The organism is Nocardioides sp. CPCC 206348, from assembly GCF_048654705.1.
Taxonomy (GTDB): domain Bacteria; phylum Actinomycetota; class Actinomycetes; order Propionibacteriales; family Nocardioidaceae; genus Nocardioides.
The window spans coordinates 9,259-64,069 of sequence record NZ_JBMCZA010000212.1; the positions used below are offsets into that span (position 1 = coordinate 9,259).

The 54,811-nt window shown below is 69.6% G+C and carries 60 protein-coding genes (1 of these 60 cut by a window edge); 34 read left to right on the forward strand and 26 right to left on the reverse strand.

Annotation, left to right across the window (positions count from 1 at the left end):
- The 3 genes from ACOADB_RS22035 to ACOADB_RS22045 all read right to left on the reverse strand — a co-directional run.
- Positions 1-674: sugar transferase (locus ACOADB_RS22035; protein WP_378603623.1), on the reverse strand; the 674-nt coding region annotated here is incomplete at its 3' end.
- Between the two features lie 130 nt (positions 675-804).
- Positions 805-2,025, reverse strand: a complete 1,221-nt coding sequence (locus ACOADB_RS22040; protein WP_378603626.1) for a glycosyltransferase family 4 protein — start codon at positions 2,023-2,025, stop codon at positions 805-807.
- 14 nt (positions 2,026-2,039) lie between these two features.
- A complete protein-coding gene (locus tag ACOADB_RS22045) occupies positions 2,040-3,023 on the reverse strand; it encodes an NAD-dependent epimerase/dehydratase family protein (RefSeq protein WP_378603629.1) in 984 nt (327 codons plus the stop codon).
- Positions 3,024-3,171: 148 nt separating this feature from the next.
- On the opposite strand from ACOADB_RS22045, the gene ACOADB_RS22050 reads away from it, so the two are divergent.
- Positions 3,172-4,164 (forward strand): GDP-mannose 4,6-dehydratase, encoded by a 993-nt coding sequence (locus ACOADB_RS22050; RefSeq protein ID WP_378603632.1) that lies wholly within the window; start codon positions 3,172-3,174, stop codon positions 4,162-4,164.
- Here ACOADB_RS22050 and ACOADB_RS22055 read toward each other — a convergent pair.
- Positions 4,161-5,066 (reverse strand): class I SAM-dependent methyltransferase, encoded by a 906-nt coding sequence (locus ACOADB_RS22055; protein ID WP_378603635.1) that lies wholly within the window; start codon positions 5,064-5,066, stop codon positions 4,161-4,163. The genes ACOADB_RS22050 and ACOADB_RS22055 overlap by 4 nt on opposite strands.
- Positions 5,067-5,114: 48 nt before the next feature.
- On the reverse strand, positions 5,115-6,197 hold the full coding sequence (locus ACOADB_RS22060; RefSeq protein WP_378603638.1) for a glycosyltransferase: 1,083 nt from the start codon (positions 6,195-6,197) through the stop codon (positions 5,115-5,117).
- 24 nt (positions 6,198-6,221) lie between these two features.
- Between ACOADB_RS22060 and gmd the strand changes: the two genes are divergently transcribed.
- Together gmd and ACOADB_RS22070 are read left to right on the forward strand one after the other, a co-directional pair.
- Positions 6,222-7,217 (forward strand): GDP-mannose 4,6-dehydratase, encoded by a 996-nt coding sequence (gene gmd / locus ACOADB_RS22065; protein ID WP_378603641.1) that lies wholly within the window; start codon positions 6,222-6,224, stop codon positions 7,215-7,217.
- The gene (locus tag ACOADB_RS22070; protein WP_378603644.1) at positions 7,214-8,107 is read left to right on the forward strand and encodes an FkbM family methyltransferase; all 894 of its coding nucleotides are present in this window, start codon (positions 7,214-7,216) and stop codon (positions 8,105-8,107) included. Before gmd ends, ACOADB_RS22070 begins: the two co-directional genes overlap by 4 nt.
- A gap of 67 nt (positions 8,108-8,174) precedes the next feature.
- On the opposite strand, the gene ACOADB_RS22075 is transcribed toward ACOADB_RS22070, so the two are convergent.
- The 3 genes from ACOADB_RS22075 to ACOADB_RS22085 form a co-directional block, all read right to left on the reverse strand.
- Positions 8,175-8,903, reverse strand: coding sequence for a hypothetical protein (locus tag ACOADB_RS22075; RefSeq protein WP_378603647.1), 729 nt, complete (start codon positions 8,901-8,903; stop codon positions 8,175-8,177).
- The gene (locus ACOADB_RS22080) at positions 8,900-9,868 is read right to left on the reverse strand and encodes a hypothetical protein (RefSeq protein ID WP_378603650.1); all 969 of its coding nucleotides are present in this window, start codon (positions 9,866-9,868) and stop codon (positions 8,900-8,902) included. Before ACOADB_RS22080 ends, ACOADB_RS22075 begins: the two co-directional genes overlap by 4 nt.
- 117 nt (positions 9,869-9,985) lie before the next feature.
- On the reverse strand, positions 9,986-11,389 hold the full coding sequence (locus tag ACOADB_RS22085; RefSeq protein WP_378603653.1) for a class I adenylate-forming enzyme family protein: 1,404 nt from the start codon (positions 11,387-11,389) through the stop codon (positions 9,986-9,988).
- A gap of 132 nt (positions 11,390-11,521) precedes the next feature.
- Here ACOADB_RS22085 and ACOADB_RS22090 point away from each other — a divergent pair, with 132 nt between their 5' ends.
- Together ACOADB_RS22090 and ACOADB_RS22095 are read left to right on the forward strand one after the other, a co-directional pair.
- Complete coding sequence (locus ACOADB_RS22090; protein ID WP_378603656.1) at positions 11,522-12,787, forward strand: phthiocerol/phthiodiolone dimycocerosyl transferase family protein; 1,266 nt, start codon at positions 11,522-11,524, stop codon at positions 12,785-12,787.
- Entirely contained in the window at positions 12,787-14,031 is a 1,245-nt protein-coding gene (locus ACOADB_RS22095) for an oligosaccharide flippase family protein (protein WP_378603659.1), read from the forward strand. The genes ACOADB_RS22090 and ACOADB_RS22095 overlap by 1 nt, the downstream gene beginning before the upstream one ends.
- 20 nt (positions 14,032-14,051) lie before the next feature.
- Here the strand turns inward: ACOADB_RS22095 and ACOADB_RS22100 are convergent, their stop codons facing one another.
- Genes ACOADB_RS22100 through ACOADB_RS22110 form a run of 3 tightly spaced genes read right to left on the reverse strand, consistent with a single transcriptional unit; the run spans position 14,052 to position 15,756 of the window.
- Positions 14,052-14,789 carry an SDR family NAD(P)-dependent oxidoreductase gene (locus ACOADB_RS22100; RefSeq protein ID WP_378603662.1) on the reverse strand — a complete coding sequence of 246 codons (738 nt, stop codon included), beginning with the start codon at positions 14,787-14,789 and terminating at the stop codon, positions 14,052-14,054.
- Positions 14,786-15,043 (reverse strand): hypothetical protein, encoded by a 258-nt coding sequence (locus tag ACOADB_RS22105; protein WP_378603665.1) that lies wholly within the window; start codon positions 15,041-15,043, stop codon positions 14,786-14,788. The genes ACOADB_RS22100 and ACOADB_RS22105 overlap by 4 nt, the downstream gene beginning before the upstream one ends.
- On the reverse strand, positions 15,040-15,756 hold the full coding sequence (locus ACOADB_RS22110; protein WP_378603668.1) for an acyltransferase: 717 nt from the start codon (positions 15,754-15,756) through the stop codon (positions 15,040-15,042). Before ACOADB_RS22110 ends, ACOADB_RS22105 begins: the two co-directional genes overlap by 4 nt.
- A 113-nt stretch (positions 15,757-15,869) precedes the next feature.
- Here ACOADB_RS22110 and ACOADB_RS22115 point away from each other — a divergent pair, with 113 nt between their 5' ends.
- Entirely contained in the window at positions 15,870-16,931 is a 1,062-nt protein-coding gene (locus ACOADB_RS22115; protein ID WP_378603671.1) for a sulfotransferase family protein, read from the forward strand.
- 64 nt (positions 16,932-16,995) lie between these two features.
- Here the strand turns inward: ACOADB_RS22115 and ACOADB_RS22120 are convergent, their stop codons facing one another.
- Positions 16,996-17,925 carry a hypothetical protein gene (locus ACOADB_RS22120; protein WP_378603674.1) on the reverse strand — a complete coding sequence of 310 codons (930 nt, stop codon included), beginning with the start codon at positions 17,923-17,925 and terminating at the stop codon, positions 16,996-16,998.
- Positions 17,926-18,144: 219 nt separating this feature from the next.
- Between ACOADB_RS22120 and ACOADB_RS22125 the strand changes: the two genes are divergently transcribed.
- From ACOADB_RS22125 to ACOADB_RS22135, 3 genes are all read left to right on the forward strand, one after another.
- A complete protein-coding gene (locus tag ACOADB_RS22125) occupies positions 18,145-19,149 on the forward strand; it encodes a hypothetical protein (RefSeq protein WP_378603677.1) in 1,005 nt (334 codons plus the stop codon).
- Positions 19,146-20,390: a glycosyltransferase family 61 protein gene (locus tag ACOADB_RS22130; protein WP_378603680.1), complete on the forward strand. Its 1,245-nt coding sequence runs from the start codon at positions 19,146-19,148 to the stop codon at positions 20,388-20,390. Before ACOADB_RS22125 ends, ACOADB_RS22130 begins: the two co-directional genes overlap by 4 nt.
- 85 nt (positions 20,391-20,475) lie before the next feature.
- On the forward strand, positions 20,476-21,243 hold the full coding sequence (locus ACOADB_RS22135; RefSeq protein WP_378603683.1) for a class I SAM-dependent methyltransferase: 768 nt from the start codon (positions 20,476-20,478) through the stop codon (positions 21,241-21,243).
- Here the strand turns inward: ACOADB_RS22135 and ACOADB_RS22140 are convergent, their stop codons facing one another.
- Complete coding sequence (locus ACOADB_RS22140; protein ID WP_378603686.1) at positions 21,244-22,653, reverse strand: polysaccharide biosynthesis tyrosine autokinase; 1,410 nt, start codon at positions 22,651-22,653, stop codon at positions 21,244-21,246. It abuts the gene before it with no gap.
- A 145-nt stretch (positions 22,654-22,798) separates the two neighbouring features.
- Between ACOADB_RS22140 and ACOADB_RS22145 the strand changes: the two genes are divergently transcribed.
- The 6 genes from ACOADB_RS22145 (at position 22,799) to ACOADB_RS22170 (ending at position 27,127) form a co-directional block, all read left to right on the forward strand.
- Positions 22,799-24,622: a DUF4012 domain-containing protein gene (locus ACOADB_RS22145; RefSeq protein ID WP_378603689.1), complete on the forward strand. Its 1,824-nt coding sequence runs from the start codon at positions 22,799-22,801 to the stop codon at positions 24,620-24,622.
- A 78-nt stretch (positions 24,623-24,700) separates the two neighbouring features.
- Positions 24,701-24,781: a putative leader peptide gene (locus ACOADB_RS22150; RefSeq protein WP_378603891.1), complete on the forward strand. Its 81-nt coding sequence runs from the start codon at positions 24,701-24,703 to the stop codon at positions 24,779-24,781.
- 178 nt (positions 24,782-24,959) lie between these two features.
- The gene (locus ACOADB_RS22155) at positions 24,960-25,808 is read left to right on the forward strand and encodes a sulfurtransferase (protein ID WP_378603692.1); all 849 of its coding nucleotides are present in this window, start codon (positions 24,960-24,962) and stop codon (positions 25,806-25,808) included.
- Positions 25,808-26,116, forward strand: a complete 309-nt coding sequence (locus ACOADB_RS22160) for a DUF1416 domain-containing protein (RefSeq protein ID WP_378603695.1) — start codon at positions 25,808-25,810, stop codon at positions 26,114-26,116. Before ACOADB_RS22155 ends, ACOADB_RS22160 begins: the two co-directional genes overlap by 1 nt.
- A gap of 64 nt (positions 26,117-26,180) precedes the next feature.
- Complete coding sequence (locus ACOADB_RS22165) at positions 26,181-26,666, forward strand: TlpA family protein disulfide reductase (protein ID WP_378603698.1); 486 nt, start codon at positions 26,181-26,183, stop codon at positions 26,664-26,666.
- A complete protein-coding gene (locus ACOADB_RS22170; RefSeq protein ID WP_378603701.1) occupies positions 26,663-27,127 on the forward strand; it encodes a DUF4395 domain-containing protein in 465 nt (154 codons plus the stop codon). Before ACOADB_RS22165 ends, ACOADB_RS22170 begins: the two co-directional genes overlap by 4 nt.
- 1 nt (position 27,128) lies before the next feature.
- Here the strand turns inward: ACOADB_RS22170 and dtd are convergent, their stop codons facing one another.
- The 3 genes from dtd to ACOADB_RS22185 are packed head-to-tail and all read right to left on the reverse strand — an operon-like array spanning position 27,129 to position 28,809.
- On the reverse strand, positions 27,129-27,557 hold the full coding sequence (gene dtd, locus ACOADB_RS22175) for a D-aminoacyl-tRNA deacylase (RefSeq protein WP_378603710.1): 429 nt from the start codon (positions 27,555-27,557) through the stop codon (positions 27,129-27,131).
- On the reverse strand, positions 27,557-28,420 hold the full coding sequence (locus tag ACOADB_RS22180; protein ID WP_378603713.1) for an SGNH/GDSL hydrolase family protein: 864 nt from the start codon (positions 28,418-28,420) through the stop codon (positions 27,557-27,559). The genes dtd and ACOADB_RS22180 overlap by 1 nt, the downstream gene beginning before the upstream one ends.
- Positions 28,421-28,446: 26 nt before the next feature.
- Positions 28,447-28,809: a DsrE family protein gene (locus tag ACOADB_RS22185; protein WP_378603717.1), complete on the reverse strand. Its 363-nt coding sequence runs from the start codon at positions 28,807-28,809 to the stop codon at positions 28,447-28,449.
- Positions 28,810-28,874: 65 nt separating this feature from the next.
- Between ACOADB_RS22185 and ACOADB_RS22190 the strand changes: the two genes are divergently transcribed.
- Genes ACOADB_RS22190 through ACOADB_RS22205 form a run of 4 tightly spaced genes read left to right on the forward strand, consistent with a single transcriptional unit; the run spans position 28,875 to position 31,306 of the window.
- The gene (locus ACOADB_RS22190; RefSeq protein ID WP_378603720.1) at positions 28,875-29,369 is read left to right on the forward strand and encodes an FABP family protein; all 495 of its coding nucleotides are present in this window, start codon (positions 28,875-28,877) and stop codon (positions 29,367-29,369) included.
- A 40-nt stretch (positions 29,370-29,409) separates the two neighbouring features.
- On the forward strand, positions 29,410-29,859 hold the full coding sequence (locus ACOADB_RS22195; protein WP_420281186.1) for a Fur family transcriptional regulator: 450 nt from the start codon (positions 29,410-29,412) through the stop codon (positions 29,857-29,859).
- On the forward strand, positions 29,856-30,332 hold the full coding sequence (locus ACOADB_RS22200; protein WP_378603726.1) for an adenylyltransferase/cytidyltransferase family protein: 477 nt from the start codon (positions 29,856-29,858) through the stop codon (positions 30,330-30,332). The genes ACOADB_RS22195 and ACOADB_RS22200 overlap by 4 nt, the downstream gene beginning before the upstream one ends.
- Positions 30,329-31,306, forward strand: a complete 978-nt coding sequence (locus ACOADB_RS22205) for a YgfZ/GcvT domain-containing protein (protein ID WP_378603729.1) — start codon at positions 30,329-30,331, stop codon at positions 31,304-31,306. The genes ACOADB_RS22200 and ACOADB_RS22205 overlap by 4 nt, the downstream gene beginning before the upstream one ends.
- 87 nt (positions 31,307-31,393) lie before the next feature.
- Here the strand turns inward: ACOADB_RS22205 and ACOADB_RS22210 are convergent, their stop codons facing one another.
- Positions 31,394-32,674 (reverse strand): sulfate adenylyltransferase subunit 1, encoded by a 1,281-nt coding sequence (locus ACOADB_RS22210; RefSeq protein ID WP_378603732.1) that lies wholly within the window; start codon positions 32,672-32,674, stop codon positions 31,394-31,396.
- Positions 32,674-33,588, reverse strand: a complete 915-nt coding sequence (gene cysD / locus ACOADB_RS22215) for a sulfate adenylyltransferase subunit CysD (RefSeq protein ID WP_378603734.1) — start codon at positions 33,586-33,588, stop codon at positions 32,674-32,676. The genes ACOADB_RS22210 and cysD overlap by 1 nt, the downstream gene beginning before the upstream one ends.
- A 99-nt stretch (positions 33,589-33,687) precedes the next feature.
- On the opposite strand from cysD, the gene ACOADB_RS22220 reads away from it, so the two are divergent.
- From ACOADB_RS22220 to ACOADB_RS22230, 3 genes are all read left to right on the forward strand, one after another.
- The gene (locus ACOADB_RS22220) at positions 33,688-34,491 is read left to right on the forward strand and encodes a DUF4143 domain-containing protein (protein WP_378603736.1); all 804 of its coding nucleotides are present in this window, start codon (positions 33,688-33,690) and stop codon (positions 34,489-34,491) included.
- Positions 34,492-34,597: 106 nt separating this feature from the next.
- The gene (locus ACOADB_RS22225) at positions 34,598-35,764 is read left to right on the forward strand and encodes a nucleotide sugar dehydrogenase (RefSeq protein WP_378603738.1); all 1,167 of its coding nucleotides are present in this window, start codon (positions 34,598-34,600) and stop codon (positions 35,762-35,764) included.
- 107 nt (positions 35,765-35,871) lie between these two features.
- The gene (locus tag ACOADB_RS22230) at positions 35,872-36,009 is read left to right on the forward strand and encodes a hypothetical protein (protein WP_378603741.1); all 138 of its coding nucleotides are present in this window, start codon (positions 35,872-35,874) and stop codon (positions 36,007-36,009) included.
- A 6-nt stretch (positions 36,010-36,015) separates the two neighbouring features.
- Here ACOADB_RS22230 and ACOADB_RS22235 read toward each other — a convergent pair whose 3' ends face one another.
- Positions 36,016-37,017 carry a sulfite exporter TauE/SafE family protein gene (locus ACOADB_RS22235; protein WP_378603744.1) on the reverse strand — a complete coding sequence of 334 codons (1,002 nt, stop codon included), beginning with the start codon at positions 37,015-37,017 and terminating at the stop codon, positions 36,016-36,018.
- Positions 37,014-38,894: an adenylyl-sulfate kinase gene (gene cysC, locus ACOADB_RS22240; protein ID WP_378603747.1), complete on the reverse strand. Its 1,881-nt coding sequence runs from the start codon at positions 38,892-38,894 to the stop codon at positions 37,014-37,016. Before cysC ends, ACOADB_RS22235 begins: the two co-directional genes overlap by 4 nt.
- 105 nt (positions 38,895-38,999) lie before the next feature.
- Here cysC and ACOADB_RS22245 point away from each other — a divergent pair, with 105 nt between their 5' ends.
- From ACOADB_RS22245 to ACOADB_RS22255, 3 genes are all read left to right on the forward strand, one after another.
- Positions 39,000-39,431: a helix-turn-helix domain-containing protein gene (locus tag ACOADB_RS22245; RefSeq protein ID WP_378603750.1), complete on the forward strand. Its 432-nt coding sequence runs from the start codon at positions 39,000-39,002 to the stop codon at positions 39,429-39,431.
- Between the two features lie 5 nt (positions 39,432-39,436).
- Positions 39,437-39,994 carry a hypothetical protein gene (locus ACOADB_RS22250; RefSeq protein ID WP_378603753.1) on the forward strand — a complete coding sequence of 186 codons (558 nt, stop codon included), beginning with the start codon at positions 39,437-39,439 and terminating at the stop codon, positions 39,992-39,994.
- 86 nt (positions 39,995-40,080) lie between these two features.
- Positions 40,081-40,380 carry a DUF2516 family protein gene (locus tag ACOADB_RS22255; RefSeq protein ID WP_182377779.1) on the forward strand — a complete coding sequence of 100 codons (300 nt, stop codon included), beginning with the start codon at positions 40,081-40,083 and terminating at the stop codon, positions 40,378-40,380.
- 19 nt (positions 40,381-40,399) lie between these two features.
- On the opposite strand, the gene manA is transcribed toward ACOADB_RS22255, so the two are convergent.
- Positions 40,400-41,581: a mannose-6-phosphate isomerase, class I gene (gene manA, locus ACOADB_RS22260; protein ID WP_378603758.1), complete on the reverse strand. Its 1,182-nt coding sequence runs from the start codon at positions 41,579-41,581 to the stop codon at positions 40,400-40,402.
- A 73-nt stretch (positions 41,582-41,654) separates the two neighbouring features.
- On the reverse strand, positions 41,655-42,653 hold the full coding sequence (gene rfbB, locus ACOADB_RS22265; RefSeq protein WP_378603761.1) for a dTDP-glucose 4,6-dehydratase: 999 nt from the start codon (positions 42,651-42,653) through the stop codon (positions 41,655-41,657).
- Between the two features lie 18 nt (positions 42,654-42,671).
- On the opposite strand from rfbB, the gene rfbA reads away from it, so the two are divergent.
- The 9 genes from rfbA (at position 42,672) to ACOADB_RS22310 (ending at position 49,729) form a co-directional block, all read left to right on the forward strand.
- Positions 42,672-43,559, forward strand: a complete 888-nt coding sequence (gene rfbA, locus ACOADB_RS22270; RefSeq protein ID WP_378603764.1) for a glucose-1-phosphate thymidylyltransferase RfbA — start codon at positions 42,672-42,674, stop codon at positions 43,557-43,559.
- Positions 43,556-44,560: a UDP-glucose 4-epimerase GalE gene (galE, locus tag ACOADB_RS22275; RefSeq protein WP_378603767.1), complete on the forward strand. Its 1,005-nt coding sequence runs from the start codon at positions 43,556-43,558 to the stop codon at positions 44,558-44,560. Before rfbA ends, galE begins: the two co-directional genes overlap by 4 nt.
- Positions 44,557-45,390, forward strand: a complete 834-nt coding sequence (locus tag ACOADB_RS22280; protein WP_378603770.1) for an N-acetylmuramoyl-L-alanine amidase family protein — start codon at positions 44,557-44,559, stop codon at positions 45,388-45,390. Before galE ends, ACOADB_RS22280 begins: the two co-directional genes overlap by 4 nt.
- Before the next feature lie 296 nt (positions 45,391-45,686).
- Positions 45,687-46,589, forward strand: coding sequence for a glucosyl-3-phosphoglycerate synthase (locus ACOADB_RS22285; RefSeq protein ID WP_378603773.1), 903 nt, complete (start codon positions 45,687-45,689; stop codon positions 46,587-46,589).
- Entirely contained in the window at positions 46,586-47,449 is an 864-nt protein-coding gene (gene folP, locus ACOADB_RS22290; RefSeq protein ID WP_378603777.1) for a dihydropteroate synthase, read from the forward strand. The genes ACOADB_RS22285 and folP overlap by 4 nt, the downstream gene beginning before the upstream one ends.
- Positions 47,446-47,937 carry a hypothetical protein gene (locus tag ACOADB_RS22295; protein ID WP_378603780.1) on the forward strand — a complete coding sequence of 164 codons (492 nt, stop codon included), beginning with the start codon at positions 47,446-47,448 and terminating at the stop codon, positions 47,935-47,937. The genes folP and ACOADB_RS22295 overlap by 4 nt, the downstream gene beginning before the upstream one ends.
- Positions 47,938-47,983: 46 nt before the next feature.
- Positions 47,984-48,577, forward strand: a complete 594-nt coding sequence (locus tag ACOADB_RS22300) for a rhomboid family intramembrane serine protease (RefSeq protein ID WP_378603783.1) — start codon at positions 47,984-47,986, stop codon at positions 48,575-48,577.
- Positions 48,574-48,957 (forward strand): VanZ family protein, encoded by a 384-nt coding sequence (locus ACOADB_RS22305; RefSeq protein WP_378603786.1) that lies wholly within the window; start codon positions 48,574-48,576, stop codon positions 48,955-48,957. The genes ACOADB_RS22300 and ACOADB_RS22305 overlap by 4 nt, the downstream gene beginning before the upstream one ends.
- Entirely contained in the window at positions 48,950-49,729 is a 780-nt protein-coding gene (locus ACOADB_RS22310) for an enoyl-CoA hydratase-related protein (RefSeq protein WP_378603789.1), read from the forward strand. Before ACOADB_RS22305 ends, ACOADB_RS22310 begins: the two co-directional genes overlap by 8 nt.
- A 10-nt stretch (positions 49,730-49,739) precedes the next feature.
- Here ACOADB_RS22310 and ACOADB_RS22315 read toward each other — a convergent pair whose 3' ends face one another.
- From ACOADB_RS22315 to typA, 4 genes are all read right to left on the reverse strand, one after another.
- Entirely contained in the window at positions 49,740-50,609 is an 870-nt protein-coding gene (locus ACOADB_RS22315; protein WP_378603792.1) for a DUF559 domain-containing protein, read from the reverse strand.
- 144 nt (positions 50,610-50,753) lie between these two features.
- On the reverse strand, positions 50,754-52,130 hold the full coding sequence (locus ACOADB_RS22320; protein WP_378603795.1) for an MFS transporter: 1,377 nt from the start codon (positions 52,128-52,130) through the stop codon (positions 50,754-50,756).
- A 69-nt stretch (positions 52,131-52,199) separates the two neighbouring features.
- Positions 52,200-54,092 carry a hypothetical protein gene (locus tag ACOADB_RS22325; RefSeq protein WP_378603799.1) on the reverse strand — a complete coding sequence of 631 codons (1,893 nt, stop codon included), beginning with the start codon at positions 54,090-54,092 and terminating at the stop codon, positions 52,200-52,202.
- Positions 54,093-54,590: 498 nt separating this feature from the next.
- Positions 54,591-54,811, reverse strand: partial view of a translational GTPase TypA gene (gene typA / locus ACOADB_RS22330; RefSeq protein ID WP_378603801.1) — the final stretch only. 1,702 nt of this gene lie beyond the right edge of the window; the window shows 221 of its 1,923 coding nt (coding positions 1,703-1,923); its start codon lies beyond the right edge, outside the window; the stop codon is at positions 54,591-54,593.

A 54,811-nucleotide genomic window follows, 5' to 3' on the forward strand; every position in this document is an offset into this window, starting at 1 on the left:
TGCGGCGCCAGGTCGGGCATGTGCACGGTGGAGCGCTGGCGGCGCGGGGCCGCGAGCTGGAGCGCCTCGTCGAACGACATCGGCTTGCGGACGCCGAAGGTGATGAGGACCGTGAACAGCAGGATCTTGAAGTCGAGCGCGATGCTCGGGCTGGCTGCGCTCTGGCGGGAGTACGCCGACTCCAGCTCCAGGCGCTGGTCGTCGGTCAGCGAGCACCGACCGACGAGCTGCGGCAGTCCGGTCAGGCCGGCCGGGGTCTCCCAGCGCGAGTCGATGTCGGCGTGCTGGTCGGTGAGCGCACCGCGGACGGCGTCGGTCAGGGGGCGGGCGCCGACGATGCTCATCTCGCCCTTGAGGACGTGGACGAACTGGGGGATCTCGTTGAGTCCGAGGCGGTCGAGCACGCGGCCGACCGAGGTGTAGAGCGGGGAGTCGTGCGGGGTGTTGAGGAACCTGCCGCTGTCGACGGGTGCGGTGACCTTGTGCGCGTCGCGCACCATCACGCGGAGCTTGACCATCTCGATGACGGTCTTCGGCCCCACCCAACGGCGGGAGCGGTAGAAGATGGGTCGACCTGAGAAGAGGAGCACGGCTGCGGCGGCAACGGCCACCACAGGTACCCAGACGACGGCGGCCAGGCTGATCACGACGACGTCGAACGCGCGCTTCTTCAACTGCTACCTCCTGCCACAGACCAGACCCGAGTTGTGGTCGTCCCGATGCGGGGTGGGGGACCCTGCACCCAGCCCAACGAGCGAGTGGCCGATGGGGTACGAATCACTTGCAGGATTGAAGGCGGGACCTTCAGCCGAGGCGGGACGAACCCGCGCCGCGCGCCCGGACATGGGTGCGCAGGAGCCCTTCGAACTTCGTGGCACAGCCGTCGAGAGCGAACTCCTGCTCCGCCAGGTCACGCGACGCCTCACCGAGCTCGGTGCGCATCTCGTCGTCCTGGAGGACCTGGACGAGCCAGGCGCCGGCCTCGGCGACGGAGGCCTCGGCAGGCGGCAGGACCAGCCCGCCCGCACGGGTCACCAGGGACGAGGCGAGGTTCTCGGCGGGCATCAGGCCCAGGACCGGTCGCCCCGCACACAGGTAGGACAGCGTCTTCGAGGGGACCGAGAACGCCCCGGCCTCCTTCTCGAGCAGGACGACGAGGACGTCGCCGCTGCCGAGGACCTCGGGCAGGCGCTCGTACGGCTGGAACGGCAGCAGGGTGATCGGCACGTCCAGCCGCTCCGCTTCGGCACGGAGTACGTCGACGGCGGGGCCGGAGTTCACGACGACCAGTCGGACCGGCTGGCCGGCGTCGGCGGTCGCCTTCGCGAGGTGGACGAGCAACTCGGGGTTGTGCTTGAGGCCGAGCGTGCCGGAGTAGACCAGGGTGCGGACGTCGTCGACCTCGTGCTCGATCGCCCAGTCGTTCTTGCGCTCGACCGGCCGGATCTCGTCGAGCGGCGCCCAGTTGGGGATCACGGTGACCTTGGCCGCCGTACCCCACTTCTCGTGGACGGGGACGAACGACGAGGCGATCACGACGATCGCGGCGGCGCGGCGGGAGCACCAGCGTTCGGCGACCTCGAAGGCCCAGGCCACGACTGCGAAGTGCTTGGGCAGCTTGCTGCCGCTGAAGGACTTCACGGCGATGGCGTAGACGTCCTGGTGCCACAGCACCCACGGCTTGCGCAGCACGGCCATCGCGAACGCGAAGATCACCAGGGTCGGGATCTGCACGTTCGACATCATCGTGATGTCGGGGTTCACCCGACGCACGTGGCGGACCAGCTCGAAGCCACGACGGACCTCGCGCACGAGCCGCTGGGCCATCCGCTGGTTGTCGATCAGCTTGGCGCCGCCGATGCCCTCGAACGTGATCGTCTCGCCGGGTGCCGCCTCGAGCTTGCCCTTGCCGGACACGTAGCCCTCGACGTACGAGTGGGTGACGTCATGCCCCCGACGGGCGAGCTCGCGACTCAGCTCGGCCTGGAAGGGGTGTCCGCTGTGGTCGTGGACCAGAATCCGCAACTGCTCAGTCCTCGTCAGCCGTGGGCGCGCTTGACCTGGTCGTAGACCCAGGCATAGGTCTTGGCCAGACCGTCGGCGAGCGTGATCGACGGCTCCCAGCCGAAGACCTCGTTGATCATGGTGTTGTCGGAGTTGCGGCCGCGCACGCCCTGGGGCGCGCTGAGGTCGTACTTCCGCTCGCACTTGATGCCGGCGATCTCCTCGACGATCGAGTAGAGCTGGTTGATGGAGACCAGCTCGGCCGAGCCCAGGTTGATCGGCACCTCGAGGTCACTGGCCAGGATGCGCTGCGAGCCCTCCACGCAGTCGTCGACGTACATGAAGCTGCGGGTCTGCTCGCCGTCGCCCCAGATCTCGAGCTCGTGCTTGCCGGTGATGACCGCCTCGGCGATCTTGCGACACACGGCGGCGGGCGCCTTCTCGCGGCCGCCGGTCCACGTGCCCTCGGGGCCGTAGACGTTGTGGTAGCGGGCGGTGCGGGTGATCAGGCCGTAGTCCTCGGTGAAGTGGCGGGCCATCCGCTCCGAGAAGAGCTTCTCCCAGCCGTAGCCGTCCTCGGGCTGCGCCGGGTAGGCGTCGGACTCCTTCAGCGCGGTGACCGCGGTGTCGGTCTGCTTGTCCGCGGCGTAGACGCACGCGGAGGAGGAGTAGAAGTAGCGCTCGACGTCGAACTTCTTCGCCGCCTGCAGCATGTGGGTGCTGGTGAGCACCGTCAGCATGCACAGCGCCTTGTTGTTCTCGATGAAGCCCATGCCACCCATGTCGGCGGCGAGCATGAAGACCTCGCGCGCACCTTCGGTGGCTGCCTCGGCATCGGCGAGCAGCGACAGGTCGGCGACGCCGTTCTGGGCATCGGGGTGCACCTGGTACCACTCGTCCATCGGCTTGACGTCGATCGAGCGGACGGTCTTGCCCTGAGCGAGGAGATCAGCGACGAGGTGTCCTCCGATGAATCCGCCGCCACCGGCAACCAGGACGTCTACGGGGCCCGAACTCATGAAATTCTCCTCAGGATCTGAATGATGTGAACCGCCCCCCAGCGATGACCTACCAACGACTAGACCAGCCCTGCGTCACGGTGACGCGGCAACGTGGGAGTCGGCTCCCGGCAACTCTGCCGATTCGTCGTCTCCTACACTCGCGCCTGTGCGCACTGCCCTCGTCACTGGCGTCGCGGGGCAGGACGGAATCTACCTCGCCCGCTCCCTCCTTGCGGACGGAATCCGCGTGGTCGGGACCGTCTCCGGTGCGATCGACGACCAGCCCCGCCATGCCTACCTCGCCGGAGCCGAGCTGCGATCGCTCGACCTGCGCGACGGAGACGGCCTGCGCGCGCTCGTCGCGGACGTCGAGCCCGACGAGGTCTACAACCTGGCGGCGGTGAGCTCGGTCGGGCGCAGCTGGCACGAGCCCGAGCTGACGCAGGCGGTCAACCAGACTGCCGTGGAGATCCTGGTCACGGCCCTGCTCGCGCAGCGTGACCGGACCGGTCGGCAGGTGCGCCTGTTCCAGGCCTCGTCGGCCGAGGTCAGCGGCGACGCGACGGCCAGTCCCTATGCGCGGTCCAAGGCTGCGGCCGAGGACGTCGTACGGGACGCGCGTGACCGCGGCCTGGCCGCGTCGATCGGGCGTCTCTACATCCACGAGAGCCCGTTGCGAGCGGTGACCTTCGTGAGCCGCAAGATCACCCAGGGGGCGGCGGAGATCGCACTGGGTCGACGGGATCGCCTCGTCCTCGGCAACCTGGACGTCGTACGGGACTGGGGCTTTGCCGGTGACTACGTCGAGGCGATCCGGTTGATGGTCGACGCCGAGGTCCCCGTGGACCTGCCCATCGGCACGGGTCGCCCGCACCGGCTGGTGGACCTGGTCGACCGCGCCTTCGTCGCTGCGGGCCTCGGCAGTGCCGAGGGGTACGTCGACCAGGACCCCTCGCTCGTCCGGCCGGCCGACACCGCCGTACTCGTCGCCGACCCGGAGCCTGCTGCGGTGGCGCTGGGCTGGCGTGCAGCGACCACTTTCGAGGAGACGATCGACGCGATGGTCGCCGCGGACCTCGCCCGCCTGCGCTCCGGCGTCGACGAGGACGAGGCCTACCTCGGGAAGCTTCCGCTCCCGGGGCGTCGCGAGGCGCGTTAGGCCTTGCGGGCCCGCACGTCCAGCACGATGCGCGGTGCGATCGGGCTGGAGATCAGCCGGTCCAGCAGTCGAGCGGCGGGTCGGACCGACCACTTCGGCGGGTTCATCGAGGCGATGTAGGCCTCCGACGTGAGGGTGTAGCGAAGCCGCGGCTCCGCAACGATGTCGACGAACCCGAGTCGGGTGAGCTGCGCGGTGATGCTCTCGCGGGTGTGCAGGATCCAGTGGTGCTGGGCGATCCGGCGATCGGGCACCTTGCTGAACCGCCCGAAGGTGACGCGCTTGGCCGCGTGGGCCATGGTGTCGGCCTTCGTCCAGTGCGGCGTCTGCAGGAACAGCACGCCACCGGGGCGCAGCATCGTGTGGGTGTCCGCGAGCAGCTGGTCGGTGTCGGTGACGTGCGCGAGCACGCACCACAGGGTGACGGCGTCGATGTCCTCGACGTGCCCGAGGCTGGACAGGTCGCCGAGGTCGAGGTCGACGTCGTGGCGGTCCTTGGCCAGCTTGACGGCGCCGGCGACGATCTCGTTGCCGGTGACCGAGAAGCCGAAGTCGTCGCGGGCGACGCTGAGGAACTCGCCGTCGCCGGCCCCGACGTCGTACAGCACCGGTGCGGTGTCGGCGGCCCGGGCGGGCAGGGCATCGCGGACCCAGCCCAGCGCCTCGCGCCAGGCCTCCGGTCCCACCTGCTCACGCTTGATGTCGACCCAGTCGCTGTAGTCGTCGTCCGACCACTCGATCTGGAGCTCGATGGCCTCGAGGCGCTCGGCGTCCTCGTGGTCGTGCCAGAAGTGCACGCCACAGTCGAGACACGTGCTGATCCGCCGGCCGGTTGCCCGGGAGGCGACTGCCGTGCGGACGCGAGGTCCTGCGCAGGCAGGGCAGTCGTGCGAGTTGGTCATCACGTTCTCCCGATGCGGTGGAATGTCGGACGGTAGTACAGCAGCAGGTCACTCAGTCGCGGGCGGCAACCCCGCCCTGATGACCTCGGCGGTACGACGCCAGGTGAATGCCTGGGCGAACGACTGGCCTGCGGCGAGCTGGTCCGGCGTGAGGGCCAGGGCTCTGCGAATGCCGTCGGCGAGGTCCGTGGCCGTGGTGGAGCGCACCGTGATGGCGTGCCCGCCGGTGACCTCGGCGAGCGCCGGGTCGGCGGAGATGACGGTCGGGATGCCGAGGCGCAGCGCTTCGGCCGCCGGGAGTCCGAAGCCCTCGAAGTCGGACGGGAACACGACGAGCCCGGCGCCGGTGAAGCAGGACTGGAACGCATCGTCGTCCAGCCAGGGCATCAGCTCGACGTGCTCCTCGATGCCGAGACGTCGTACCTCCTCGGTGGCGGCGGCGCGGTCGGCGGAACCCATGCCGACGAGGCGGAGCAGCCAGCCCGGGCCATCGGGGCCGGAGGACGCGCAGAACTCCGCCCAGCCGGCGATGACCGCGTCGGCGTTCTTGTTGCTGAAGTGCCCGAACGCGATCGCATAGGGCCGGTCGCCGGCCGGCGGACGAGTCCATGCCAACGCATGGTCGGAGCCGAGCGGCGCAGCGACGGCCCGGGCGGCGAGCGCCGGGTGCAGGTCACGGAAGTCCGTCAGCGTTCGCTCGGAGATGGTGAAGATGCCGTCCGCGAGCCGCAGGCTCCATGCCCACGAGATGGTGCGGGCGATGCGGGCCTTGCGCGAGAACTGGTCGGGGCGCAGCTCGAAGCGGAGGTCGTAGAGGATCACGCCCCGGGGCGCGCGGGTGCCGGCCAGTGCGGAAGCGGGAACGCCCACGATCACGGCGTCCGCGCGCAGGCGCTTCGCGGCCCTGCGGATCGACACCGATCGCAGCCACAGGCCGCCGACGGGTCCGCGGGGCCGTTCGAGGACCTCCGCACGAACTCCTTCGGGCAACGGGAAGCGGTGGCTCTCCGGGCCGAACAGGACGGTGATCTCATCCTCGGGGAAGGTCTCGGACCATCCCCGGGTGAGGTGTTCAAGCACGATCGCCACGCTGCCGGGGAGCCCAACGACCGCATCCACGACGAGACGCATGGGACGCGACGATACTGTGCCCCCGTGACGAAGCGCGCACTCATCACCGGCATCACCGGTCAGGATGGTTCCTATCTCGCCGAACTGCTGCTCGGAAAGGGGTACGAAGTCCACGGATTGGTCCGTCGGTCGTCGACCCTGAACCGCAGCCGGATCGATCACCTGCACGGAGCGGCAGACCTGCATCTGCACTACGGCGACCTCACGGACGGGGTCAGCCTGAGCAACCAGTTGCGTGACATCGCCCCGCACGAGGTCTACAACCTGGGTGCCCAGAGCCACGTCAAGGTGTCGTTCGAGCTGCCCGAGTACACCGCGTCCACGGACGCGGTCGGGACGCTGCGACTGCTCGAGGCGATCCGCGCCGCCCGGCTGGACTGCCGGTTCTACCAGGCCTCCACGTCCGAGATGTTCGGCGCGACCCCGCCGCCGCAGAACGAGTCAACGGTCTTCTACCCGCGGTCGCCGTACGGCGCGGCGAAGCTCTACTCCCACTGGGTGACCATCAACTACCGCGAGGCCTACGACCTGTTCGCGGTCTCCGGCATCCTGTTCAACCACGAGTCGCCGCGTCGCGGCGAGAGCTTCGTGACCCGCAAGATCACCCTCGGTGTGGCTTCGATCAAGCTCGGCATCTCCGACCACCTCGACCTGGGCAACCTGGACGCCGTACGCGACTGGGGCTTCGCGCCCGAGTACGTCGAAGGCATGTGGCGGATGCTGCAGCAGGACGAGCCGCAGGACTTCGTCCTGGCCACGGGTGTCGGCGCGACGGTCCGCGAGTTCTGCGAGGCGGCGTTCTCCCACGCGGGCCTCAACTGGGAGGACCACGTCCGCTACGACAAGTCCTACGAGCGGCCGACCGAGGTCGACGCGCTCATCGGTGATGCGTCCAAGGCCCACTCCGTGCTGGGATGGAAGGCCAAGACCCACGCGACCGAGTTGGCACAGCTGATGGTCGACGCCGACATCGAGCACCTCGGTCGCCTCGTGCAGCACAAGAAGGAGCTCGACGCATGATGCGTCCCGACGCGATTGTCTCGACGGCCAAGCGACGCGTGAGCTGGATGATTCGCGACCGGTTCCCGTTCCGGCCGGTCATCCGGGAGGTCCAGGGCGTTCGCCTGGTCCTGCCGTGGTCGCACCGGTTGCCCGACTACGCCACCTGGGGCCCGCTGTACGGGCAGAACCTCGTGGAGCTGGCGCGCGGCCTCGCCGAGGCAGCGCCGCCGCTGACGGTGCTCGACGTCGGCGCCAACGTGGGTGACTCCGCGGTCCAGATCCTGAACGCGGCCGACGGCAAGGTGCTGTGCATCGAAGCGGACCGGGCCTACCTCGACTTCCTGCACCGCAACGTCGACAACGACAAGCGGGTCTCGGTCGTCGAGGCCCTGCTGGTCGTCGACGAGGGCAGCAGCGGCGGCACCGCCGTCCGCACCGGCGGCACGACCCGTTTCGTGAAGGGCGCGGCGACCGACGCCATGCCCACGGTCTCGGCGACGCGACTGCGCAACGACAACCCCGCCTTCCGTGACCTTCGGCTGGTCAAGTCCGACACCGACGGCTACGACGTCAACCTGGTGCCGGCGATCGCCGAGGCCTGGGCGGACGCGCGTCCGGTGCTGTTCTTCGAGTACGACCCGTACCTGACGCGGCTGGCCGACCTGGACCCGCTCGCGGTCTGGCCGCGGCTGGCCGAGCTCGGTTACCGCCACGTCGCTGTGTGGGACAACGGCGGTGCGGCACTCGGGCAGGCCAGCATCGACGAGATCGCCACGGCGGCCAAGGGGCTCGACAACCAGCCCGGGCCCGCCCGCGCGCGCACGTACTGGGACGTCGCCGTCGTCCACGAGGACGACGACCGCGGCCGCGCCGTGATCCAGCGGCTGGTGCCCGGCACCCTGTCCTGACGGAGAAGAAGGCCGCCGCCCCGTCGTTGACGAGGCGGCGGCCTTCTGCGTGGTCGGGCGCGGTGGATCAGGTGGACTGCAGGCTGCGCGTGACGCCCTCACGGATCAGGGTGCGGCCGGCGTCCGTCGGGTGCACGCCGTCGTAGGTGAGCTCGGGACGGAAGTGGCCGCTGGCGTCGCTCAGGAGATCGGTCAGGTCCACGGCATGGATCGTCGGGCCCGTCTGGTTGGCCCGCGTGACGGCCAGCAGGTCGGCCCGCATGAGGCGGTGTGCCTCGAGTCGCTCAGCCGGCGTTCCCTTGATCGGGAAGGCTTCGTCGATGAGGGTGTCGAGGGCCGGCGGTACGGGCACCACCACGAACGCGCGGGGCGCGCCGAGGTCGGCAGCCAGGCGCCGGACCCGCTCGACGTAGGTCGGGACGAACGGCAGTTCGGGCTTCTCCTTGACGTGCGGTGCCAGGTGACAGCGCACGTCGATCTCGCCGAAGCTGAAGAACCAGGTGACCCGGTCGCTGCCCGGAACCCGTCGCAGGATCCGCAGCGCGCGGTGCATGCCGGGCTTGAAGTCGTCCCGGGCCATCGAGAACATCAGCCGCGGGCCGAGGTGCCAGACCCAGCGCCGGTCGCCGTCGTTGCCGACGCCGAGGGGCGGAAAGCTGTCCCTGACGAACAGCACCGAGTTGGAGTCGCCGACCCACACCTGGTCCACCCGACGACGGGCCACGGCCACGACCAGCCCGAGGAATCCGAGCCAGGCGAGGGTCTTGGCCTTGAGGACCCGAAGCCGGTGCCTCATGCGTTGTCTCCGGCGCCGCCTTCGACCGCCTCGGCGACCGTGGTCGTCTCGCCCGTGGTGACGTCGATGACCGGCAGGTGCCCGATCGTCGCGATCCGGTCCGCACGGGAACGGATCCGCGACAGCGTTCCGTCCTCGTTGCGCGCCGTCAGGAAGCGGCTCTCGCGGTAGCCCGAACGGGCGGTCTGCTCCGGCAGGTCGCCGGCGACGTCCTCGCGGACGAAGAAGGCGTTCGCGCCGTTGCTCGCACAGCCGACGAACCGGTAGCCGCGACTCTTCGCGAGGTGCACGAACGCACCCAGCGAGGCGCCGAAGTAGAGCTGCGAGTAGTGCGCCGAGGAGTTCACGAACGCCGGGTCGTACGGCACCGTGATGGCGGCGTCGGGTCCGAGGAGCGCGTTGTACTCGACCACGACGATGGCCGGGTCGACGACGGTGATCGCGTCCCAGATCCAGTAGTCGTTGCCGTCGACGTCGACCGACAACAGGCCCAGGCCTCCGGTGAAACCGCCACCGGAGATCAGGTCGTTGATGTTCTCGGTGGTGACGAACGCGGACACCGGCTCGACGTCGTGGCGCCAGCTCAGGCTCGTGCCGAGCACGAACTTCACGTGCTCCTCGCCGCCGTCGATGATCAGGCCGCGCCAGTTGTTGTTCTGGAGCAGGAAGCGCGTGTTCGACTCGCGGTAGTCGCCGGTCCCGATCTCGACGAACGTCGTGTCCTGGACCTTCGTCGTGCGGGCGAGGTGCTGGATGATGCCGTCCTCGCCGAACTGCGAGAACACGCGGAACTCCACGTCCTCGAGGGTGGTCGGCGCCGGCCGGACGTCCAGCAGGTGCGTCTCGAGCCGGCCGATGGCCAGGCGCATCTCGTCCTGCTCGTTGCGCAGTCGCTGCACCAGGTGCCGGGCACCGGGAACAGTGGCGAGTCGCCGGAGCGATTGATAGGCGAAGTCAGACGGCAACGGACCTCCATGCCAGATGGAGCTGGCTTTGATCGGGCCAGCAGTTCATGCGGAGGATAACTGACGGGAGGGAGGGGTCGTCGGCAGGTCCAGTGACTTCGTGCCCACCGGTTTCCGTCAGTCCTGCAGGCCCCGCACGGTCTTCTCCCCGCGGGTCTCGAACGACGCGACCAGCTTGACGCTGCGGGGGTGCCACGCCGGCGGCAGGTCGGCCAGGGCGGCACTGATCTGGCGCCGGATCTCGTTGGTGTCGGCGCCGTCGAGCCCACCCTCGGGCACGATCTCGACGGCCACGATGGCGCCGGTGAGGCGGTTCGGGCGACCGAAGACGCGCGCCATGGCCACCGAGGGGAGCGGGGTGATCCGGTCCTCGACGGGCAACGGATGCACCTTCACGCCACCGACGTTGATCACCTCGGACGTGCGGCCGCGGAAGACCACGCGGTCCTCGACCAGGTCGACCAGGTCGCCGGTGGGCTTCCAGCCGGTCTCGGCTGCGGTCTCGTCGGTCTCGGCGGTCTCGGCGGTTTCGCCGGCGTAGCCGAGCATGCCGGTGCCGGCGCGGACCCACAGCTCGCCGTCGATGACGCGCAGCAGGCCGTCGGGGTTGGTGTCGCTCCACAGGCTGGACGCCGACAGTCCCGGCCGGCCGTCGCGCACCGAGGCGATGGAGCCGAACTCCGTGGACGCGTAGACCTGGGAGATCCGGGCCGTCGGGAAGGCTGCCTGCAGATCGGTGAGCAGGTCGGGGGAGCTGGCCTCGCCGCCCAGGGTGATCTGCGACAGCTCCGGCAGGGCGGCCTGCCGGCTGCGGGCCTCGGCGAGCAGGAAGCGCCAGTACGTCGGCGTCGCGCTGACGCACGTGACGTCTCCGGCCAGCAGGGCCTCGAGGCCGTCGCGCGGTTGCCGGGGGAAGGGTGCGACAAGGGTCGCGCCGATGGAGACGACGTGCTGCAGGACCTGGATGCCCGCGAACTGGTGCGGGCCGTAGGCGAGCAACCAGCGCTGCTCGGGCCGCGGCTTCGCGTCCTGGGCGGTCCGCGCGAGCACGCTCCAGTCGTGGCGTGCCGCCTTGGGCAGGCCGGTCGTTCCGGTGGTGCGGATCATCAACGGTTGCGGGCCGTCCGTCGCGACATCGAGCGACGAGGTGGTCGCGTCGCCGGCGTCGGCGAGCAGCTCCTGCGGCCGGATCACCGTGAAGTCCCCGACCAAGTCCTCGCGCCGACTCACGACGAACTCGTGACCCAGGGTCGCGGACTGCTCGGCGAACTGGGTGGCGTCGATGTCGGGCTGGTACTGGCACGGCTCGACCCCGGCGGCCGCAGCGCCGCCCAGCAGGCGCAACACCCACGCCGCATCGGGCTCGACGATCGCGAACCGGGCGATCCCGCGACGGGTGAGAGCGGCAGCAACGATCCGCGCCTCGGCGAGCAGGTCGTCGTACGAGACGACGCCTTCGGGGGTGATGACCGCGGGCTGCGAAGGCGTTCTCGCAGCAGCCGCTTCGAGGAGCCGGATCATGCGGACCAGTATCCAAGCAGGGCCATGGCCGTGACTGGCGGGTCCCCGAACCGTTTCCTTCACGAAGGCGGTGGGCGGCCACGCCTCGCGTGACAGGATGTCGCCGCCACCACCCCCCAGGAGGAGTGAACCGTGGGTTCCCACCGATCGATGACGGTCGCCGAGAAGTACTACACGCTGCTCGACCAGTGCTGGCCGGCCAATGTGTTGATCAGCGCCGACCTCGATCGCTGCTTCGACGTCGAGTTCGTCGCCGAGCGGTGGCAGGAGTTCCGGGCGCGGCGGGTGCTCGCCCGCACCGTCGCCCGCGAGGACCTCACCATCGCCGATGCCGGCACCGACGGCGAGTTCTTCACCTCGCGCGAGCTCACCGAGGACCTGTGGGACTCGGTCTACGACGAGGAAGCGGCGATCCGCTACGACCTCGGGACGCCGTTGCGCCTGCGCTACCTGCGGAGTCCGGCGGAGGGCAGTTCCCGGGTGCTGTTCGTCGGGCACCACTCCTTCTTCGACGGCCGGATCGGGATCTCGGAGATCCAGGCCTTCGTCCGGTTCCTCGACGGGCAGGAGATCCCCGAGCAGCAGTCCCTGTCGGAGGCGCCGGCGACGCGGCAGGACTTCCCCTGGCAGCAGGACCGCCGCGCGCTGATCGACGTGCTCCGTGACCTGAAGACCCGCAGCGTCGACATCGGCGAGCCCGGCCCGGCGTGGTGGCCCGATGTCAGCGGGGAGCGGCGCTCCCGTCTGCAGGTGATGGTCTTCGACCAGGAACGCGCGACGAGCCTGGTGAAGGCCGGGAAGGTGCACGGCTCCGGGGCGTTCTCCACGGTCGGTGCGGCCTGGCTGGTCGCCGTGGCACGGCACCTCTGCGACGCCGACCCGACGACGGCACTGCACCTCTCGGTGCCGGCCGACGTCTCGCTGCCCAGCGACGACCCGGGTCGGCCGCCGTCGATGGCCGTGGGTGTGCTGGGCCGGCCGTACCGGGTCGACGTCAATGACGTCTGGGGACTGGCCACCGAGGTCGCGTCCACGATCCGCGAGGCGCTCGGCCGGGGCGAGGCCGAGCTCTTCTTCCACCTCACCCGCGTCGAGCACGTCGTCGACCTCGTCGCAGGCAAGGCCCTCGTCGCGGCTGCGCTCGCGGCCGGACCGCCGTGCGTGGTCGTGAGCAACATGGGGGTGGTCGATCCCGGCACCGACCCCGAGTGGCTGCGCTTCCCGAGCGGCCAGCTGCCGTCCGCCCCGAACCAGGTGGTGTTCGCCGCGACGCTGAACTACCGCGGCAAGCTGGTCCACAACATCTCGACCGACGACAGGCGGCTTCCGCCCGAACAGCTCGCCACGCTCATCGACGGCTACCTCGACCTGGTGCAGGCCATGTCGGCAGGTAGTTGATGACCCAGACCACCGCAGGGTCGGGCCGCCGCGTCGGCCTGATCACGCTGGACCAGATCCTCTCCAGCCTCTCCAACATCGGTGCCCTGATCTGGGTCGCGCACTCCTTCGAGCCGGAGGACTTCGGTCGCTTCAGCCTGATCATGATGGTCTTCACCGTCGCGCAGGTGGCGATCCGCAGCCTGATCTCGACGACCGTCGTGGTGCATCCCGAGGACGCCGACACCCGCCCGCGGAGCATCCTGGCCTCGACCTTCCTGATCGGGCTGGTCGCTGGAGTCCTGTGCCTGGCCGCAGGCCTGGCCCTGCTGGCCGCGGACAGCGCCCTGGCCGGTCCGATCCTCGCCCTGGCTGCACCGATGCCGTTGTTGCTCGTGCACGACGTCGGGCGCTACCTCGGCATCGGACGCCAGCAGCCCGGCAAGTCGATCGTCCTCGATGCGCTGTGGGTCCTCCTGCTTGCGGCCGGCTTCGGCGCGATCATCGCCCTCGATCTCGACTCGCTCACCTGGCTGGTGGCGATCTGGGCCGGCTCGGGTGCCGTCGCCGCCCTCTGGGTCTTCGTGCAGTACGGCGTACCCACCCGCGACGGCCTGGCCTGGGTGCGCGAGCACTGGGGATTCTCGTGGCGCTCCCTGGTGGGCGGCGTGGCGGCCAGCGGCACCGTGCTGCTCACGGCATCCCTGATGTCGCTGTTCAGCAGCCCGCTCGCGGTCGCGGCGTTCCGCGCGGCCACGTTGCTCGCGGCGCCCAGCACCGCCGTTCAGACGTCCGTCTCGACCTCGGCCGCTGCGGACATCGCGCGCGAGCGGGAGAACGGCGAGAGCTACTGGCCGCACGTCCGCCGGGCGATGGTGATCTGCTTCGTGGTCGGCGTGCTGACCATGGCGCTCCTGGTGTTCCTGCCCGACGTGATCGGCCGCGCCGTGCTCGGCGAGGCGTGGGACGTGGTGGAGCCGCTGATGCTGGCGGTGAGCCTGAAGGTGCTCCTGATGGCCGGGCAGAGCGGCCTGCGCGCGGCCCTGATCGGTCGGCACCGGATCCAGGTGGCGATGGTGACCGACATCGTCAGCCTCGTGCTGGCCGGCGTGTGCATGGTCGTCGGCGCCGCGCTCGGGGGTGCCGAGGGCGCCCTGTGGGCGATGGCGATCGGCACGGGTGTCACGACGGCGTGCTGGTGGGTGGCGATCGCCTGGAAGGGCGGCCCCGTCGAACCGGTCAGGCGCGGCAAGCACCGCGCCTGACCGTCGAACGGTCGAACGGGTCAGGCGGTCAGGCCGCCGTCCACCACCAGCACCTGGCCGGTGATCCAGTCGTTGCGCGGGTCGACGAGGAAGTCGATGGCGCGCGCGATGTCCGCAGGTTCGCCGAGGCGGCCCGCGGGGGTACGACGAACGATCTGGTCGAGCTGCCCGCCATCGAGGCCATGGCTCATCTCGGTACGCAGGTAGCCGGAGGCGATGCTGTTGACCGTCACCTTGCGGCTGCCGAGCTCACGGGCCAGCGCGCGGGTGAACCCGTCGAGGGCGGCCTTGGTGGCGCCGTACACCGTGAGCCCGCGATAGCCGGTCAGGCCGACGATCGAGGAGATGTTGACGATCCGGCCGCCGCCGTGGACGAGCATGTTGCGGACCACCTGACGGGTGACGTGGATCGTCGCCTTGAGGTTGAGGTCGATGACCGTGTCCGTGTCGTCGTCCGAGAACAGCGCGAGGATGCCGTCGCGTGCGACGCCCGCGTTGTTGATCAGTACGTCGACGGAGTTCCATTCCGCCAGCACGTCCTTGACGAACTGGGTCGACTGCTCGCGGTCGGCGAGGTCGGCTTCGCGGAAGAGGAAACGGTCGGCGTACTGCGGGTCCTTCTGCCAGGCGCGCACGGCGTCGGTCTCGGAACGCGAGCAGGTGGCCACGCGGTCGCCGGCGTCGAGGAACGACTGGACGATTCCCTGGCCGAGGCCCCGGCTACCGCCGGTGACGATGACGGTGCGAGGTGCGCTCATGCGGTGGCCGCGGCCTGGTCGGCGTAGAACGCCATGACCTCGCCGACGGTCTCGGGCAGCAGGCCGGCACCGAACGGGTCGGTACCCAGCTCGTCCTCGAGGATCGCGGACAGCTCAGCGGTCTCGAGCGAGTCCAGCCCGAGCCCGTCGTCGCCGTGGAGGCGTACGTCGGGGGTGACCGCCAGGTCTCCGTGGTCCGACCGCTCCAGCAGGTCCGTGATGATCGCGACGATCCTGGTCTCAACTTCGTTCATTCCGACCTCAACTCAGATGTGGGGGGTTCCGAAGGGGCAACGACGTCCCCGGGTCGTTGGTAACGGGCGCGGTTGTAGACATGTCGGGGAATGTCGATCACCGACAGCCGTCGGGCGGGGACTCCGCCGCTGAGGTGGCCCGGCTTGACGTCCTGGCCGGTCCACGTGGTCGAGCCCGCAGCGAGCAACGCGCCCTCGCCCACGGTCGTGCCGGGCAGCATCGTGCACGAGGTCGCGATCACGGCGCGGTCGCCGATCGTGACCGGGTCGAGGATGACGCCGCCGTTGGTCGGGTCGAAGGCGTGCGAGAGCAGCGTGGACCGGATGCCGGTCACCCACGACTGGTCGCCGAGCAGCACGCCGCCGCCGCAGTCGAGGTAGTGCTGGCTGATGATGTGCGAGTCGTCGCCCATGCGCAGCGTGCGCAGGTTCTCCGTCTGGACCGCGCCCGGCTCGTAGCCGGAGTCCCCGACGACCTGGTTGAAGAGCATGATCCGGCAGCCGGCGCCCGTCTTCACCAGGCGCAGGTCGCGGAACAGGTTGAAGTGGTGGATCAGGGTTCCTTCGCCGAGCTCGAAGCGATCGACACGGCGCACCAGGCAGATGCCGACGACGGCCGTGTCCGGCACGTCGTGTCCCAGCCTGCGCAGCAGCTGGTTCTTGATCCGGCTGGGCGGCAACAGGAACACAAGGGTCGTGAGGGCCTGGCGCACGCGGTGAGACTACACAGCCCCGGCCGGGTCTGCGGGAGTGGCCCAAACCTGCGTCGTCGTGCGGCTATGGTGTGCGGCGTGTCGCCCTCTCCCCACTGTTGTGCAGACCGTCCATGACCGTTCTCGCACGCCTGACTCACGGCTACGTCTCGATGCAGTGTGACGTCTGCACGCCCCCCAATCTGACGATCAACACCCCGCAGGGCCTGCGCGCCAATGGCTGGACGGTGGCCGCGGACGCGAACGGACTCGACGCCTGCGCGAACTGCTCGGTGCGGATCCCGGCCCGCCAGCGCCAGGCGCGCGGGGACGCGGTTGCCGTCGATCCCGATCCCGACCGGCTGCCCAACCTCGTGGTCATCGGGGCGATGAAGGCCGGCACCACCAGCGTGCACAACTACCTGGACGTCCATCCGGAGATCTCGGTGTCCGTGGACAAGGAGATGCGGTTCTTCACCGACCCGGATCACCGTTCCTGGATCGGTGCCTACCAGGACCAGTTCCAGACCGGCACCCGCTACCGGGCCGAGTCCACCCCGTTCTACACGAAGGCGGCCTGCTTCCCCGGCGTGGTCGACCGGATGGCCGACCTCATCCCGGAAGCACGGCTGATCTACCTGGTGCGGGACCCGATCGAGCGGCTGGTGGCGGAGTACGTCGAACAGCTGCAGTGGCGCGCCACCACCCGGACGCTGGAGGAGGAGCTCGCCGACCCCGAGGACCGGACCAACGGGCTGATCGACTCGAGCCGCTACGCCACGCAGCTCGAGGACTACCTGCGCCGCTTCGACCGCGACAGGATCCTCGTGCTGGACCTCGCCGATCTCGCCAGTGACGTGGTCGGCACGATGGGCCGGATCTTCGACTTCCTCGAGCTGGAGCGCCCCGAAGCGAGCGCTGAGGACTTCGTCCGGTTCAACGTGCGCGAGGACCGGCGCGCGCTGCCCGACTGGCTCCTGAAGATCCGTCGCGGACCACTGGGACGGGCCGCCCAGTGGATGCCCGCGGGACCGCGCGGCGCGATCAGCCACCTTGCCTGGAAGCGGACCGGCGCCCGCCTCGAGGTCCCGATGCTCGACCCCGGCCTGCGCGCCTCGCTCGAGGCCGCGCTCAAGCCCGAGGCCGACCGGTTCCGCCAGCTGACCGGCCAGTCCTTCGCCACCTGGTCGATCTAGGAACGCAGATGCCCCGTCAGGTCGAACCTGACGGGGCATCAGCACTGGCCGGGACCAGCCGGAATCAGCTGGGCTGCTTGACCTTGCGGAACAGGTAGAAGCGGTCGTGCAGGTCGATGAGCTCACGGAGCTCGTCGGACTGGTGGATCGGCCGGTCGTCGACCAGCTCGTAACCACGGTCGAGCACGTCCTGGCGGAACGGCTTCATGCTGCCGTCCGCCTCGGTGCTGCGCAGCTCGTCGGGCGTGTTCGGAACGATGAGCAGCCACTCGATGTCGCGCTCGGCGATCCGGTCCAGCCACCACTGGATCGCAACGTGCGAGCACTCCGAGAAGCTGTGGATGTTGACGGCGACGTCGTACCGCTCGTTGAGCTTCTCGTGCTGGTCCAGCGGAACGACGCGGACCGACGGCGGGAGGGCCCGGAACCCGGTGTAGTACTCGCACAGGAACGTCGACGTCGCGACGCCGTCGATGCAGTCGTAGGCCTCGAGGTTCGGGAGCGCGGTGGACATCCGGTGCGCGAGACGGCCGTAGCCGGCGCCGATGTCGAGCACGCGCAGGCCCTTGATGGAGGCCAGCCCCATCTGGTCGTTGAGGTAGTTGATCTCGTTGATGCTGTCGAGGAGGTCGCGGCTGACCGAGGGCCGGTCGCCGAACTCGAACGTGAACGCACCGAACAGGCCGTCCTCGGAGACCTTGTCGAACAGGCCGAGGGAGTCGCGCTCCAGGACGTCGAGCATCGCGAGGTACATCCGGATCCGGACGGCGTTCCCGAGCTGCCGGAACTGCCACACGTAGGCGTTGTCGCCACGGAACCAGGCCAGCGAGAGGTTCTTGTTGAGGAACGAGCGGCGCCACTGCGTGTGGACCGCTGCCGCGACGTCGAGGCTGTCGTACGTCGCCTGCAGCTCGACGAGTCGCGGATTGTCCTGGCGCAGGGCCTCTTCGCTGCCTGCGGGGAGGCTGACCGCGTCGTTGTGACTGACAGCCACGGCCCTCCGACCGTCTTCGTCGATCCGACTGACCATGAAACCTGCGCGCGCGGCGCTCGACTTGGCGTGACGGCGGAGCCAGGCACGGGCAAGTGTGGGGGAAATCGGGGGCACGAGGCGAAACTGTAACTGGACCCGGCCACGAACATGAGCGGGATCTGGTGGAATGTCGTCGTCCGATGGCCCCCCGCACGGATCACGCCCAATTCGAGGACCCGCTTGTTCACCACTCCCGTGGCACTGATCGCCTTCAATCGGCCAGAGCTGACAGCACGAACGCTGGCCGTGATCAGGTCGGCCCGACCCGCCGAGCTCTATCTCATCGTCGACGGTCCCAGGACGTCCCGACCCGATGACGCGGCGAAGTGCGCCGCGACGCGCGCGGTGCTGGACGACATCGACTGGCCCTGCGAGGTCCACCGTCGGTACGCCGACCAGAACCTCGGCCTCGAAGCGAATGTCGAGCTCGGCCTGGACTGGCTGTTCTCCCAGGTCGAGAGCGCGATCGTGCTGGAGGACGACTGCGAGGCGACGCCGTCGTTCTTCCGCTACGCCGCGGAACTGCTCGACCGGTATCGCGACGATCCGCGCGTGTGGCAGGTCTCCGGCAGCGGGCTCGGCGTTCCGGCCCGGCTCTTCGACGGTGACAGCTACGCGTTCACGGCGTGGGCGAGTGTGTGGGGTTGGGCGACGTGGGCCGATCGCTGGCAGCGGCACCGCACGTTGTTCCCGCGGGACCACGTCGACGATGACCTGCCCGTGCGCACCGTGCCGTGGGTCCCGCAACCGGGGATGCTGGTCACCCGGTCGGGGCAGCACCACTTCGCTGATGCGGTCGCCTCGACCGACACCATCGCCCACGGCTGGGACAAGCACTGGTGGATCACCATGATCAGCCTGGGCGGGTTCGCGCTCTCCCCGGCCGTCAACATGGTGGAGAACGTCGGTTGGGGCGAGGACGCCACCCATGGCGTCGCGGAGGGCCGCCGCGACCACGCCGCCGAGGAGGTCCGGTTCCCGCTGAAGCACCCCACCTCGGTTGCGCTCAACGTGGAGGTCGAGCGTGAGCTCGAGATGGCGCTCAGCCGCGTCGGTGGGCGTGGAGCGATGCTGGCCCGTCGGCTGGTGAGGTCGCCACGGGTGCGCCACGTCGGCCGGTCCGTGATCAACAGCCGGGCGGCGATTGCCACGCAACGCTTCGTCAGCAGGTTGGGATCCCGGTGAGCCTTCCCTCCGTGCTGCGGCCCTGGTGGCCGTTCTTCAAGCGCCTGCACCGGGCGCTCACCCGTCTGTTCGGACATCTCTTCCGGGCGGTGTCCCGGCTGCTGGGCAGTCGGGGAGTGCCGCTGAGGGCCACCGAGCGCTCGGTGGACACCGCGGCGGGGGAGCCGGGCATCGTCGTGCACCCGGGTCGACCGGAGGTGCCGCTGGTTCGCTCGGCAACCGTGGGCCGGCCGGCAGCGCACTGGCTGTTCGAAGCGGTCCGCGAAGCCACCGTGCCGAGCCCCACCGTGCCGGCCGTGACCGTGCCGGCGACGTTCACCCTCGAGGTCGCCGGCGGCCGGTTGACCGGTGACTACGGGGCAACCACCACCCCGGGCAAGGTCCTCGACCACGAGACGAGCACGTACTTCGGGGTGTTCGACTGGCGCGAGCACCCGATCTTCCTGCGTCCCACGCTCGGCCCGGTCGAACACGTCGACGGCACGGTCCTGAGCCTGACCACCCGCGGCACGAGCGAGAACTACTACCACTTCCTCTACGACGCGATCGCCCGCCTGAGCGTCCTCGAGGACAGCCTGCCCGGCGAGAAGTACGACGCCGTGGTCGTGTCCCACAAGGCCCGCTACCAGCGCCAGCTGCTGGAGCTCGCCGGCGTCGAGGGGCGACTGATCCAGCCGGAGCGCGGCCGGACGGTCTCGGCCGACCGGCTGCTGGTGCCGAGCAACCCGAACTGGGCTCTGCAGGCACCCCCGGCCTCCGTCGCGTGGCTGCGCGACCGGCTGCGGCCCACCGCCGGTGCCGGTGGCCCGGACGCGCCGCGACGCCTCTACATCACCCGGGGTACGACGCCGCGCACCCGTCGCTACGTCCAGGAAGCCGAGCTGTGGCCCGAGCTCGAGCGCCGTGGCTTCACGATGATCGACCCGGGCACCTTCAGCGTGCAGGAACAGATCGACCTGTTCCACGGGGCCGAGGTCATCCTGGCCCCGCACGGTGCGGGCCTGAGCAACGTCACCTTCTCGCCGGCCGGCGTGAAGGTGCTCGAGATGTTCCCCGGCACCTATGTCCACCTGGGCCTGTGGGCGATCTGCCAGGCCATCGATGCCGACTACCGCTACCTCGTGGCCGACGGCGGGAACGGCCAGAACGGGCCCAACGCCGGCAATCTGGACGATGTGTCGATTCCACCGGCGCGGGTGCTCGACGCACTCGACGCCCTGATCGCCGGTGAACCCCGATGAGCCCTCGGGTCTCGCACCGGCACCCCCTATCCTCGACCCCCTATCGGCGTACTCCTGGTGCGCCGCGAGAAGTGAAGGCAACGAGATGACTGCACCGGATGACGCGTTCCGGCCCGGCCCGACCCTGAGCCGGCTGTACCCCGAGGTCCGGGCGGGCGGCTACACCCGTCACGACGGGTTCATCGAGTTCTACACCCGCGTCAACGCGCTGCTCGAGCCCGACAGCCGGGTCCTCGACTTCGGCGCGGGCCGGGGCCTGTGGGCCACCGAGCCCCTCCCGGCCCTGCACAAGCGGCTGCGGGCCTTCCACGAGCGGGTGGGCGAGGTCTACGGCGTGGACGTCGACCCGGTCGTGCTCGAGAACAAGACGCTGGCCGGTGCCCACGTGATCACACCGGGCGAGAAGCTGTCATTCGAGGACGAGTCCTTCGACGTCGTCATCGCTGACCACGTGCTGGAGCACGTGGCCGAGGAGGACGCCGGGCAGGTCGCCAGCGAGCTGCTCCGTGTCCTCAAGCCCGGCGGATGGTTCGCTGCCCGGACCCCGAACAAGTGGGGAATGATCGGGATCGGCGCCCGCGCGGTGCCGAACGACCTGCACACGAAGGTGTTGCGGAAGCTCCAGCCCGAGCGCAAGGCAGAGGACGTCTTCCCGGTCCGTTACAGCATGAACACCCGCAAGCACCTCAAGCGGCTGTTCCCGGAGCCGAACGAGCTGGTCGTCTACGGACACGCCTCGGAGCCGACGTACTTCGGCCACGCAGCGCCGGCCTGGCGGATGGCCCAGTTCGTGGACCGGTTGACCCCGCCGCGGCTGGCGCCGACGCTGATGATCTTCGTCAAGAAGGCCTGATCAGGCCTTCCGGCGTCCGCTCAACGAGGACGACGACTTGCCGGTCGCCTGGCGTCCAGCCGGGCTGGACTCCTCGTAGTAGTAGTAGTAATACGAGCCGACGGCACGCTTGGCGACCATGTTGACCACGACGCCGTAGAGGCGGCCGCCGACCTGGCCGAGGCGGTTGATCGCCTCGTTGACCTGGTCCTTGGTCGTCCGGCCGTGGCGGACCACGACGATGACGCCGTCGGCCAGCTTGGCGAGCACCGAGGCATCGGCGACCGGCAGCAGCGGCGGGGCGTCGATGATGACCATGTCGTACGACGACCGCAGGCGCTTGATCAGGTCCTGGGTGATCTTCGACTGCAGGATCTCGGTCGGGTTCGGCGGCTTGGCGCCACTGGCGAGCACGTGCAGGCCGCTCGCCTCGTGGACCTGGATGGCGTCGTGGATCTCGGTCTTGCCGACCAGTGCGGTCGTCAGGCCGATGGCCGGGTCGAGGCCGAGCGTGCTGGCCACCCGCGGCCGGCGGAGGTCGGCGTCGATGATCAGCGTGTTGCGACCGGTCTGGGCCAGCGCGACGGCGAGGTTCGTCGACGTCATCGTCTTGCCCTCACCGGGCACGGCGCTGGTGATCACGATGCACCGCGGCTGGTGGTCGAGGTCGATGAACTGCAGGTTGGTCCGCAGGAGGCGGAAGGCCTCCGTGCGGGCTGCGAAGCCACCGAGGTCGGTCAGCAGCGGCGCCGACTTGATGTCGCCGTCGAAGCCGATGCTGGCCAGGACGGGCGACTCGGTCAGCTCGGCGACGTCGTCCGCAGTGCGGATCGTGCGGTCGAGCAGGTCGCGGGCGACAGCGAGCGCCACACCGACCAGCAGGCCGATCAGACCCGCGACGACCAGGTTCAGCAGCACGTCGGGGCTCACCTGCGAGCGGTTGAGCGTGGCCTCGTCGGTGACCCGCACCCTGATCTGGGATGCGCTGCCCTCGGTGGGCGCCTCGAGGTCCTCGACGTACTTGGTGAACTCGTTGGTCACGACCTCGGCGATCAGCTGCGCCCGCTGGGGATCGGTGTCCTTCACGCGGAGCTCGATCAGCGAGGTCGACTCGACGACCTCGGCCTTGATCCGGGACGCGAGCTGCTCCGACGTCAGGTCGAGTCCCAGCTGGTCGATGACCCGGGACGCGAGCTCGGTGCTGCTGGCGAGGTCGGCGTACGCGCTGGCGCGGCCCGAGGCGAACAGCGACGCGGCGTAGGCGTCGGTGGTGTCCCGGACGTCGACCGTCAGGAAGACCTGGGCGCGCGACTCGTAGGCGGGCGTGCGGGTGAAGGTGATGGCCGAACTCGCAGCGAGTGCCACGAGTACCAGTGCTGCGACGCTTATCCAGCGACGTCGCAACACCATCAGAAACTGCTTGAAGTCCAAGACCCCGTCCTTGCTATGACGATGCACGCTGTCAACAACGTCGTGATCCTACGTGGACGACCTCCGCGGCCCGTTAGGCTGGCCGAGGGTCGGTCGGTCGTGCGACATGCAAGAGGGGTTCAACTGATGGCGGATGGGCGGTCCGATGTCGCCTGAGGTGCGCCGTCGTCGTGGTACCCGCCTGCAACGGTTCGGCCGGAAGCTGCGTCGTCTGCTCCGGCGCAGGTCCACCCTCGTCCTCCTCGGTGTCCTCGCCCTGGGGCTGGTCTGGAGCGTGTGGGTGGCGGTGTCCGCAGCCCGGCACCTCCAGGAGGTCGACCGCCAGGCACAGATCCTGCGCGCAGCGCTCGTCCGCGGCGACGCCGACGGTGTCCAGCGGGCGACCGAGCGCTACCAGGAAGCGGCCGACACCGCCGCCTCGCGGACGTCCGGGTTCACCTGGATGCTGTTCGAGGCAGTCCCGCTGCTCGGCGACGATGCCGAGGGCATCGCCACCGCCGCCCGGGTGCTCGCCGACATCGGGCACGACGGCCTTCCTCCGGTCGCCGAGGCCGCAGAGCTGGTGCAGGCCGAGTCCTTCCAGCCGGTCAACGGTGTCTTCCCCATCGACCAGATCGAGGGGATGGTCGGACCGGCCCGGCAGAGCGAGGCTGCGTTCGATGACGCGGCGAGCGCCCTCGAGAGGATCGACTCCAGCCACTTCGTCGGTCCCGTCCGGGAGCGGTACGACGAGCTCCGGAGCCTGGTCACCGATGCGCGCACGACCCTTGGGTCGACGTACCGCGCAGCGAAGATCATTCCGCGGATGATGGGGACCGACCGCCCGCGCTTCTACCTGATGGTCCTGCAGAACAACGCCGAGCTGCGCAGTGGCGGCGGTCTTCCCGGTGCCCTGTCGCTGGTCCGGATGAAGGACGGCAAGGTCGACATCGTCGAGCAGGCCGACATGGCGGACCTGGGCCGCAACCCCGCACCGGTGGTGAAGCTGACCCCGGAGGAGCGCCGTATCTTCGGCCTGACGCTGGCCAACGGTCCGGTGAACGCCACCCTGACGCCGGACTTCGTCCGGTCGGCCGGCATCATCCGGGCGCGGTGGGAGCGCGAGGTCGGTGGCCGCCTCGACGGCATGTTCTTCCTCGACCCGGTGGCGGTGTCCTATCTCCTGCGCGGCACCGGCCCGGTTGCTGTGCCCGGCTACCCACCCGTGGCCGCCAGGAACGTCGTCGGGGCGGTGGAGAACGAGGTCTACCGGCTCACCAACGACCGCGAGGTCCACAGCGACTACCAGCAGGCCGTCTCCGAGGCCGTCTTCGATGCGTTGACCGCCGGTCGAGGCGACACGACGGAGTCGATCCGCGGGCTGGTCGCAGGGGTGATGGAGGGCCGGATCCGGATGCACAGCTTCGAGCCCGAGAGCCAGGCCGAGATCGACGGCACCACGATCGCGGGCGAGTTCTCCGACGAGGCAGGGGACCAGCCCCAGGTCGGCGTCTACATCAACGACGGCGGGCCGACGAAGATGCAGTACTACCTCAAGTACGACGCCGAAGTGGTCCCGCGTTCGTGCATCGGCGGGCGTCAGGACCTGGCCGGCTCCATCAACTTCCACAGCGACACGCCCGTCAACGCGGAGGACTTGCCGGCCGCGATCACGGGACAGGGGTTCCCCGGCCAGCGGGTCGAGCCGGGCCACCAGTTGCTCGTGGTCTACGTGACGTCTCCGGTTGGCGGGACGATCACCTCGTTGTCGATCGACGGGCAGCGGGTGGTGAACCCGGTCATCGAGGACCTCGCCGGCAGGTCGCTCGCGCGGATCGGCGTGCAGCTGGAGCCGCAGGGCCGCCACCGTGTCGACTTCGTGATGCGCAGCGGCCCCGGTCAGGAGGGAGATGTCGACCTCGCTGTCACCCCCGGCGCCTTCGTCGGCAGCTCCAACGGGACCGTCAACTCCGCCTGCCGGATTCGTTGAGTCTCAACAATTGGACACTCGTCTCGTAATGCGAGACCGAGGTGTGGTGCGTCGAGGAAAGCGCATACGCTCCTCTCCATGTCGACAATCCTGCTGCTGACCAAGCGGCGCGCGGTGGACAACTGCCGCGTCAGCTCGGCACTCTGTCGACCCTGCTGACGGGGCCCTTCCCAGCCTGAGCGTTCAGGGCCAAGCCGTTCTGCCTTTCCTGGCACGGGCTTGGCGCCGCCGTACTCACGCAGCCCCGGCGTGTCCTCCAAGGGCCCCGCCTCCCCGGCATGCCGCCGGACCCAGACGCATGTCCGCCTTACATCGCAACCACCCAGAAGGAATCACCATGAGCCGCGAGAACTCGCTCGTCTCCACCCAGTGGGTTGAGGACAACCTCAACACCCCGAACGTCGTTCTCATCGAGGTCGACGAGGACACCACCGCCTACGACAAGGGCCACATCGCCGGCGCGATCAAGCTCGACTGGACCACCGACCTCCAGGACCAGGTCCGTCGCGACTTCGTCAACAAGGAGCAGTTCGAGGCCCTGCTGTCGGCCCGCGGCGTCTCCAACGACGACACCGTGATCCTGTACGGCGGCAACAACAACTGGTTCGCTGCCTACGCCTACTGGTACTTCACGCTCTACGGCCACAACGACGTCAAGCTCATGGACGGTGGCCGCAAGAAGTGGGAGCTGGACAGCCGCGAGCTGACCGACGAGCTGCCCACCCGCGCCGCGACCACCTACGTCGCCCAGGAGCAGAACACCGCGATCCGCGCCTTCCGTGACGAGGTCGTGGCCGCGATCGGCGTGCAGAACCTCGTCGACGTCCGCAGCCCCGACGAGTACGCCGGCCGCCTCCTCGCCCCGGCCCACCTCCCGCAGGAGCAGTCGCAGCGCGCCGGCCACGTCCCCACCTCGGTGAACGTGCCCTGGAGCAAGAACGCGAACGACGACGGCACCTTCAAGTCCGAAGCGGACCTGCAGGAGCTGTACGCCGAGGTCGGCTTCGACGAGTCGCTCGACACCATCGCCCTGTGCCGCATCGGTGAGCGTTCCTCGCTCACCTGGTTCGTGCTGCAGGAGCTGCTCGGCAAGAAGAACGTCAAGAACTACGACGGCTCGTGGACCGAGTACGGCTCCCTCGTCGGTGTTCCGATCGCTCTCGGTGACGAGCCGGGTGTCGCCTGATGTGCGGCGCGGTCATCGGCGGCCTGTCCCTCGAGGGCGTCAACGTCACCAAGGAAGCTGTCATCCAGGGCCAGGTCCTGCGGGGCACGGGCGACGAGGCCACGCCGGTCTCCGGTGCCTACGTCCGTCTGCTCGACAAGAGCGGCGAGTTCACCGCTGAGGTCCCGACCTCCGCGACGGGCCACTTCCGCTTCTTCGCCGGCGACGGCGAGTGGACCCTGCGCACCCTGGCTCCGAAGGCCGACCCGGTCGACCGGGTCGTCCAGGCGGCGACCGGTTCGGTCGCCGAGGTCCAGATCAACATCTGATCCCCATGACGAACCGACGGCGGCTTCCGGAATCCGGGAGCCGCCGTCGGCGTTGGAGCCTCTTGTGAACCCCGGTCTGCTGATCCTCGTGCTCGCCGTCCTCGTGGCGGTGGCCTTCGGCCTGCACCGGCGCCGGGTCGACGGCCGCTTCGGCCCGGTCGACGAGGCAGGAACGTCACCGCTGGTCGAGGAGGTTGCCCTGCAACCGTCTCGAGACGACGCCACGGCGTGGTCCTCCGTCGCCGCCGCGCTGCCCTCCGCCGAACTGGGGGAGCAGGCCACCCTCGTGCAGTTCTCCAGTGCGTTCTGCGCTCCCTGCCGCACCACCCGCGTCGTGCTCGCCGACGTCGCGGACCGGTACGACGGCGTGGCCCACCTGGAGATCGACGCCGAGGAACATCTCTCGCTCGTCCGGGCCCTCGACATCCGTCGTACGCCGACCACCCTGATCCTCGACGCTGACGGCAACGAACTCACCCGAGCCGCCGGCGCACCCCGCCGCGAGCAGGTGCTCGCCGCCCTTCCAGCCAGCTCCCGGGAGACCTCATGACCAGCACCGAGACCCGAACGACTGTCCGGGGCATCGACCCGCGCGGCCCGCGGTTCACCGCGTCGGTCACCCTCGTCATCTTCGCCGTGGCACTGCTGCTCTCGGAGTCTGCGCCCGGTGTCGCCGCGATCATCACGGGCGTCCAGGCCGTGTTCTTCGCCATCGGTGCCGGACTCGGCGTGCAGAGGACGCCGACCGGGCTGTTCTTCCGGAGCGTGATCCGGCCGCGGCTCTCGTTGCCGACCGAGCTCGAGGACCCGACTCCGCCGCGTTTCGCCCAGGCCGTCGGCCTGGTGTTCGCGGTCGGTGCGACGGTCGGGTTCGCAACCGGCGCCGTGCTGCTCGGTCAGGTCTTCGCCGGGTTCGCCGTGATCGCCGCGTTCCTCAACGCGGTCTTCGCGTTCTGCCTCGGCTGCGAGATGTACCTGCTCGGCCTGCGCCTGACCCGTCGTACAGCCTGATTCAGGGCGTCTCGAGGACGACGGTGAAGGGCCCGTCGTTCACGGACGACACCTCCATGTGGGCGCCGAACACACCCCGCTCGACGTGCGTGCCCGCGGCTTCGAGCGCTGCGCACACCGCCTCGTACAGCGGCTCGCTGACGGCGCCCGGCGCTGCGGCGATCCAGGTGGGTCGGCGGCCCTTGCGGGCGTCGCCGTACAGGGTGAACTGCGAGACCACCAGGACGGGGGCGCCGACCTCGCTGATCGACTTCTCGTCGTCGAGGATGCGGAGATCGCCGATCTTGCGGGCCATCCACGCAACTTCGGCCGGCCCGTCGCCATGCGTGACCCCGAGGTAGACGAGCAGGCCGGGTACGTCGATCGCACCGACCACCGCGCCGTCGACGACGACCGAGGCGGAGGAGACCCGCTGCAGGACGGCGCGCATCAGCTCAGTGCGTCGGTCACCAGGCGGGCGATGAGCTCCTGCTCAGGGGCGTAGGGGTGGTAGGCGAGCCCCTTGCCGTCCACCTTCGGGCCCGCGATCCAGGGTTCCTCGCCGCAGATGTCGTGGCCCTCGGTCGCAGCGAACACGTCGACGTAGTCGACGTCGGTCTCCTTCGCGGCCGACGACAGCGCAGCGTTCAGGCCGATGTTGAAGGAGCGGGCGAAGGCGATGTCGCCGCTCGCGAACGGGAGGTCCTCGCACCCCTTGGTGGCAGGGAAGATCTGCGGGTAGCCGACGACGAGGATCTGCGCGTCGGGTGCCCGTTGCTTCAGGGCGTCGATGACCCCGACGAGGTGGTCCTCCACCTCGCCCAGGCGGCTCTCGACGCGGTTCGCCCCGGTGAGCGCGTCGAGATCGGTGCAGGGCTGTCCGTCGGGGTCCTGGCGGGCGAGGTTCGGACAGCCCACCACGATCCGGCCGATCAGGTTGAAGTCGTTGGCGCCGATCCCCACGGTGATGACGTCGGTGTCGTCGTCGACGGTGCTGATCTGCGGCTCGAGGTTGCCCACGCCGTTCGTCTGGCTCCCCTCGACCGCGTCCGAGGTCGCGCCCGAGCAGCTCGCGTCGCTCAGGTTGAGCTCGAGCTTCGCCGCGACCAGGCGGGGGTAGTTGTTCGCCGACCGCAGACAGCCGTCGTCGACGTCGGTGCTGCCGATGCCGGGCGCAGCCGTGTAGGAGTCGCCGATGGCGACGTACTTCCGCACCGGGTCGTCGAGGTCGTCGTTGCCTTCGTCGGGGCCGCAGGCCGAGAGGCTGGCTCCGGCGAGACCGAGAGCCAGCACGAGAGCAGGGAGACGCGCCACGCGCGAAGCATAGGCGGGCACGTCGATCAGTAGACCAGCGCCTGTGCGCCGTCCCGGATCGCTTCCTCGACGAAGACCGGGGCCCCGGCGATCCGGACGCCCTCGACCAGGTCCTCGACGCCGAGCGACCGGCGTGCGGCGCACTGCGCGCACACCGTGACGGTGCCGGTGGCGAGCACGGCGTCGAGCAGGTCGGCGATCGGGGTGGCGAGCGGCAGGTCGAGCTCGGCGGCGCGGCCCGGCACCGCCAGCCACGCGGCCTCGCCGGTCAGCCACAGCGACACGGGGACCCCGGACGCGGCCGCGGTCGCCGCAACCGTGAAGCCCTGGTTGCACCGTTCGGGCTCATCTACGCCACAGGTGACCTTCACAACCAGCTCGCGTGCCATGGGGACCAGCCTAGAGACCTTCCCGTCCGTTCAGGGCCCCGAGCCCGCGCACCTAGACTGACGCCGTGGCCTTCGAACTTCCCGAGAACCTGCACCCCAACTGTGGTCCCATCGCGTGGATGCTCGGCACCTGGCGCGGCAACGGCCACGGCGACTACCCGACGATCGAGAAGTTCGAGTTCGGCCAGGAACTGATCTTCACCCACGACGGCCGCCCGTTCTTCCACTACATGGCGCGCGCCTGGATCATCGACGAGGCAGGGGAGAAGGTGCGCGATGCGGCCATCGAGACCGGCTTCATCCGCGCGGTCGGCGACGGCAAGTTCGAGGTTCTGCTGACCCACAACACGGGGATCGCGGAGATCTGGACGGCCGAGGCGAGCAACGGCAAGTTCGAGATGGTCACCGACGCCGTGGCCCGCACCGAGACCGCGAAGGAGTACTCCGCCGGTCGGCGCCTCTACGGCAACGTCGAAGGCGACCTGCTCTACGCGTTCGACATGGCCGCGATGGGCCAGGCCCTGCAGCCCCACCTCTGGGCGAGGCTCCAGCGTGCCTGATCAGCCACCGAGGGTCGAGGACGCCACGAAGCAGGCCACGGTGGTCGAGGAGGTTGCGCAGCAACCGTCTCGAGACCAGGACTGGCGCTCCGCCCTCCGTGACCGTGGCTACCGCCTCACCCCGCAACGCGAGCTGATCCTGGCCGCTGTCGACGAGCTCGGCCACGCGACGCCCGACGAGGTGCTTGCCCGGGTCCAGGTGACGGCCAGTGCCGTGAACGCCTCCACCGTCTATCGCACCCTCGAGGTGCTGGAGGAGATCGGCCTGGTCCGCCACGCGCACCTTTCCGACCGGGCACCGACGTACCACTCGACCCGGGGCCACGAGCACTTCCACCTGGTCTGCCGGAACTGCCAGGGCGTCACGTCGATCGACACCGCCGAGGCGGCACCGTTCGTGGAGGTCCTCGCCGCACGCGGCTTCACCCCCGACCTCGGGCACCTCACTGTCTTCGGCCGCTGTGCCACCTGCGAAGGAGAGTCCCGATGACCGCCCCACGGACCGTGCTGACCTACGGCACGTTCGACCTGTTCCACATCGGCCACCTGCGCCTCATCGAGCGGCTGGCTGCGCTGGGGGACCGGCTCATCGTCGGGGTCTCCACCGATGAGTTCAACGCAGGCAAGGGCAAGAAGTCGGTCGTGTCGTACGACGACCGCGCGGCCATCGTCGGCGCGATCCGGGGCGTGGACCTGGTGATCCCGGAGGGCTCGTGGGAACAGAAGCGCGACGACATCGTCGAGCACGGTGTCGACGTCTTCGTGATGGGCGATGACTGGGCCGGGAAGTTCGACGACCTCGCCGACGTTTGTGAAGTGAAGTACCTGCCCCGCACCTCCGGCGTGTCCAGCACGGACATCAAGGAAATGCTGCGCACCCTCGACCCGATCCACATCGAGGAGATGCAGACGGCGCTGGGCACGCTCACCCGCCTCCTCGAGCACTACAGGGATCTCACATGACTGCCGCCAGCGGCCCACCCGCCCCCGCCAGCCCGCTCCTCGCCCTTCCGGGTGCCGTGGCCGGCAACGGCATCGATGCCGGCGTCGCAGCCCACTACGGCAGCCTGTTCGGCGAACAGCGCGCGCTCGCTGCCGGTGAGGGCTTCGTCGACCTGTCGCACCGCGACGTCCTGCGCATCAGTGGCCCGGACCGCCTGACCTGGCTGCACGCCCTCACCACCCAGTTCTTCGAGGGCCTCGAGCCGGGCCGCTGGATCAACGCCCTCGTGCTGAGCCCGCAGGGCCACGTGGAGCACGCCTTCGCCGGGGTCGACGACGGCGAGGCGTTCACGGCGCACACCGAGCCCGGGCGAGCGGCCGCACTGGTCGCGCACCTCGAGCGGATGAAGTTCATGAGCCGCGTCGAGATCAGCGACCTGACGTCCGACCTCGCCGTGGCGTGGCGGCCGTCCGGCAAGTACGACCTCGTGCCGCGGGAGCAGCTGGCGTCGTACGCCGAAGCGGCGGGGCCGGCTGCGGGCTTCTGGGCCTTCGAGGCGTTGCGGATCGAGCGGGGTGAGCCGCGCTTCGGCCTCGACACCGACGATCGCACCATCCCGAACGAGGTCGGCTGGCTGGCGAGCGACGAGCCGTGGTCGGCCGTCCACATGGACAAGGGCTGCTATCGCGGGCAGGAGACGGTCGCGCGCGTGCACAACCTCGGGCGTCCCCCGCGCCGCCTGACCCTGCTGCACCTGGACGGTTCGGAGAACCGGCTGCCCGAGCCGGGCGCCGACATCGTCCCGGCGGAGGGTGGCCGCGTGATCGGGACCGTGGGCACCTCGGCCCGCCACCACGAGCTGGGGCCCATCGCCCTGGCGCTCCTCAAGCGCAACACCGACATCGCCGCGCAACTGGAGGTCGACGGCCTCCAGGCCTCGCAGGAGGTCCTCGTCGACCCCGAGGTCGGGCTGCACTTCCGTCCGCAGCGCTGACGGTGGTGCAGGAATCCCCGGGCGCCCGGGGATTCCTGCGCCGGTCGGGGGTTGCAACCCCCAACAGGCGCAGGAAGTGCCTCGTCGTCAGCCGTTGATCATGCCGGCGCCGACGGTGATGCCGGTCGCCTCGTCGATCAGGATGAAGGAGCCGGTGGTGCGGTTCTTCGAGTACGGGTCGACGAGCAGCGGCACCGTCGTGCGCAGCGTGACGCGACCGATCTCGTTGACGCCGAGCTCCTTGGTCTCCAGGTCGCGGTGCAGGGTGTTGACGTCCAGGCGGTACTGGATGTCCTTCACCAGGGCGCGGCCCGTGCGCGTCGTGTGCTTGATCGCCAGCTTCTGACGCGGCTGCAGCGGCGCATTCGTCATCCAGCAGATCATCGCGTCGATGTCCTGGGTCGGCGTCGGCGCGTTCTTCACGCGGGCGATCATGTCGCCGCGCGAGACGTCGACGTCGTCCTCGAGGTGCACGGTCACGCTCATCGGCGGGAACGCCTCGGCGATGTCCTCGTCGAAGAGGTCGATCTTCGAGATCTTCGACGTCATGCCCGACGGGAGTACGACGACCTCGTCACCGGGCTTCAGGACGCCGCCGGCGACCTGTCCGGCGTAGCCGCGGTAGTCGTGGAACTCGTCGGACTTGGGCCGGATGACGTACTGCACCGGGAAGCGGGCGTCGATCAGGTCGCGGTCCGAGGCGACGTGCACGTGCTCGAGGTGGTGCATCAGCGTGGGACCGGAGTACCACGGCATGTTCTCCGAGCGGTGCACGACGTTGTCGCCGGAGAGCGCGGAGATCGGGATGACCTCGAGGTCCGGCACGTTCAGCTTGGTCGCGAACTGCGTGAACTCGCGGTAGATGTCGTCGTACACCTTCTGGTCGTAGCCGACGAGGTCCATCTTGTTGACCGCGAGCACCAGGTGCGGGACCCGGAGCAGCGACAGGATCACCGCGTGGCGCCGGGACTGCTCGGTCAGGCCCTGGCGGGCGTCGACGAGCACCAGGCCGAGGTCGGCGGTCGAGGCGCCGGTGACCATGTTGCGGGTGTACTGCACGTGGCCCGGGGTGTCGGCGATGATGAACTTGCGGTTCGGCGTCGCGAAGTAGCGGTAGGCGACATCGATCGTGATGCCCTGCTCGCGCTCGGAACGCAGGCCGTCGGTCAGCAGCGCCAGGTCGGTGTAGTCGTAGCCCTTGGACTGCGACGTGGCCTCGACGGCCTCGAGTTGGTCCTCGAAGATCGCCTTCGAGTCGAGCAGGAGGCGCCCGATGAGGGTCGACTTCCCGTCGTCCACCGAACCGGCCGTGGCGAAGCGCAGCAGGTCCATGCGGTGCGTGGTGTCCCGCGTGGTGTCGATGCCCATCAGAAGTAGCCTTCCTTCTTGCGGTCTTCCATGGCTGCCTCGGAGAACCGGTCGTCGCCACGGGTGGCGCCGCGCTCGGTCTTCCTGGCCACGGCGACCTCGTCGATGATCTCGGCGATCGTGGAGGCAGTGCTCTCCACGCAGCCGGTGAGCGTGATGTCGCCGCAGGTCCGGAAGCGGACCGTGCGCTCCTCGACGACCTCGCCGTCCCGCAGCGGGTTGAGCGGGGTCTCGCTCATCAACATGCCGTCGCGCTGGAACACCCGACGCTGGTGGCTGAAGTAGATGTTGGGGATCTCGATCTCCTCGCGACCGATGTAGTCCCACACGTCCAGCTCGGTCCAGTTCGAGATCGGGAAGATCCGCATGTGCTCGCCCTCGTGGAGGCGGCCGTTGTAGAGGCTCCACAGCTCGGGGCGCTGCATCTTCGGGTCCCACTGGCCGAACTCGTCGCGGTGGGAGTAGACGCGCTCCTTGGCGCGGGCCTTCTCCTCGTCACGCCGGCCGCCACCGAAGGCGGCGGTGAAGCCGTTCTCCTCGATCGCGTTGAGCAGGGTCGGGATCTGGAGCCGGTTGCGGCTGATCTTCGCGGCGTCGGGGATGATCCCGTTCTTGATGGCGTCGTCGATGCTCGCCACCACGAGGTTCACGCCGAGCCGGCTGACCCAGCGGTCCCGGGTCTCCATGACCTCGGGGAAGTCCAGGCCGGTGTCGACCTGCAGGATGGAGAAGGGGATCTTCGCCGGGAAGAACGCCTTCTCTGCCAGGCGGAGCATCACGATGGAGTCCTTGCCGCCCGAGAACATCAGAACCGGCTTCTCGAACTCGGCCGCGACCTCGCGGAAGATGTGGATCGACTCGGCCTCCAGCTGGTCCAGCTGGCTCAGGCGGTAGTCGGTACGTGTCTGAGTCACCCGCGCATCGTGCCATGCAGCGCCTGTCAGCGAGACATCAACGACCTTGCCGTAGACAAATCTACGAGTTTGAGGCGGAAGTCTTCTAGACTCCGGGCCGTGGCCGCCGATTTCCTCGCCCGTCTGGGCTCCCGGGCCTCGGTCCCCGGCGAGGTCCGGTCCCGCTGGGGCGTCGCGGAGTACGTCGACCTGCTGGCCCCGCGCGACGGCATCTCGCGTGACCTCCACCGCCTCGCCCACCGCCGGGCGCGGTCGCTGCGTCGGGTGGATCCGGCCCGGGTGCTGGCCCTGGTCTCGGCCCTCGCCGATCCGCCGTCCGCGGAGCTCAACAAGGCCCGGGTGGCGGCCGCTGCCGGGATCCCGGCGACCACCCTCTCGCCGTACGTCGACGTCCTCGTCGAGCTCGGCCTGGTCCGCCTGGTGCCGGGCTGTCGCTCCCCGGTCGCGAAGCGTGCGATCGGCCGCCCGCGGGTGGTGTTCGAGGACCCGGCCGTCGCACGCCACGTCGCCGGGGTGCCGGCGGAGGACCTTCTCGCGTTCCAGGGCCGCAGCCGGCTGGCTCCGTTCCTGGAGGGCATCGTCGCGGCCGAGCTGCTCCGCCAGCAGCCGGGGAGCGCCGTCGAGCACCGGGTGAGCCACCTGCGCGAGCGCAACGGACTCGAGGTCGACCTGGTCATCGAGCTCCCCGACAACAGCGTCTACGGCATCGAGGTGCGCACCGCGAGCAGCTTCCGGCCGCACCAGTTCGATGCCCTCGAGGCGCTCGCCGCCCGCGCCGGATCCCGCTTCCGTGGCGGGATCGTGCTCAACACGGCGCCCCGCGGCCACCAGCAGCGGCCGGGCATGTGGGGCCTGCCGATCTCGTGCCTGTGGGAGTGGGACCAGTCGGGGCCCCGCCGCTGAGGCCGCCGAGGTGCCGCCGAGGTGCCGCCGAGCGTGTGTCTGGCCGCCACGTGCCCTTCACGTCGACGTACACGGTCGTTCAGGGGAGCCGCTCACCGTCGGAAGCATGAAGATCACTGTGGTCGGAGCCGGCTACGTCGGACTCTCCAATGCGGTGCTGCTGTCCCGGTTCAACGACGTCACGGTCCTCGACGTCGATGCGGCCCGGGTGACGGCAGTCAACGAGGGGCGCTCGCCCATCGTCGACCTCGAGCTCGAGGAGTACCTCGCCCGGGGCGGCCTGTCACTGCGCGCGACGCGCGACCGCACGGCGGCGTACGCCGATGCGTCGTACGTCGTCGTGGCGACGCCGACGAACTATGACCCCGAGACCAACTACTTCGACACGAGCACCGTCGAGAAGGTCACGGCCGATGCGCTCGCCGCGAACCCCGCGGCGACGATCGTCATCAAGTCGACGGTGCCGGTCGGGTACACGAACACGCTTCGCGACCAGCACCCCGGTGCCTCCATCCTGTTCAGCCCCGAGTTCCTGCGCGAAGGCAGGGCGCTCCACGACAACCTCCACCCGTCGCGGATCGTGATCGGTTCGGACACCGAGCCCGGTCGGCTGTTCGCCAAGCTGCTGGTGCAGGCCGCGCTCGACGAGGACGTGCCCGTGTTGTTCACGGGGTCGACCGAGGCCGAGGCGATCAAGCTCTTCGCCAACACCTATCTCGCGCTGCGTGTCGCGTACTTCAACGAGCTCGACACCTACGCCGCGACCCACGGGCTCGCGACGAGCCAGATCATCGAGGGCGTCGGCCTCGACCCGCGGATCGGCGGGCACTACAACAACCCGTCCTTCGGGTACGGCGGCTACTGCCTGCCCAAGGACACGCGGCAGCTCCAGGCGAACTACCAGTCGGTGCCGCAGAACCTGATCAGTGCCATCGTCGAGGCGAACACCACCCGCAAGGAGTTCATCGCCGACGACGTCCTGCGCCGCGACCCGAAGGTCGTCGGCATCTACCGGTTGACCATGAAGGCGGGCTCCGACAACTTCCGCGAGTCCGCGGTCCAGGGCGTGATGAAGCGGATCAAGGCGCGCGGCGTGAAGGTGATCGTGTTCGAGCCGGAGCTCGACCAGAAGCGGTTCTTCAACTCCAAGGTCATCGGTGACCTCGACGAGTTCAAGGCGAAGGCCGACGTGATCATCACCAACCGGCGGTGCGAGCTGCTCGACGACGTGGCCGCCAAGGTCTACACGAGGGACATCTACGGGCGCGACTGACCGGGTCCCGCCCGACCTAGTGCGAAAGAACCATCCCGGGACGCACCGATCGGCTGATGGGTTCGTTCGGAACCGCGGGCTACCTTGGAGGAGAGAGGTGGTCAGCCATGGAGATGTTGTTGGGTGTCGGAGCCGTCTGGGTCGCTGCCGCGGCCGCGGTGACCTTTGGACTTGCCCACGCTGCCGCTGCGCAGCCGTTCCACTTCGAGGGCGACCCTCTCCCGCTGTCACCCGTCACGCGCTGACCCGGGTCAGGCGGGTTCCGGCGCCTTGTCCCCGGGACGGAGCGCCTCGATCTCGGCGACCGTCGGTGCGCCGAACATCGGCATGCCGTGCCGCTTGCGGATCATGCCCCAGACGAGCGGCACCAGGACCAGCATGGCCAGGCCGATGCCCCCGACCAGCATGGCCTCGAGCGTCTCGTGGCCCTCGCCGAACGGGTGCAGGCCGGCCTTGAAGAGCAGGGCGACGCCGGACATGGTCAGGACGATCACGATGCCGCGCCGGATGAACGACTGAGGCACCCGCGGCGCGAGCCGGGACCCGAGCAACGTGCCTGGGACCGAGCCCATCACCAGCGGGATCAGCAGGGCCCAGTCCAGGCCATGGATCGCGATGTTGGCCAGGGCGGCGCTGAGGACCAGCGGGACCGCCTGCACGAGGTCGGTGCCGACGAGCCGGAGGGCCGACAGCCCGGGGTACATCATGAGCAGGGCGATCATGATGACCGATCCCGAGCCGACGCTGGTCACGCCGACGAGCAGCCCGCCGAGCATCCCGACCAGCAGCGTCGGGAGCGGACGGATGCGCGGATCGTCGTCGGGCTGGACGCCGCCGCGTTCCACCCGCCGGAGGTTGATGTAGATCCGGAGCGCGTACGTCGACGCGGCGAACAGCAGCGCGATGCCGATGCAGAGCTTGAGCGTCTTCTCGAGCTGCTCCGGATCATCGGTGAGCGCGCTCGCGAGGTACGGCCCCACGAACGCCATCGGCACCGAACCGGCGATCAACCAGCCGGCCAGCCGGAAGTTCGGCGATCCCTCGCGGGCATGGGTGATCGCGCCGCCGGTCTTGTAGATCGCTGCCGCGGTGAGGTCGGCGGTCACGATCGCGGAGGTGTGGCCGACGCCGAGGAAGATCAGCGCGGGCGTCATCAGGGCGCCGCCACCCATGCCGGTCAGTCCCACCACGATGCCGACGAGGAACCCGGCGACCATGATCGAGAGGGCCGTCAGGGTGATCCACTCGCTCATTTGTTTCCTGTCGTGGCACTGGTCAGGCGGGGGAGCACGGCCTGGAGGAGGGAGTCGATCTGGTCGGCCGATGCCTCGGCGGCGGCCCGTCCGCGTCGGTAGGGGTCGCGGATGTCGTGGGCGTCGACGGCTCCGGCCCGCCGGTGGCCCACCGCGGTCACCAGTGCTGCTCCGGTCAACGAGGCACCGACCCGGTCGATCGACTCCGCGAACTGGCCGAGGGTGAAGGCCTTGCGGAAGGCCTCGGGAGCCTCCTCGAGCACGAATGCCCGGTGCGAGGACTCCGCGGTGAGGACCAGGTCCGCCTGGGCGATCAGCTCCCGCGTCAAGGGCTGGCTCACGAAGCCGGCGAGCAGGTCCGGGCCGACGCCGCGGTCGGTCAGTACGGTGGCCATCGTCCGATCCACCTCGTGCGCGCGGAACCCGTGCGTGCCGGCGCTGATGAACTCCACCTGCGTCGAGGGGCCCAGGAGCGATCGCGCCCGCAGCTCCATGTACGGCGACCGGCAGATGTTCGCCGTACAGACGAACAGGACGCGGAGGGGCTTCTCGGCAGGACCCGCGCTGGTGGTCGAGGTGGTCGTCCGTCCCCTCTTCGAACGAGCGGTGGGCTCGGTCGACGGGGTGGAGGCGCCAGTGGTGGCGAACCCGGATCCGACCAGGTCGGCAGTGTCGAGACGGACGTCGAGGTACCCGGCCTCGCGCAGCGCGAGGGTGACGTCCTCGAGGGCCTCCTCGATGCTGCGACCGGTCGTGTCGACGCGGACGTCGGCGTCGGTGGGCTCCTCGTAGGGGGAGGAGATGCCGGTGAACTCGGGGATCTCCCCGCGCCGGGCCTTGGCGTAGAGCCCCTTGCGGTCGCGTCGTTCGCACTCCTCGAGCGGGGTGGCGACGTGGACGAGGAAGAAGGCACCGCCGGCGTCCTCGACCATGGCGCGGACCTGCTGGCGGGTCTCGTCGAACGGCGCGATCGGGCTGCAGACCGCGACGCCTCCGTGGCGGGCGATCTCGGCAGCGACCCAGCCGATCCGGCGGATGTTGGTCTCGCGGTCCGCCTTCGAGAAGGTCAGGCCGGCCGACAGGTTGCGGCGGACGACGTCGCCGTCGAGGCTGGTCAGCGATCGGTGGCCCTGCTCCAGCAGGCGGTCCATCAGCGCCTGGGCCAGCGTCGACTTGCCGCTGCCCGAGAGGCCGGTGAAGAAGAGCACCAGGCCCTGCTCGGCGGGGGCCGGGTGGGCCTGGGCATTGATCTCGGCCAGGGCGGGCAGCGGTGCGCCGCCCGGGACGAGCTCGACGAGGGGGTCGGCGCCGGCGTACGCCGCCAGCACCGAACTGCGCAGCGCCGCGTCGGCGTCGGTGTCGTGCACGGTGAGGGGTACGGCGACCACGGCGCCGTCGATGAGGCCGGCGACCTCGGTGGTGGCACGCAGCAGCGTGACCGGGTTGATCGCGGTGCTGCCACGGCCGACGAGCGCGACGAGCAGCACCGGCCCGAGGGTCCGCAGCTGCTCGAACTGGGCGTCGGTGACCAGGTCGGTCACCGGCACCACGGTCCGGCCGGCGTACGTCAGGCGGGCGAGGTCCGGCGTCAGGTAGAGCCGCCGGAACGGGCCGAACTGGGCGTGGGCAAGGGGCGTCACGCTGAGGCCGCGCAGGGTCTGGGCGATCCGGGCCAGGGGCAGGCCCTCGGGGTCGACGAGCTCGACCTCGTGTCCTTCGTCGAGGTGGAGGGCCAGCGCTTCCGGCAGGTCCAGCGTGATCGGGCTGCCCGGTTCGTTGAAGCCGACGATCGGACCTGCGGCGCCGGACGTCAGCAGCTCGAGGTCGTCGAGCTCCCGTGGCGTGGGGCAGTGCTGGGGAACGGGCGGGCTCGACACAACCGCGATCGTACAGAGTTGAGTGAGTTGCTCGGGAAACGAGTGTGAAGGAGTTCACGTCCCGCGTGCTTGCAGTTTGCTAACTATTGCTAGCACTATGGGCACATGGCAAAAGGCAAGGTCGGGAAGACCGTCGGCTCCCTCGGCGACTACCTCAAGGAGCAGCGGCTCTCGTCGCGGCTCTCGCTGAGGCAGCTCGCGGACCAGGCCGGCGTCTCCAACCCGTACCTGAGCCAGATCGAGCGCGGGCTGCGCAAGCCGTCCGCCGAGGTGCTCCAGCAGATCGCCAAGGCGCTGCGGATCTCCGCAGAGCAGCTGTACATCCGGGCCGGAATCCTGAACCCGGAGGACGGCCTTGCCGGGTCGGTGGAACTCGCCATCCTCGGCGACACCGTCCTCAGCGAGCGCCAGAAGCAGTCGCTGCTGGACGTCTATGCATCCTTCCTCGCGCTGAATGCGGCCGAAGCTCCCTCGGACGCCGCCGAAGCACCGATCGCTGCCCAGGAAATTCCCAACAACGTCACCAACGAAGGGTGAATGCAATGCCGAAGTTCGAGCTCCCGAAGATCGAGATCCCCACGATCGACATCAAGTCCATCGACCTCCCCGAGGTCCCCGAGGCCGCGCAGAAGCCGATCTACGCCGGTGTCGGCGCGACCGACCTCGCCGTCGAGAAGGTCAAGGGCTACGTCGCCGACGTCCAGGCCAAGGTGACCGCTCGGGTTGCTGACGTCCAGAGCACCGTCAAGGGCTTCGAGCTGCCCGAGGCGAAGACCCTCCAGGACCGCGCCACCAGCACCTTCGCTGACCGCAAGAGCCAGGCCGAGGCGAAGTTCGCCGAGCTCCAGGCCGACGCCAAGGCCCTCCCGGCCAAGGTCCAGGGCACCGTCAAGGTGAAGGTCGACGAGAACGTCGCCACCGCGACCGCCCTGTACGCCGACCTCGCCAAGCGCGGCGAGAGCGTCGTCGTGAAGCTCCGCAAGTCGACCCCGAAGCCCGCCGCGAAGAAGGCTCCGGCGACCAAGCCGGCCGCCAAGAAGGCTCCCGCGAAGAAGGCTGCCGCCAAGAAGGCTCCGGCCAAGAAGGCTGCTGCCAAGTGAGCTGACGCTCCACTTTCACCACGACCCCGAAGCGAGAGCTTCGGGGTCGTGGTCGTTTTCGGGGGGACGGCTAGGATCGCGACATCATGAGTGGGGGATTCGTAGGCGCCATCAGCGACGTCGAGGTCTGGATCAACATCGGTATCGCCTTTGCGCTGCTGGTGATCAAGATCTTCGCGTTCGTCAGCGCGCTGCTGTACTCCGGCGAGTCCTACGTCGCGGCCGACAAGCTCACCAAGCCGACCTGGACCGCGATCCTCGGTGTCGGGGTCCTGCTGCAGGTGGTGCCGATCAACCTCTCGATCGTGAACCTCGCCATGACCGTCGCGGCACTGGTCTACCTCGCCGACGTACGACCTGCGCTCGCCGGGCTGCGCCGCAGGTAACCGCTCGGCCAATCCAGGATCACAGCAGGTCGAACAGCTGGCCGGTCTCGCCGTCGCTCGGCACGAACGCCTGGGCGACCTCGCCGGTGCCCAGCACCCGGAGCGCGCCGTCGGCCGCCTCGGCGTACGCCGCATCGCCGCGCTCGAGGCGGAGGATGTCGCCGCGCGTGTTGACGACCGCGACGGCACCATCGGTGCAGATGAGGAGACGTGCGCCGGCCGCAGGGAGCACGACGCCCGCGGGGTCGGCGGGTGAGCTCTGGGTGACCGAGAGCGCGAACTCATGGCCGGGGATGAACACGTCGGTCGAGTAGTTCACGACCTGCGGCTCGACCCGGGCGGCGCGGGACGTGCCTTCCTCGAGGCACTGGACCAGGCCCTCGGCGTCGATGTGCTTGGTCGTCAGGCCGGCCCGCAGGACGTTGTCGGAGGCGACCATCACCTCCAGGCAGAGCCCCTTCAGGTGCGCGTGGATGATGCCGGTGGCGAGGTAGGCGGCCTCGCCGGGCTGCAGTGTCAACCGGTTCATCAGCAGCGCGATGAGGACGCCGACGTCGCCGGGCGAGGTGAGCGCGAGCTCGACCGCGGTGGCGTAGGCCCGCTTGATGTCGAGTCCGTTGTCGAGGGCGCGCTGGCACTCGGCCACGACCTCGCCCACCACCTCGGCGGACGGCGGGTTGGTCACCAGGCCCTCGATCAGCCGGATGATGCCGGCGAAGCCGGGGTCGTCCAGCAGGCTCTCGGTCAGCTCCTTGGTGAGCGGGTGCTCCAGGGCGCGCAGCACCCGCACGATCTCGGACGTGCGGCGCAGGCCGACGAGGGTGTCGAAGGTGGAGAGGGCGTAGACCATCTCCGGCTTGGGGCGCGGGTCCTTGAACACGCGCCGGGGGCCATCCAGGGGGATGCCTGCGGCCTCCTCGGCAGCGAAGCCGGCCTGGGCGCGCGCGCTGTTCGGGTGCACCTGGATCGAGAGCGGCCGGTCCGCCGCGAGGACCTTCAGCATGAATCCGAGGTCACCGGCCACCTCGGTCAGCGGCCGCTCGACGCCCTCGGTGTCGATGACGCGGGCGGTGCCCAAGGGGTGCGTTCCCATCCAGACCTCGGCGACGGGGTCACCGGAGCCGAGGCGTCGCTGGAAGACGGGGATGGCGTCGGCGGAGCCCCAGTCGTAGTTCTGGGTGTGACAGGCGAGCGCGAACACTTCGTCTCCGACTTCAGGTGGGGGTTCCCAGCCTAGGACGTGGGATCGTCGAGGTGGGTGGAACCCCGGGCGGTCATTGGCCCTTTGTGGCGTACGACGCTTCGGTCGCGTCCTTGTGAGGTCGCCACCAGTCCTCGTGGTCCTGGTACCAACGCACGGTCAGTTCGAGGCCGGCCTCGAAGTCGGCGTACTGCGGCACCCAGCCCAGCTCGGTTCGGAGCTTGCCCGCGTCGATCGCGTAGCGCAGGTCGTGGCCTGCCCGATCGGTGACGTGCTCGAAGTCGTCGGCGTCGCGGCCCATCAGCGAGAGGATGAGTCGCACGACCTCGAGGTTGGACTTCTCGCCCTCGGCGCCGATCAGGTAGGTCTCGCCGATCCTGCCCCGCTGGAGGATGGTCAGCACCGCCGAGGAGTGGTCCTCGGTGTGGATCCAGTCGCGGACGTTCTCGCCGGACCCGTAGAGCTTGGGGCGGCGACCGTCGATGACCTCGGTGATCTGGCGCGGGATGAACTTCTCGATGTGCTGCCACGGCCCGTAGTTGTTCGAGCAGTTCGAGATCGTCGCCCGCACACCGAAGCTGCGGACCCAGGCACGCACCAGGTGGTCGGACCCGGCCTTGGAGGCGGAGTACGGCGACGACGGCTGGTAGGGCGTGTCCTCGGTGAACTTCTTCGGGTCGTCCAGCTCCAGGTCTCCGTACACCTCGTCGGTGGAGACGTGGTGGAAGCGGACGTCCGCCTTGCGGACCGCCTCGAGCAGCGTGAAGGTGCCGATCAGGTTGGTCTGGATGAACGGCGAGGGATCGTTGAGCGAGTTGTCGTTGTGGGACTCCGCGGCGTAGTGGACGACGGCGTCGTGCTCCGCGACGAGCGGCTCGACCAGTGCGGCGTCGGTGATGTCGCCGACGACGAGGCGGACCCGTTCCTCGGGCAGACCGGCGATGGATTCGCGGCTCGCGGCGTAGGTCAGCTTGTCGAGAACCGTGACCACGGCGTCGGTCTGGCTGACGACGTGGTGGACGAAGTTGGAGCCGATGAATCCGGCCCCGCCGGTCACGAGGATGCGATCCACGCGTGACAGTCTAGGGACATGCGCGGGATCATTCTGGCCGGTGGTACGGGGAGCCGTCTGCACCCGATCACCCATGCGATCAGCAAGCAGTTGATGCCGATCTATGACAAGCCGATGATCTACTACCCCCTCTCCACGCTGATGCTGGCGGGCATCCGCGAGATCCTGGTGATCACGACGCCGCGCGAGGCCGACCAGTTCCGGTGGCTCCTCGGCGACGGCTCGCAGTTCGGCATCGAGATCAGCTACGCCGTCCAGGCCTCGCCCGACGGTCTCGCCCAGGCGTTCCTGATCGGCGAGCAGCACCTCGACGGCGGCGGCGCCGGTCTGGTCCTCGGCGACAACCTCTTCTACGGCTCCGGTCTCGGGACGCGGCTGCGGCAGTTCACCGACCTCGACGGTGCGGCCATCTTCGGCTACCGCGTGGCCGACCCGACGGCGTACGGCGTCGTGGACTTCGACGCCGACGGGAAGGCGCTCTCGCTGGAGGAGAAGCCGGAGCATCCCAGGAGTCGTTACGCCGTCCCCGGGCTGTACTTCTACGGTCCCGACGTGGTCGAGCGGGCCAGGTCGCTCCAGCCCTCGCCCCGGGGAGAGCTCGAGATCACCGATCTCAACCGGCTCTACCTCGACGAGGGCCGCCTCCAGGTCGAGATCCTGCCGCGGGGCTCGGCCTGGCTGGACACGGGGACCTTCGATGACCTCAACGACGCCAGCAACTTCGTCCGGGCGCTCGAGGCCCGGCAGGGCAGCAAGGTCAGCTCGCCCGAGGAGATCGCCTGGCGACTCGGGTTCATCGATGACGAACATCTCGAGGAGCTGGCGGACGGCCTGCTGAAGAGCGGCTACGGCCTGTACCTGCAGGACCTGCTGGCAGAGAAGCGGTCGCTAGGGTCTCTGGCATGAAGGTCCTCGTCACCGGCGGCGCCGGCTACCTCGGTTCGATCACGTCCAAGGCCCTCGAGCAGGCGGGCCACACGCCCGTCATCCTCGACTCGCTGCTCAGCGGACCGCGCGCGTACGTCGGCGACCGGATCTTCTACGAAGGCGACATCGCAGACCGGGCGCTGTTGCGGCGGTTGGTCGCCGAGCACCCCGACCTCGATGCCACCATCCACATGGCAGCCCGGATCGTCGTGCCCGAGTCGGTGGAGAAGCCCTACGAGTACTACCGAGACAACGTCGCGAAGTCGCTGGAGATGTTCGACGAGCTGACCGCGCTCGGCAAGGGCCGGATCGTGTTCTCCTCGACGGCGTCGCTCTACGCGATGACGCCGGACTTCGAGGTGACCGAGGCCGACCCGGTCGACCCGAACTCCCCGTACGCCCGCACCAAGCGGATGATGGAGATGGTGCTCGAGGACCTCTCCAGGGCGAGCGACCTGCGCGCGATCATCCTGCGGTACTTCAACCCGATCGGCGCCGACCCGGACCTCGAGACCGGCTATCACCTCAAGGACGCGACCCACGTCGTGCCGCTGATGGCGCAGACCGCACTCGGCCAGCGGGACAGCTTCACGCTCACCGGCACTGACCACCCGACCCGCGACGGCACGGGCATCCGTGACTACATCCACGTGTGGGACCTGGCGCGCGCCCACGTGCGGGCGATCGAGGAGTTCGACAACGCCCTCGCGAAGGTCGACTCGACGTTCACCTACATCAACATCGGCGGCGGCGACGGCGTGACCGTGCGTGAGCTGCTGGCCGCTGTCGAGCGCGTCGTCGGCAAGCCGATCCCGGTGACGGAGGCCCCGGCCCGTCCGGGCGATGCGGCCGGTGCGTTCGCCAACGCGGACAAGGCGGCCGAGCTGCTCGGCTGGAAGGCCGAGCTCTCCCTCGACGAGGCGATCGCGTCCGCGCTCGCCTGGGGGGAGAAGCGGAAGGACGTGCTGGGGTACGCGTGAGCGGTGCCCGGGTCGTCGCGCTGGTGCTCGTCGCAGCCGTTGCCGCGGGGTGCACGGGTGGCGCCGACCCGACGCCGCCGGCGGCCACGGGGTCTCGAGACGGTTGCTGCGCGACCTCTTCGACCTCCGGCCCGGCACCTGTCGTCGAGAAGCCGCTGGCAGGGAAGGTCGTCGTCCTCGACCCCGGCCACCAGCTCGGCAACCGGCACCACGGCTCCGAGATCGCCCGGCCCGTCGACGCCGGCGGGTTCGACAAGGAGTGCAACACCACGGGTGCGGCGACCAACGCGGGCTACCCCGAGGCCACGTTCACGTGGAAGGTGGCCGTGGCGGCGCGGCGGATCCTGCGGCGCCTCGGCGCGCGGGTCGTCCTGACCCGGGCGAGCAACTCCGATGACCTCTGGGGTCCGTGCGTGGACGTGCGCGGATCCATCGGCAACCCGGGAGAGCCCGGTCGCACGGCCGACCTGCGCGTGAGCATCCACGCCGACGGGGTCGCAGTGGACGGCGCGCGTGGGTTCCACGTCATCCGGCCGGGCGTCCTCGACGGCTGGACCGACGACATCGCGAAGCCGTCACGCAAGCTCGCGGTCGACGTACGCGATGCGCTGGAGGCGGCGGGATTCCCGGCGTCGTCGTACCAGGGGAGGAACGGCATCGATGTCCGCACCGACCTGGGCACCCTGAACCACTCGGACATCCCGACCGTGATGGTCGAGCTCGCCAACATGCGCGACCCGCGTGACGCCGCGCTGGTCGAGAGCGCGCAGGGCAGGAACCGGTACGCCCGGGCCCTCGCGCAGGCGATCCGGAACTTTCTGGCGCGCTGACGGGTCGTCAGTGCATCGCGTGGCGGCCGGGGCCGTCCGCGGACTGTGGCTGTGGAAGCGGTGCGGGCCGCAATGGGGGTCGGTGCTTCGACCTACGCGTGTGCCGTTCGATGTGAGGGCAGCCGCGTGGGCCGTGCTTGAACAGACATCGCATCTTGCGACGCCAACGCCGGAAGGACATGTGAACTCCAGGGGGGAGGGAGCGCCCAGTTCCCGAGATGGCTCCGACCGTAACACCGTCTTCCGACGATGGGGAGCAAAGATGGTGAACCTTCGCTGCCGGTAGGTTGGCGGGCATGGGGATCCGCGCCGCCCACTGGGACGACTGGAGCCTCGAGGGGCTACTGGGTCAGAAGATGGCCCTGGGACAGCGCGTCAGCCTCGTCGTCCCGGCCCGTAACGAAGCCGCGACCGTGGGCGCCGTCGTGACCCGGGTCCGCGAGGCCCTGATGGACACCGTCGCCCTCGTGGACGAGATCGTCGTCATCGACAGCGACTCGGTCGACGACACCTTCGCCGTCGCCGAGTCCGCCGGCGCCCGCGTGCACCGGTCCGCGGAGATCCGGCCGGACCTGGGCACCCACCCCGGCAAGGGCGAGGCGATGTGGAAGTCGCTGTTCGTCACCAGCGGTGAGCTGCTGGTCTTCATGGACGCCGACCTCCACGACTGGGACACCCACTTCGTGCCGGGACTCCTGGGGCCACTGCTGGGCTCGCCCGAGGTGCAGCTGGTCAAGGGGTTCTACGACCGCCCCGGCGCCGACGGCCCGCTCGAGGGCGGACGGGTCACCGAGCTGGTCGCGCGTCCGCTGATCGCGTTGCTGTTCCCGGAGCTCGGGGGACTGGTCCAGCCGCTGGCCGGTGAGTGGGCCGTACGACGGTCGTGGTTCGCCGGGCTGTCGGTCCCGTCGGGCTACGCGGTGGAGCTGGCCGCGCTGATCGACACCGTGCGAGAGGGCGGGGTGGAAGCGCTCGCCCAGGTCGACCTCGGGGTGCGGGCGCACCGGCACCAGGCGTTGCGCGACCTCGGCGGAATGGCGACGCAGATCATCGCTGCGGCACTGGCGCGGGTGGCCCCGGAGGTTTCGAGGCCCCAGCCACCGGATGCAGCGGTGCTGCGGCAGTACCTGCGCGGACTCGAGCCCGTCGAGCACGTCGTACCCATCATCGAACGCCCTCCGGCAAAGGACCTGCTGTGACGCTTGCCCTCGGTCGCCACACCTTCGGCGACGACGACGCGTTGATGATGGCCATCGTCAACCGGACGCCGGACTCGTTCTTCGACAAGGGTGCGACCTGGGCCGAGGACGCAGCGTTCGCGCGGGTCGCCGAGGTGGTCGCGCAGGGCGCCGAGATCGTCGACATCGGTGGCATCAAGGCGGCACCCGGTGTCGAGATCTCCGCTGCGGAGGAGAAGGCGCGCGTCGTGGACTTCGTGGCCCGGGTGCGGTCGGAGTGGCCCGGCCTGGTGATCTCGGTCGACACCTGGCGCGCCGAGGTGGGCGCCGCCGTGTGCGAAGCCGGTGCGGACGTCCTCAACGACGCGTGGGGTGGTGCCGATCCCGAGCTCGTCGACGTCGCGGCGCAGTGGGGCGCGGCGATCATCTGCACCCACACCGGCGGCGTGACGCCGCGGACCCGCCCCTACCGGATCGAGTACGACGACGTGGTCGCCTCCGCGATCACCGACACCGTGGCCTATGCCGAGCGCGCGCTGGCCGCTGGTGTCGCGCGGGAGTCGATCGTGATCGACCCGGCCCACGACTTCGGCAAGAACACCTTCCACTCGCTCGAGGTCACCCGGCGCCTGGGGGAGATGGTGGCCACCGGCTGGCCGGTGCTGGTGTCCCTGTCCAACAAGGACTTCGTCGGCGAGACGCTGGGCAGGGAGGTGGGGGAGCGGCTCCTGGGGACGCTGGCTGCCACCTCCGTCTGTGCGCTGGCGGGCGCCCGGATCTACCGCGTGCACCAGGTCGTCGAGACCCGGCAGACCGTCGACATGGTGTGGTCGATCGCCGGTCGCAGGCCGCCGCTGCGGGCGATCCGGGGGCTGCAGTGAGCGCCCCGGTCGTGCCGGTGGCCCTGGTGCCCGGCGTGCTGGCGCTGTTGCCGGAGTACGCGTCGATCGAGGACCCGGTCGCTGAGCTGCGTGCATCGTGCCTCGCGGCCGTGGGGCGACTCGGGCCGCGGGTGCGCGTCGTCGCGTCCGGCGGGTCGGGAGGGTCGGGAGGACGGGTCGGGGCTGCGCTGGTCGCTGCCGTCGGTTCATCCGTCGTCGAGTCCGGAGAGACGGGGGTCCTCGTGGTCGGGAACGGGTCGGGTCGTCGTACCGAGAAGGCACCGGGGCACTTCGACGAACGAGCCGAGGGCTTCGACGCCGCGCTGCGGGCGGACCTCGGCTCGGCGGATCCCGCGTTGGCCGACGAGCTCTGGGCGGACGTCGCCGCGCTCTCGGAGCTCGATGGCCGGGAGCTGGCGGACGCCGACGTGCTCTACGACGACCTGCCCTTTGGTGTGCAGTACTGGGTCGCGGTGTGGGGGGTCTAGAGACGGTCGCTGAGCAACCTCCTCGACCTCCGGGCAGACTGGGCGCATGAGCATCCAGGGCAGCGAACGGCCCGCGTGGCAGGTGGCAGCCGTCGGCGCGGCCGGGTTCGTCGCCGTGCTGTGGGTCATCGAGGGGATCGACGTGGCTGCCTCGCACCGCCTCGACGGATGGGGGATCCGGCCGCGGTCCGACGAGGGCCTGCTCGGCATCCTCGCGGCACCGTTGCTGCACGGCGGCTGGGGACACCTGGTGGCGAACACCGTGCCGGCGCTGGTGCTGGGCTTCCTGACCCTCGCCACCGGCATCGCGCGCGGCCTCGTCGCCACCGCGGTGATCTGGCTGGCCGGTGGGCTCGCGGTCTGGCTGGTGGCCGGTGACCACTCGGTCCACATCGGGGCCTCGGGCCTGATCTTCGGCTGGCTCACCTACCTCGTCGTGCAGGGCTTCGTCGACCGCAAGCCCCTCGAGATCGCCATCGGCGTGGCCGTGCTGCTCGTGTACGGCGGGGTGTTGTGGGGCGTGCTGCCCGGCCAGCCCGGCGTCTCCTGGCAGGGACACCTCTTCGGTGCGATCGCCGGTGTCCTGGCGGCCCTCGTGGTCAGCGAGCGCGGGCGCGGCCTCGTCGGCAGGCGCCGGTGAAGGCGTTCCGCCTGCCCTGGCTCTGGCTGGGGCTGTGGGTCGCCCTGCTCGTGGCCGTCGCATACGCCTCGCTCGGCGCACCCCGATCCGGCCCGGACGTTCCTGCCAGCGACAAGTGGATGCACCTGGCGACGTACTTCCTCGTCGCTGCGGCGGGCGTCCAGCTCTTCCGGCCCGGGCGACCGCTGCTCTGGGCGGCCGGGTTCGCGGTGTTCTACGGCGTCGCGATGGAGATCGGGCAGGGCACGCTCACCACCGACCGGATGATGGACTGGCGCGACGCGGTCGCGAACACGATCGGCGTGGTGCTGGGGGTCCTCACCAGCCGGACGCCGGTACGGGACGCGCTGCTGCGCGCCGTACCCTCGGGCCGTGACTGACGACCTGCTGATCGAACGGGACCGCCTCGGCGCCGGCGTGCTCGAAGTGACCTTCAACCGGCCCGAGCGCCGCAATGCCTTCACGACGGCGATGTACACCCAGATGCGGGAGCTGTGGGAGAAGACCGCCGATGACCGGTCCGTTGCGGTCGTGGTGCTGCGCGGGGCGGGTGGCAAGGCGTTCGCTGCCGGCAACGAGATCAGCGACTTCCTCGAAGCCGACGCCGTCGACTACGAGAACTGGATCCGCGAGATGTTCGAGCGGCTCTGGACACTGCCCCAGGTCACCATCGCCGCGATCGACGGCGTGTGCGTCGGTGGCGGGCTCGCCGTCGCCACGCACTGCGACCTGCGCGTCGCGACGGCCGCGTCGAAGTTCGGCTACCCGATCGCCCGCACGCTCGGCAACGCGCTGTCCGGCACCGTCCTCTACCGCTGCCAGGCGGTCTTCGGCGAGTCGCTCACCCGGGAGATGCTGCTGGCCTCCCGCCTGGTCTCCGCGGATCGTGCCCACTCCGCCGGTGCCCTGCTCGCGTCACTTCCCGACGCTGCCGCCCTCGACCTGGAGATCGCTGCCCTCGTCGAAGGCATTGCCCAGGCGTCGCGGGTGACCCTCGAGGTCACCAAGCAGCAGCTCCGCACCTACGCCGAGGCTCTCGAGGCGTCGCCCGAGGGCGAGGAGGCCCTGCTGCGCGAGGTCTACTCCGGCCCCGACTTCAACGAGGGCGTGCGGGCGTTCCTGGCCAAGGAGAAGCCGGCCTTCGGTCGCTGAGTGATGCTGGTCAGGCTGCCCGAACGGGTGCCAGGCGAAGCACGTCGAGCAGCGCCTCAGCCACGTAGGCCGGGTCGTGCATCACGTCGTCGTAGCTGAAGCGGATCACCAGCCAGCCCTCGCGGACCAACGTCGTGTAGCGACGGATGTCAGCGTTGTGCTCATCAGGTCCGGCGTGCCATGTCCGCGACTCGGCCTCGATCACGATCCGTCGGCGACGGTCGGCGAGATCGACCCGGTGGGGGCCGATCTGCACCTGGGGCTCAACGTTGAGGCCGCGTATGTCGAGACAGATCGCGCGCAGGCACGACTCGAACGGGTTGGCCGCGCGACCGTCTGCCGCCCGCGCGACTGCCTCCGCCTGGCCACGCCCGATCCGCGGCGCGGCCGCGATGGCCACCAGCAGGTCGTCGCGAGTGACACGTCCGGAACGGAGCGCTGAGTCGGCAACGGCGAGCGCCTCGTCGAAGGGCATCGTCCGAAGGCAATGAACGGCCGTGGCCAGCGGCGTCTGGATGCGCGCACCTTGCGCATTGACGAGGACATCGCCCTGGGAGGACCACCAGTGCGGCACGATCTGTGCGCGTTGCCGAGGCGTGAGGGTCCGTCCCTTGAGGAGGGCGACGTGCGGCCTCCCGGGTGGACGCTTGAGCTTCCATTCCCAGATCAGGGCAGCGGACGGCCCGATGATCGTTGCGGACAGTTCGATCGACCTCAGCTGCGCCTCGGCAATCCCTGGCAGTCCGTAGACGCCGCGGCGCAGGCGGATGATGTCTCCCGAGTCCAGCGCGCGCTTGATCGCCTTCTTGCCGCATCGTGCGCGAAGGACGGCGGTGTCGGCGACGCCGCCGCACTCGCGCATGACCTCCAGTGGGCGCATACCAGAGATCGTCGCTCATCAGCGCGGGCAACGCAGGTGGTCATCCACAGGGTCCCTGGCGATCCACTCCTCGGGGCGTTCAGGGGGCAAATCCGGCGGGAAACGGGCGAGTGGTGGATCGGCAGGGCCCTGACGGCTGGTTCGCTACCGCTGCTGCCTCCGGCGCCCCAGGGGTACGACGGCCGCCGCGACCAGGCACACACCGGCCATGGTGAGCGTGGTGGCGCGGAAGGCGGCCTCGTGGCCGCCGTACACCGCGAGGAGGGCGACGCTAGCAGCCGAGCCCACCGCGAAGCCGAGGTAGCGGAGCAGCTGGTTGAAGGCCATCGCGCTGCCGGTCTCCGACGGGGGGACGTGCGGCACGATCAGCATCGGCAGGCTCGAGAAGGTGAAGCCGCTGCCGAGCCCGCCGATGGCCATCGCGACCAGGGCCAGGGTGAGGGTGTCGTGCTCGAGGGTGAGCATGACGAGCGACGAGGCGAAGATCGTGGAGCCGAGGGGGAGCAGCACGTGTGCGCCGTACCGGCGCGCGATGCGGAGCGCGACCCGGCTGCCACCGACGCTCATCAGGGCGTAGGGGACGAGGACCAGTCCGGCGCTCAGGGGTCCGCGGTCCAGCCCCCACCCGTCGCTGCCGTCGTTGCGGACCAGGAGGACGACGACGGTGAGGAGTCCGTACATCGCGAACGCGAGCACGAAGCCGACCACGTTCGGGCCGAGGACGCCCGGGTGGGTGGCCAGGCGAAGGTCGACCAGCGGCTGGCCGCCGCGGCGGGCCACGCCGACCGTGCGGACGATCCAGCCGGCGAGCAGGCCGATGCCACCTGCGGCGAGGAGCAGGACCGGTGCGGACAACCAGCCCCACCGTTCGCCCTCGCTCACGGCGAGCAGGGTGCACACCATGCCGGCCCCCACCAGGGCGACGCTGGGCAGGTCGACGGCCTGGGGCACCCCTACGGCGTGCTTCGGGAGGTGCCGCAGGGCAAGGCCGAGGCTGATCGCGACGAGGGCTGCGCCGAAGGCGTACGCGCCGCTGACGCCGGCGTACTCGGCGAGGAAGCCGGTGAGCGGATAGCCGAGACCGGCGCCCGCCACGGTCGCCACCGACAGCAACGAGAGGCGCGACGCGAGCCGGTCGCCTGACCAGACGTCGCGCGCGACGGCCATGGTCAGCGGCGACAGGGCCAGGCCCACGCCCTGCAGGGCGCGACCGGCGATCAGCGGGCCGATGCCCAGCGGTACGACGGACAGCACGGTGCCGACCAGGACGACACCGAGCGCGCCGAGGATGACCGGCCGACGCAGGCGTCCGCTGCCCCAGCGTCCCAGGGCGGGGGTGGCGGCTGCCGCGGTGATCAGCGTGGCGGTCAGGATCCATTGCGCGGTGCTGATCGGGACGTCGTACCGACTGGCGATGCTGGGGACGAGCGGTGCACCCAGGCTGCTGACGATCGCGGTGACGGTGGTGACGGCGGCGAGGGTCGCGAAGAGCCAGCGGTCCTTGCTGCGGGCAGTCGTCACCCGACCAGTCTCGTGGGTACTGGTCGGGTGACGATGCTGCGGGTCCCGCAGGGCGGGCTGGGTCAGGCCTCAGTCACTCGAGACCGGGTCACCGTTGTCGACGGTCAGCGAGGAGGTCTCCTCACAACTGCCGTCGATGTCCCGCTGTGCCGGGTTGTCACTGTTGTAGGTCACCTGCCACGAGTAGTCGCCTGCGGCGAAGGCATCCTCGTTCGACGTACCGACGGTCACGCCGTCAGCATCGCCAGCAACGTCGACGTCCTCGGTGTAGACAGCCGCACCCGTGCAGTCCGACGTGGCGTACAGGTCGAAGGTCACCGTTCCGTCCAGGTCCCCACCGGCTGTCGCCGACACGGTCGCCGAGTCGTTCGGCACCCAGGTCTGGGCGGTCTCGATCGTCGACGGGACGTCGGTGACCTCCACCATCTCGTCGTCAACGGAGCAGTCCGTGTTGTGGTCGGCACCGTTGGTGTTGGGGTCGTCGCCGCTGTAGGTGGCGACCCAGTGGTAGGTGCCCACCGATTCCGGCGCGAACTGCGGATCCGGGGTGGAGTAGTCACCGTCGCCGTCCACATCGACCGACGTCGTGTAGACCGGTTCGCCCTGGCCACACCCGGAGTCGCTGGGTCCGTAGAGGTCGAAGGTGATCGTGCCGCCCGCGTCCTCGGCGCCCACGGGCAGCGTGGTGCTGATCCCGTCGCCGACCGGCTGCGTCGCCGTACCCGACAGTGTCGCGGTGTCACTGACGGTTCCGCCCGCGTTGACGTCGGGTCCCGCCTCGGTGGTCAACTCCGGTGTGGCGGCGGAGACCTCGAAGCACTCGCCCGGTTCGTCGTTCTCGGACACCGCGGGGATGCCGTTCGCTGCATCGCCGCTCCAGGTGGCGCGCCAGCAGTAGGTGCCGGCAGCCGTGATGTACGCCGTCGGAGAGGTGACATCGACAGGGAAGGAGCTGCCGCTCAGGTTGGTCGAGCCGATCGACTCGCCCTCGCCGGCCCCGCACGTCGCTCCGTGGGTGTCCGCATTGCAGAGCCAGAACGAGACCGAGCCGGTCGGAGTGGCATTGCCGCCGGTCAGGCCGACGGTGGCGATGTCCTTGACCTGGGCGACGCCATCCCCGATGGAGAGGGTGCCTTCCTCCAGTGCGACGCCTGCGCCGTCCGCCGGGGCGGTGGTCAGCGTCGGTGTACAGCTGCTGAGCGGATCGATCTTCTGGAGGATCGTGTCCTTGTAGTCGGCCGTGTCGGAGTTGCCGGTCACCGTGCTCGGGATGACGTTGGCGAAGGTGGTGCAGGACTGGCCGTCGGTCAGGCCCGCTGCCGTGAGATTGATGGCTGCCTCACCGCGGAACTTGTCGGCGCTGTAGAGACCGGCTGCCTGCGCAGGGGGCAGGCCGACCGGTGCGCCGAGAACCAGTGGCGCGTTCGCGTTCGCCTGCGTCCAGGTCCTCTTGGAGAGCACGGCACTGCTGCCGCTCTGGTCCCACAGGATCAGGAAGTCGCCGGCACTCCGGCCGACCTTGACGTTGCCGGCCTCGGTGCCGCTCTTCCACGGGTTGCAGGTGGCCGGGGCGTACGACACGGCACAACCGGAAGGCAGGCCGTTCTTCATGAACTCGAAGGCGATGAAGCCACTGCCCGTGTTGGAGTCGCGCTCCCAGCCGAAGTACAGGAAGTCCGCGTTGCCCTGGCGCTTGAGGTTGAGCCAGGCCTTCCTCAGGTCGACCTGTGCGTTGGGGTTCGTGACCTCGAGCATCGGCGTGGCCGCAGTGTGGATCACCGTGATCTTGGTGGGACTGCCGTTCTTCGGGCCGATCTCCTTGGTACTGCCGAAGTCGTCGATCAGCGTCTGGGCAGCATCGGTGCCTGGCACGGTGCCGTCGATGTTGTACGGCCCGAAGGCCACGGCGTTGGCGCCGGAGCTGACGATCGTGGTGGCGGCGACCACGGCGATGCTGGCCACGATCGACAGCCTGCGGCGACGAGACGCCGGGGAAAGCCCGGCCTTGCCCCGGTTCTTCCGGGAGCGAAGAAGTTGAATCATGTGATCGGTACCCCTGGTTGTCAGGTGCGGGAAAGTGCACGTGAACGGCGGCACCACGTCTGTGGATCCCCAAGAGCCCCGAAGCGACCAGCACGCGGTCAGGCCCCCGGCCCCTGTGCGACCCAGTTGGGCCGCAACCCCCCGGTTGCCCAAGTCTCATCTGACGCCGTCTCGCAACGGCGAGCAATGACAGGTTCCGATGGTCGGAGTTTCGTCAATTGGCCGACGACGGCAGGGGGACAGGCGTAGGTTTGATCGGCTCGAAGCAAGCCTCGGGCGGGTCGTTTCCGCCGCGCCGGTGCGCGCGCAGGACGCCTACCCACCAACAGGAATCGTCGCCCCAGGAAGCCTGGGACGACGATTCGGGTGGGGAAGCCGCACGCACGGTTCCCCGAGAACTACCGGAGAGGCTGAGCCCTACCTGGAGGCCTTCTTGGCGCGGCTCGTGATCTTCGCGCGCTCGTTGGCGTCGAGGATGATCTTGCGGATCCGCACCGTCTCCGGAGTGATCTCCACGCACTCGTCCTCGCGGCAGAACTCCAGGCTCTGCTCGAGCGAGAGCTTCTTCGCCGGGATCAGCTTCTCGAAGTTGTCGGAGGTGGCGGACCGGATGTTGGTCTGCTGCTTCTCCTTGGTGA

What these genes read in the sequence shown, in the direction of transcription:
- ACOADB_RS22045 (WP_378603629.1), bottom strand. Translation starts at nt 3,023, where the DNA reads ATGAGTTCGGGCCCCGTAGACGTCCTGGTTGCCGGTGGCGGCGGATTC.
- ACOADB_RS22055 (WP_378603635.1), bottom strand. Translation starts at nt 5,066, where the DNA reads ATGACCAACTCGCACGACTGCCCTGCCTGCGCAGGACCTCGCGTCCGC.
- ACOADB_RS22060 (WP_378603638.1), bottom strand. Translation starts at nt 6,197, where the DNA reads ATGCGTCTCGTCGTGGATGCGGTCGTTGGGCTCCCCGGCAGCGTGGCG.
- ACOADB_RS22070 (WP_378603644.1), top strand. Translation starts at nt 7,214, where the DNA reads ATGATGCGTCCCGACGCGATTGTCTCGACGGCCAAGCGACGCGTGAGC.
- ACOADB_RS22075 (WP_378603647.1), bottom strand. Translation starts at nt 8,903, where the DNA reads ATGAGGCACCGGCTTCGGGTCCTCAAGGCCAAGACCCTCGCCTGGCTC.
- ACOADB_RS22085 (WP_378603653.1), bottom strand. Translation starts at nt 11,389, where the DNA reads ATGATCCGGCTCCTCGAAGCGGCTGCTGCGAGAACGCCTTCGCAGCCC.
- ACOADB_RS22095 (WP_378603659.1), top strand. Translation starts at nt 12,787, where the DNA reads ATGACCCAGACCACCGCAGGGTCGGGCCGCCGCGTCGGCCTGATCACG.
- ACOADB_RS22100 (WP_378603662.1), bottom strand. Translation starts at nt 14,789, where the DNA reads ATGAGCGCACCTCGCACCGTCATCGTCACCGGCGGTAGCCGGGGCCTC.
- ACOADB_RS22105 (WP_378603665.1), bottom strand. Translation starts at nt 15,043, where the DNA reads ATGAACGAAGTTGAGACCAGGATCGTCGCGATCATCACGGACCTGCTG.
- ACOADB_RS22115 (WP_378603671.1), top strand. Translation starts at nt 15,870, where the DNA reads ATGACCGTTCTCGCACGCCTGACTCACGGCTACGTCTCGATGCAGTGT.
- ACOADB_RS22135 (WP_378603683.1), top strand. Translation starts at nt 20,476, where the DNA reads ATGACTGCACCGGATGACGCGTTCCGGCCCGGCCCGACCCTGAGCCGG.
- ACOADB_RS22145 (WP_378603689.1), top strand. Translation starts at nt 22,799, where the DNA reads ATGTCGCCTGAGGTGCGCCGTCGTCGTGGTACCCGCCTGCAACGGTTC.
- ACOADB_RS22150 (WP_378603891.1), top strand. Translation starts at nt 24,701, where the DNA reads ATGTCGACAATCCTGCTGCTGACCAAGCGGCGCGCGGTGGACAACTGC.
- ACOADB_RS22155 (WP_378603692.1), top strand. Translation starts at nt 24,960, where the DNA reads ATGAGCCGCGAGAACTCGCTCGTCTCCACCCAGTGGGTTGAGGACAAC.
- ACOADB_RS22160 (WP_378603695.1), top strand. Translation starts at nt 25,808, where the DNA reads ATGTGCGGCGCGGTCATCGGCGGCCTGTCCCTCGAGGGCGTCAACGTC.
- ACOADB_RS22170 (WP_378603701.1), top strand. Translation starts at nt 26,663, where the DNA reads ATGACCAGCACCGAGACCCGAACGACTGTCCGGGGCATCGACCCGCGC.
- dtd (WP_378603710.1), bottom strand. Translation starts at nt 27,557, where the DNA reads ATGCGCGCCGTCCTGCAGCGGGTCTCCTCCGCCTCGGTCGTCGTCGAC.
- ACOADB_RS22185 (WP_378603717.1), bottom strand. Translation starts at nt 28,809, where the DNA reads ATGGCACGCGAGCTGGTTGTGAAGGTCACCTGTGGCGTAGATGAGCCC.
- ACOADB_RS22200 (WP_378603726.1), top strand. Translation starts at nt 29,856, where the DNA reads ATGACCGCCCCACGGACCGTGCTGACCTACGGCACGTTCGACCTGTTC.
- ACOADB_RS22205 (WP_378603729.1), top strand. Translation starts at nt 30,329, where the DNA reads ATGACTGCCGCCAGCGGCCCACCCGCCCCCGCCAGCCCGCTCCTCGCC.
- ACOADB_RS22210 (WP_378603732.1), bottom strand. Translation starts at nt 32,674, where the DNA reads ATGGGCATCGACACCACGCGGGACACCACGCACCGCATGGACCTGCTG.
- ACOADB_RS22225 (WP_378603738.1), top strand. Translation starts at nt 34,598, where the DNA reads ATGAAGATCACTGTGGTCGGAGCCGGCTACGTCGGACTCTCCAATGCG.
- ACOADB_RS22230 (WP_378603741.1), top strand. Translation starts at nt 35,872, where the DNA reads ATGGAGATGTTGTTGGGTGTCGGAGCCGTCTGGGTCGCTGCCGCGGCC.
- ACOADB_RS22235 (WP_378603744.1), bottom strand. Translation starts at nt 37,017, where the DNA reads ATGAGCGAGTGGATCACCCTGACGGCCCTCTCGATCATGGTCGCCGGG.
- ACOADB_RS22245 (WP_378603750.1), top strand. Translation starts at nt 39,000, where the DNA reads ATGGCAAAAGGCAAGGTCGGGAAGACCGTCGGCTCCCTCGGCGACTAC.
- ACOADB_RS22250 (WP_378603753.1), top strand. Translation starts at nt 39,437, where the DNA reads ATGCCGAAGTTCGAGCTCCCGAAGATCGAGATCCCCACGATCGACATC.
- ACOADB_RS22255 (WP_182377779.1), top strand. Translation starts at nt 40,081, where the DNA reads ATGAGTGGGGGATTCGTAGGCGCCATCAGCGACGTCGAGGTCTGGATC.
- rfbA (WP_378603764.1), top strand. Translation starts at nt 42,672, where the DNA reads ATGCGCGGGATCATTCTGGCCGGTGGTACGGGGAGCCGTCTGCACCCG.
- galE (WP_378603767.1), top strand. Translation starts at nt 43,556, where the DNA reads ATGAAGGTCCTCGTCACCGGCGGCGCCGGCTACCTCGGTTCGATCACG.
- ACOADB_RS22285 (WP_378603773.1), top strand. Translation starts at nt 45,687, where the DNA reads ATGGGGATCCGCGCCGCCCACTGGGACGACTGGAGCCTCGAGGGGCTA.
- ACOADB_RS22300 (WP_378603783.1), top strand. Translation starts at nt 47,984, where the DNA reads ATGAGCATCCAGGGCAGCGAACGGCCCGCGTGGCAGGTGGCAGCCGTC.
- ACOADB_RS22315 (WP_378603792.1), bottom strand. Translation starts at nt 50,609, where the DNA reads ATGCGCCCACTGGAGGTCATGCGCGAGTGCGGCGGCGTCGCCGACACC.